The 57,671-nt window shown below is 37.2% G+C and carries 45 protein-coding genes and 1 riboswitch (1 of these 46 only partly in view); of the genes, 20 read left to right on the top strand and 25 right to left on the bottom strand.

The features are described from left to right. Positions 1-1,606 carry the 5' portion of a bifunctional aspartate kinase/homoserine dehydrogenase I gene (gene thrA, locus ACB104_RS10920; RefSeq protein ID WP_370478668.1) on the bottom strand. The gene continues 1,793 nt to the left of window position 1, outside the view, so 1,606 of the gene's 3,399 nt are visible here — the first part of the coding sequence; its start codon is at positions 1,604-1,606; the stop codon falls past the left edge of the window. A gap of 126 nt (positions 1,607-1,732) precedes the next feature. Continuing rightward, positions 1,733-1,856, bottom strand: a riboswitch (SAM riboswitch). Between the two features lie 99 nt (positions 1,857-1,955). Next, positions 1,956-3,506, bottom strand: a complete 1,551-nt coding sequence (locus ACB104_RS10925) for a hypothetical protein (protein ID WP_370478670.1) — start codon at positions 3,504-3,506, stop codon at positions 1,956-1,958. 148 nt (positions 3,507-3,654) lie between these two features. On the opposite strand from ACB104_RS10925, the gene ACB104_RS10930 reads away from it, so the two are divergent. The 3 genes from ACB104_RS10930 to ppgK all read left to right on the top strand — a co-directional run bounded on the left by ACB104_RS10930 (position 3,655) and on the right by ppgK (position 6,888). Continuing rightward, positions 3,655-4,830 (top strand): 2-isopropylmalate synthase, encoded by a 1,176-nt coding sequence (locus tag ACB104_RS10930; protein WP_370478671.1) that lies wholly within the window; start codon positions 3,655-3,657, stop codon positions 4,828-4,830. A 6-nt stretch (positions 4,831-4,836) separates the two neighbouring features. Next, on the top strand, positions 4,837-5,955 hold the full coding sequence (gene leuB / locus ACB104_RS10935) for a 3-isopropylmalate dehydrogenase (protein WP_370478673.1): 1,119 nt from the start codon (positions 4,837-4,839) through the stop codon (positions 5,953-5,955). 183 nt (positions 5,956-6,138) lie between these two features. Continuing rightward, positions 6,139-6,888 (top strand): polyphosphate--glucose phosphotransferase, encoded by a 750-nt coding sequence (gene ppgK, locus ACB104_RS10940; protein WP_370478675.1) that lies wholly within the window; start codon positions 6,139-6,141, stop codon positions 6,886-6,888. A 3-nt stretch (positions 6,889-6,891) separates the two neighbouring features. Here ppgK and argH read toward each other — a convergent pair whose 3' ends face one another. From argH to ilvD, 18 genes are all read right to left on the bottom strand, one after another. Beyond that, positions 6,892-8,166: an argininosuccinate lyase gene (gene argH / locus ACB104_RS10945; RefSeq protein ID WP_370478677.1), complete on the bottom strand. Its 1,275-nt coding sequence runs from the start codon at positions 8,164-8,166 to the stop codon at positions 6,892-6,894. 90 nt (positions 8,167-8,256) lie between these two features. Next, positions 8,257-9,324 (bottom strand): M20 family metallo-hydrolase, encoded by a 1,068-nt coding sequence (locus tag ACB104_RS10950; RefSeq protein ID WP_370478678.1) that lies wholly within the window; start codon positions 9,322-9,324, stop codon positions 8,257-8,259. A 1-nt stretch (position 9,325) separates the two neighbouring features. After that, positions 9,326-10,102 carry an acetylglutamate kinase gene (gene argB, locus ACB104_RS10955; RefSeq protein WP_370478680.1) on the bottom strand — a complete coding sequence of 259 codons (777 nt, stop codon included), beginning with the start codon at positions 10,100-10,102 and terminating at the stop codon, positions 9,326-9,328. Between the two features lie 69 nt (positions 10,103-10,171). Continuing rightward, positions 10,172-11,110 (bottom strand): N-acetylornithine carbamoyltransferase, encoded by a 939-nt coding sequence (locus ACB104_RS10960; RefSeq protein WP_370478682.1) that lies wholly within the window; start codon positions 11,108-11,110, stop codon positions 10,172-10,174. Between the two features lie 76 nt (positions 11,111-11,186). Further along, entirely contained in the window at positions 11,187-11,951 is a 765-nt protein-coding gene (gene proB, locus ACB104_RS10965; RefSeq protein WP_370478684.1) for a glutamate 5-kinase, read from the bottom strand. Positions 11,952-11,953: 2 nt separating this feature from the next. Further along, on the bottom strand, positions 11,954-13,150 hold the full coding sequence (locus tag ACB104_RS10970) for a glutamate-5-semialdehyde dehydrogenase (protein WP_370478686.1): 1,197 nt from the start codon (positions 13,148-13,150) through the stop codon (positions 11,954-11,956). A 27-nt stretch (positions 13,151-13,177) separates the two neighbouring features. Beyond that, positions 13,178-14,335, bottom strand: coding sequence for an aspartate aminotransferase family protein (locus ACB104_RS10975; protein WP_370478688.1), 1,158 nt, complete (start codon positions 14,333-14,335; stop codon positions 13,178-13,180). 7 nt (positions 14,336-14,342) lie between these two features. Further along, positions 14,343-15,131, bottom strand: coding sequence for a pyrroline-5-carboxylate reductase (gene proC, locus ACB104_RS10980; protein ID WP_370478690.1), 789 nt, complete (start codon positions 15,129-15,131; stop codon positions 14,343-14,345). Positions 15,132-15,161: 30 nt separating this feature from the next. Continuing rightward, positions 15,162-16,139 (bottom strand): N-acetyl-gamma-glutamyl-phosphate reductase, encoded by a 978-nt coding sequence (gene argC, locus ACB104_RS10985; protein WP_370478692.1) that lies wholly within the window; start codon positions 16,137-16,139, stop codon positions 15,162-15,164. Between the two features lies 1 nt (position 16,140). After that, positions 16,141-17,322 carry an argininosuccinate synthase gene (locus ACB104_RS10990; RefSeq protein ID WP_370478693.1) on the bottom strand — a complete coding sequence of 394 codons (1,182 nt, stop codon included), beginning with the start codon at positions 17,320-17,322 and terminating at the stop codon, positions 16,141-16,143. Positions 17,323-17,360: 38 nt separating this feature from the next. Next, positions 17,361-17,984: a GNAT family N-acetyltransferase gene (locus tag ACB104_RS10995; protein WP_370478694.1), complete on the bottom strand. Its 624-nt coding sequence runs from the start codon at positions 17,982-17,984 to the stop codon at positions 17,361-17,363. A 466-nt stretch (positions 17,985-18,450) separates the two neighbouring features. Next, on the bottom strand, positions 18,451-18,966 hold the full coding sequence (gene azu / locus ACB104_RS11000; protein ID WP_370478695.1) for an azurin: 516 nt from the start codon (positions 18,964-18,966) through the stop codon (positions 18,451-18,453). A gap of 55 nt (positions 18,967-19,021) precedes the next feature. Next, positions 19,022-20,614 (bottom strand): NADP-dependent glyceraldehyde-3-phosphate dehydrogenase, encoded by a 1,593-nt coding sequence (locus tag ACB104_RS11005; RefSeq protein WP_370478696.1) that lies wholly within the window; start codon positions 20,612-20,614, stop codon positions 19,022-19,024. Positions 20,615-20,768: 154 nt separating this feature from the next. After that, a complete protein-coding gene (ilvA, locus tag ACB104_RS11010; RefSeq protein ID WP_370479096.1) occupies positions 20,769-22,028 on the bottom strand; it encodes a threonine ammonia-lyase IlvA in 1,260 nt (419 codons plus the stop codon). A gap of 115 nt (positions 22,029-22,143) precedes the next feature. Further along, complete coding sequence (gene ilvC, locus ACB104_RS11015; RefSeq protein WP_370478698.1) at positions 22,144-23,619, bottom strand: ketol-acid reductoisomerase; 1,476 nt, start codon at positions 23,617-23,619, stop codon at positions 22,144-22,146. Between the two features lie 28 nt (positions 23,620-23,647). Then, positions 23,648-24,181: an acetolactate synthase small subunit gene (ilvN, locus tag ACB104_RS11020; protein ID WP_370478700.1), complete on the bottom strand. Its 534-nt coding sequence runs from the start codon at positions 24,179-24,181 to the stop codon at positions 23,648-23,650. Between the two features lie 10 nt (positions 24,182-24,191). Further along, positions 24,192-25,925: a biosynthetic-type acetolactate synthase large subunit gene (gene ilvB, locus ACB104_RS11025; protein WP_370478701.1), complete on the bottom strand. Its 1,734-nt coding sequence runs from the start codon at positions 25,923-25,925 to the stop codon at positions 24,192-24,194. A gap of 54 nt (positions 25,926-25,979) precedes the next feature. After that, positions 25,980-27,662, bottom strand: a complete 1,683-nt coding sequence (gene ilvD, locus ACB104_RS11030) for a dihydroxy-acid dehydratase (RefSeq protein ID WP_370478702.1) — start codon at positions 27,660-27,662, stop codon at positions 25,980-25,982. A 670-nt stretch (positions 27,663-28,332) separates the two neighbouring features. On the opposite strand from ilvD, the gene metK reads away from it, so the two are divergent. Continuing rightward, a complete protein-coding gene (gene metK / locus ACB104_RS11035) occupies positions 28,333-29,586 on the top strand; it encodes a methionine adenosyltransferase (RefSeq protein WP_370478704.1) in 1,254 nt (417 codons plus the stop codon). Positions 29,587-29,682: 96 nt separating this feature from the next. Here the strand turns inward: metK and ACB104_RS11040 are convergent, their stop codons facing one another. Further along, entirely contained in the window at positions 29,683-32,187 is a 2,505-nt protein-coding gene (locus ACB104_RS11040) for a DUF5686 and carboxypeptidase-like regulatory domain-containing protein (protein WP_370478705.1), read from the bottom strand. Between the two features lie 138 nt (positions 32,188-32,325). Further along, positions 32,326-33,306, bottom strand: coding sequence for a pyruvate dehydrogenase complex E1 component subunit beta (locus ACB104_RS11045; protein ID WP_370478707.1), 981 nt, complete (start codon positions 33,304-33,306; stop codon positions 32,326-32,328). A gap of 157 nt (positions 33,307-33,463) precedes the next feature. On the opposite strand from ACB104_RS11045, the gene ACB104_RS11050 reads away from it, so the two are divergent. The 6 genes from ACB104_RS11050 to ACB104_RS11075 all read left to right on the top strand — a co-directional run bounded on the left by ACB104_RS11050 (position 33,464) and on the right by ACB104_RS11075 (position 42,302). Continuing rightward, entirely contained in the window at positions 33,464-34,210 is a 747-nt protein-coding gene (locus ACB104_RS11050) for an electron transfer flavoprotein subunit beta/FixA family protein (RefSeq protein ID WP_370478709.1), read from the top strand. A gap of 118 nt (positions 34,211-34,328) precedes the next feature. Continuing rightward, on the top strand, positions 34,329-35,288 hold the full coding sequence (locus tag ACB104_RS11055) for an electron transfer flavoprotein subunit alpha/FixB family protein (protein ID WP_370478710.1): 960 nt from the start codon (positions 34,329-34,331) through the stop codon (positions 35,286-35,288). A 172-nt stretch (positions 35,289-35,460) separates the two neighbouring features. Next, positions 35,461-36,084, top strand: a complete 624-nt coding sequence (locus ACB104_RS11060) for a bifunctional nuclease domain-containing protein (RefSeq protein WP_370478712.1) — start codon at positions 35,461-35,463, stop codon at positions 36,082-36,084. 16 nt (positions 36,085-36,100) lie between these two features. Further along, complete coding sequence (locus ACB104_RS11065; RefSeq protein ID WP_370478714.1) at positions 36,101-37,630, top strand: NupC/NupG family nucleoside CNT transporter; 1,530 nt, start codon at positions 36,101-36,103, stop codon at positions 37,628-37,630. 220 nt (positions 37,631-37,850) lie between these two features. Beyond that, the gene (locus tag ACB104_RS11070) at positions 37,851-41,252 is read left to right on the top strand and encodes a LamG-like jellyroll fold domain-containing protein (protein ID WP_370478715.1); all 3,402 of its coding nucleotides are present in this window, start codon (positions 37,851-37,853) and stop codon (positions 41,250-41,252) included. 225 nt (positions 41,253-41,477) lie between these two features. Continuing rightward, positions 41,478-42,302 carry a thymidylate synthase gene (locus ACB104_RS11075; RefSeq protein ID WP_370478716.1) on the top strand — a complete coding sequence of 275 codons (825 nt, stop codon included), beginning with the start codon at positions 41,478-41,480 and terminating at the stop codon, positions 42,300-42,302. Positions 42,303-42,360: 58 nt separating this feature from the next. Here the strand turns inward: ACB104_RS11075 and ACB104_RS11080 are convergent, their stop codons facing one another. Next, on the bottom strand, positions 42,361-42,657 hold the full coding sequence (locus ACB104_RS11080) for an isoamylase early set domain-containing protein (RefSeq protein WP_370478718.1): 297 nt from the start codon (positions 42,655-42,657) through the stop codon (positions 42,361-42,363). A 319-nt stretch (positions 42,658-42,976) separates the two neighbouring features. Between ACB104_RS11080 and ACB104_RS11085 the strand changes: the two genes are divergently transcribed. The 10 genes from ACB104_RS11085 (at position 42,977) to lspA (ending at position 55,244) form a co-directional block, all read left to right on the top strand. Further along, a complete protein-coding gene (locus ACB104_RS11085) occupies positions 42,977-43,909 on the top strand; it encodes a dihydrofolate reductase (protein ID WP_370478719.1) in 933 nt (310 codons plus the stop codon). Positions 43,910-44,135: 226 nt separating this feature from the next. After that, positions 44,136-45,554 carry a leucine-rich repeat domain-containing protein gene (locus tag ACB104_RS11090; protein ID WP_370478721.1) on the top strand — a complete coding sequence of 473 codons (1,419 nt, stop codon included), beginning with the start codon at positions 44,136-44,138 and terminating at the stop codon, positions 45,552-45,554. A gap of 124 nt (positions 45,555-45,678) precedes the next feature. Then, a complete protein-coding gene (locus ACB104_RS11095; protein WP_370478723.1) occupies positions 45,679-47,658 on the top strand; it encodes an alpha/beta hydrolase family protein in 1,980 nt (659 codons plus the stop codon). Positions 47,659-47,747: 89 nt separating this feature from the next. Beyond that, positions 47,748-49,139 (top strand): high affinity choline transporter 1, encoded by a 1,392-nt coding sequence (locus ACB104_RS11100; protein ID WP_370478725.1) that lies wholly within the window; start codon positions 47,748-47,750, stop codon positions 49,137-49,139. A 209-nt stretch (positions 49,140-49,348) separates the two neighbouring features. After that, positions 49,349-50,686 (top strand): alpha/beta hydrolase family protein, encoded by a 1,338-nt coding sequence (locus ACB104_RS11105; RefSeq protein WP_370478727.1) that lies wholly within the window; start codon positions 49,349-49,351, stop codon positions 50,684-50,686. Beyond that, on the top strand, positions 50,683-51,624 hold the full coding sequence (locus ACB104_RS11110) for a DUF6807 family protein (protein WP_370478728.1): 942 nt from the start codon (positions 50,683-50,685) through the stop codon (positions 51,622-51,624). Before ACB104_RS11105 ends, ACB104_RS11110 begins: the two co-directional genes overlap by 4 nt. Before the next feature lie 30 nt (positions 51,625-51,654). Beyond that, positions 51,655-53,211, top strand: coding sequence for an NAD(P)/FAD-dependent oxidoreductase (locus ACB104_RS11115; RefSeq protein ID WP_370478730.1), 1,557 nt, complete (start codon positions 51,655-51,657; stop codon positions 53,209-53,211). 12 nt (positions 53,212-53,223) lie between these two features. Next, positions 53,224-53,784: a sugar O-acetyltransferase gene (locus ACB104_RS11120; RefSeq protein WP_370478732.1), complete on the top strand. Its 561-nt coding sequence runs from the start codon at positions 53,224-53,226 to the stop codon at positions 53,782-53,784. A gap of 50 nt (positions 53,785-53,834) precedes the next feature. Next, positions 53,835-54,728 (top strand): ACP S-malonyltransferase, encoded by an 894-nt coding sequence (fabD, locus tag ACB104_RS11125; protein WP_370478734.1) that lies wholly within the window; start codon positions 53,835-53,837, stop codon positions 54,726-54,728. Continuing rightward, a complete protein-coding gene (lspA, locus tag ACB104_RS11130; RefSeq protein WP_370478736.1) occupies positions 54,729-55,244 on the top strand; it encodes a signal peptidase II in 516 nt (171 codons plus the stop codon). Between the two features lie 49 nt (positions 55,245-55,293). Here lspA and galE read toward each other — a convergent pair whose 3' ends face one another. Together galE and ACB104_RS11140 are read right to left on the bottom strand one after the other, a co-directional pair. Beyond that, a complete protein-coding gene (gene galE / locus ACB104_RS11135) occupies positions 55,294-56,319 on the bottom strand; it encodes a UDP-glucose 4-epimerase GalE (protein ID WP_370478737.1) in 1,026 nt (341 codons plus the stop codon). After that, positions 56,312-57,466, bottom strand: coding sequence for a DegT/DnrJ/EryC1/StrS family aminotransferase (locus tag ACB104_RS11140; protein WP_370478739.1), 1,155 nt, complete (start codon positions 57,464-57,466; stop codon positions 56,312-56,314). Before ACB104_RS11140 ends, galE begins: the two co-directional genes overlap by 8 nt. Positions 57,467-57,671: the final 205 nt, after the last annotated feature.

Genomic DNA, 57,671 nt, shown 5'->3' on the forward strand with positions numbered 1-57,671 from the left:
CATCCAAAAAATTAGCGATTAAAGCTGCCGTATAATTGCTGCCATTTCTACCTAAAGTCGTGGTTTCATTTTTAAGATTGGACGCAATAAAACCAGTTATAATATTTACAAAATCTTTATTGGCCTTAAAATACGCTTGGGTATTTTCTTTTGACAATTTAGATAAAGGTTGGGCATTGCCAAAAGCTTCATCGGTTTTTATCAACTCCCTGGTATCGGTGGCTTTGGCCTTGATACCACGGTCATTCAGCATTTGGGTGATTAGCTTAACGGCCAACAATTCGCCTTGTGCCAAAATGTTATCCTTGGTTTTTTTACTGTAATCGCGTAATAAGCTTACCCCTTCAAAAAGCTTTTCCAAAATTGAAAATTCCTCGGTAAAATCTACAGTTTTTGAAGGCTCATTTTGGTATGCTTTAAACGCTTCAAAATCATCAAAATAAGGCTCCCCTTTAATGGCCTTATTTAAAATAGACTCCAAATCGTCAGTTGCCGAGCCTCTTGCCGAAATAACCACACTAATGCGTTCGCCTGCATTTACTTTATCTTCTATAATTGAAAGCACAGTCTCCAAACCTTTTCCGTTTGCCAAAGACTTGCCTCCAAATTTTAATACTTTCATTCTTTTTCTTTTTGAATCTGGCACAAAAATGCCCTCAATAATTTTTTCCAATTGTTCGTACTCCATTAAAAAAGCGTCGTGCCCGTGTACTGAGTGTATTTCGTTATAGGTAACATTGGGGTTTGTTAGCGCCAACTGCTTGTGGGTTTCCCGGTTTTCTTCAGCGGTGAAAAACAAATCGGAATCAACCCCAATGATGTGAATATTGGCCTTAATGTTATCCAACACATTAAAATCGTTTGTTCTGCCTTTGGTAACATCAATGGTTTTTAACAATTGATTCATTAATTTATACGCTGAAAGCTGAAAACGCTCTTGCAACTTTTTGCCATGGTGAAGCAACCAACTCTCCACATTAAAAATCTCTAAATCATCATTTTTTGAACGCTGAAAACGTTCCTTGAAAGATTCAGGCGTTCTGTAGCACAACATGGCATGCATCCTGGCATCGTGCACCGGATTTTTGGAATTTAACAGAAACTGTTCCTGAATCTGGCAATTGGCAATAAGCCAATCGGTTGATTTCCAATCGGTAGCCACAGTAATTAGATGCTCAGTGAAATCTGGTTTGTTCACTGCCATTTCCCAAGCGATACCACCACCCAAAGACCCACCAATAGTAGCAAAAACTCTTTCAATATTCAATATATGCAGCCCCTGTAAAAACAAATTAGCCACATCCCTTGCAACAAAATCCTTGTAATTTTTAATAACAAAACCATCATAACCATTTCCGGGCACATTAAATGCCAAAATGGTGTACAACTTGGTATCGATCACTTTGCCATCGCCAATTAAATCTTTCCACCAGCCATCTTTTCCCGCCACATTACTATTGCCCGTAAGCGCATGGTTAACCAAAACCACTGGGGCATTCCCTAAAATCTGACCGAAAACTTGATAGCTCAAATTAATTTCAGGTATAGCCGCACCACTTTCTGTAGTGTAATTTTTAATGGTAATATGTTGAAGCTCGTTGTTCAAAATATGTTTATCGTTTTAAAAATGATGCACAAAATTAACCCATATAAGCATAACCTTATAATTATTGAGCAACTTAATAGAAGGATGTTAAAAAGAAATTTAAAAATCACATGGTGTAATTTCAGTTTGTTATCTATCCAAAAATATTCTAAACACATGTTAGAATTGGGTAGAATTTAGCACCTTCTTTACAGATAAAGGGTTGCTAAGGCTTCAAAGGGTCTAATCCCTCCACCTTTCTTGATAACATTTTCAATAAGCTTTTGAACTTTGTGAATGCAAATATTCGTTCAGAAAAATTTAATATCCAAATTTTTTGGTGAAAATTTTGCTACCGAAACAAATAACTTTACTTCTCATGGCGTCTGTCATGAAACTTGTTTCTGATGACCAGACCTATTGGTCTATTTTGAATTTTGGATTCCAGCCATGAAATAATATCTAGATATAAAAAGGCTCGACTTTGGTAAGGGTCGTTTTCAAATTCCTTTAATTTTTTATGGAGTTTTATAAATTCATTTTTTACCTCATGTGGATAAATATCTCCCAAACCACGTAAAAACTTTATGAACTCCTTTTGCACTTCGTACAGATCTTCCATTTTAATTAAAAACTTGTAAGTGCTTCTAATCAAGACATCTAAGTTATAGTCCAACCCAGCTTCGTAATGGGCCACGAGATTTAAAATACGAGAAAAACACAACAAATCTTCGCGCATTTGTAGAGATTTGTTGCTTATTATTTTATCTAAAAATTGAATGCACTTTTTGTTTTCACCAGCACCAAAATACATGCTGGCTATTTTGTAATAAAACACCATGATGTGGTGCTCATCAATCCGGTTTTTGTAGTTCTTCAACCGGTCTAAAACCTCATCAATTAATGGCAACCCTTCTTCAAAACTTCCCTCTATAAAATGCAGGTTGAATTTATTGTTATAAACGAATAGAAAAGCAAGACTTTCGTTATTATCATCCAACGGGAACCATTTTTTCTTTGTTATTTCTTCTAATCGGTTAAGTGAAAACTTAAATTTTTCATGCTGCCTTAAATAAAACAAGGCCTCCAACAGATAATGGTTGCCCCTTAAAAAAAACACAGGATTTAAAACAATCATATCTTTATTTTCATAGAAAAGGTCAACCCATTTTGAAGCATATTTGTAACAGGACAAAAAATCTACGGTTAAAAAACTATACCACAAATATGATTTGTAAAGCCAAAGTTTTTCCCTAAACCCTAGTTTATTAATGTCGTACTTTGGAAGTCGGTCATTAAAATATTTAGTTATTATTTTATGTTCATCGTCATTTTTAACATAACCCGTTTTTAAAAATAACCCGTACAGCTGAAGTGATAAATTTGAAAGTTTACTGGCCAAAACATTTTGCTGGCTCAGCTCTTTAGCCTGAATGGAAAGTTCATCCGCTCGGTTACTTAAACTTCTTGTAATATATTGAGATTCAATAACTTTTTCCAACTCTACAATTTCATAGGCCACGTTTTTCTCTTCATTTGATATAGCTAAGTTTTTTGCTTTATCCAAAATCTTCAAACTTTGTTTATATAACCCTTTATGGTAAAGAATAGTCGCAAAATCTAATTGCTCCCGAATCTGGATTCTCACATTTTGATGTGAAGGGTTTAAGCGCAAACTGATTAAAATCTGTTTGTACAAATGGGCCTTAAGGTTAGAGAGTTGCTGCTTTTTAACAATCCCCTTTTTAAGAATTACGCCCTCGTCATACACTGTAAGTTTATCAAGAATATTAAAAAGTGTCAAGAATTTTGAGTCTTCGTTCACCCCCAATCTTCCGACATAAAGTTTAAATTGTCGTTTTTCAGATTTTGACAACGATTTTACCAAAACAAACAGGTTATCTTTTTGCTCTTTTGTCATAGTTATATAACAGGTTGTAAAATATTTATTTTCAGCAATTTAAGTTAATAATTAACACGTTTAACATCGTAAAAAACAAATATGGAATTCCATTTTTAAAAAACCAAAATATACATTCGTATCACAAAAAGAAAATTTATTTAAATAAATGTCTGATAATAAAGTCCAAATTTTTGACACTACCCTCAGAGATGGTGAGCAAGTGCCTGGCTGTAAGCTAAATACTGCCCAAAAATTAGTCATTGCTGAACAGCTTGACTTATTGGGGGTTGACATCATTGAAGCTGGTTTCCCCGTATCTAGCCCAGGTGATTTCAAATCTGTTGAAGAAATTTCAAAAATAGTAAAAAATGCTACGGTTTGTGGTTTAACACGATCTGTAGAAAACGATATAAAAGTTGCTGCTGAAGCTTTAAAATATGCCAAAACTCCTAGGATTCATACAGGTATTGGTACTTCAGATTCGCACATACAGCACAAATTCAAATCCAATAGAGAAGCTATTATTGAACGCGCTGTTAACGCCGTTACTTACGCAAAATCGTTTGTGGAAGATGTCGAGTTTTATGCGGAAGACGCTGGTAGAACCGACAATGAATATTTAGCGCGTGTTTGTGAAGCTGTAATTAAGGCTGGGGCAACGGTTTTAAATATCCCTGACACTACGGGTTATTGCTTGCCAAGTGAATATGGAGCCAAAATAAAATACCTAAAGGAAAATGTAAAGGGTATCGAAAAAGCTATTCTATCCTGCCATTGCCACAACGATTTAGGTTTGGCAACGGCAAACTCCATTGAAGGTGTTATAAACGGAGCACGCCAAATTGAGTGTACCATTAATGGAATTGGCGAACGTGCCGGTAACACTGCTTTGGAAGAAGTGGTAATGATTTTAAGACAGCATCCTTACTTGAATTTAGATACCAACATCAAATCTGAAATGCTTTATGGCATTAGTCATTTGGTATCGGACAGCATGGGCATTTACACCCAACCTAACAAAGCCATTGTTGGAGCCAATGCGTTTGCCCACAGTTCAGGAATACACCAAGACGGTGTGATAAAGAATCGTGAAACTTATGAAATTATTGACCCAAAGGACGTTGGCGTTACAGAATCAGCGATTGTTTTAACGGCAAGAAGTGGTAGAGCAGCTTTAGCCTATAGAGCAAAAAATATTGGTTATGAGTTAACAAAACTTCAGTTGGACGAAATCTATGCTAACTTTTTAGATTTTGCCGACAATAAAAAGGAAGTTGATGATAACGATATCCATTACATCATAGAAAACAGTAAAGTTTATAAAGAGATTACCTCTGCTTAAGTAAATATGAAATTAAATATTGCCGTTTTACCAGGTGATGGCATTGGTCCAGAAGTCATAGCACAAGCCGTAAAGGTCTTGAAAGCTATTGCTATGGAATTCAATCATGTATTTACATTTCAAAATGCTTTGGTTGGCGCTAGTGCCATTGATAAAATGGGTACGGCATTACCAAAAGAAAGTATTGATATCTGCAAAAAAGCAGACGCAGTTTTATTCGGCGCCATTGGAAAAACATCTTTTGATCTTGACCCAAATGCCAAAATACGTCCAGAACAGGGCCTTTTGGGCATTCGAAAAGAATTGGGTCTGTACACAAACATAAGACCTATAATAGCCTACGATGATTTGTTGGGTAAATCTTCATTAAAAGTAAAGCAGATTAAAGACACCAATATCCTCATTTACCGCGAACTTACAGGTGGTATCTATTTTGGTGAAAGAAGCATAAGTGAAGACGGCAATACAGCGTCAGATGTTTGCACCTATCATCGTTTTGAAATAGAACGCATTGCCCACCAAGCTTTTAAAGCGGCTCAATCAAGAAGAAAAAAACTAACTCTTGTGGATAAGGCCAACGTATTGGAAAGCTCTAGGCTTTGGAGGCGCATCGTGCAAGAAATTGCTCCGCAATACCCAGATGTAAAGGTAAACTACATTTATATTGACAATGCTGCCATGGAGCTCATCATCAGACCAAGACAGTTTGATGTTATTTTAACCGAAAATATGTTTGGAGACATCCTTTCTGAAGAAGCCAGTGTTATTGTTGGTTCCATTGGTTTATTGGCATCGGCATCCATCGGAGATAATCATGCTATGTTTGAGCCTATTCATGGTGCCTATACCAAAGCAGCCAATAAGGGCATTGCAAACCCCATTGCCTCTATTTTATCGGCCGCCATGCTATTGGATCATTTTGGTTTGGACGAAGAAGCTTCACTAGTTAGGGAAGGTGTGGATAAATCATTGAAACTTCACATTACTACTCCAGATTTAAACAATAAATACGACAACATAAGCACCACAAAAGTGGGCGATTTTATTGAAGATTTTATCAATAATCCAGATGAGACCAATCTAAACTTTACTAACATACATTTAGGGCAATCCACAATTATTTAATTATTTGAGTTAGTCGCCAACAAATTAAACTTAACATTTTGGAGTCCTTAAAAGCGCATTTAACCATTGCGCTTTTTTAATGGAAAAAATTTAGTTGACTATTAAAAAACCTAAATTTAGCTTTCATCTTTTATTTTAATCAAACTTTGTATCTTTCATCTTCCAAAACTAAAAACGCACATTATGGAAATTCTTGGGATAGACATTGGTGGTTCAGGAATGAAAGGGGCCATTATAAACTCTGAAACCGGAGAGCTGATAACCGAACGTTTTCGGATTCCAACACCTTCTTCCCGAAAGCCAAAGGCCATGTCCAAAACGTTTAAAGAAATTGTGGAGCATTTTAACTACGATGGGCCTGTTGGATGCGGATTTCCATCCATCATCAAAAAAGGTGTTTGTAAAGCTCCAGGAAACCTACACGAAAGTTGGGTAGGTGTAAATGCCGAAACCTTGTTTTCTGAAGCTTGTGGTTTACCTGTTACTGTTATCAATGACGCCGATGCCGCTGGTTATGCCGTAATGAATTATGGCATTGGAAAAGATAAAGTTGGATTGGTTATTATGGTAACTATAGGTACGGGATTGGGCAGTGGCGTATTCTTCAATGGCGAATTAATTCCGAATTTCGAATTGGGACAAATTCCTTACCGGAAGTATGAAAAAATAGAGCACTATGCCGCTGCATCCATTAAGGAACGAAAAGATTTAAGCTTTAAAAAATGGGGCAAACGGTTTAATATTTTTTTAGAGTTGATTGAAACTATTTTTTGCCCAGACCATATTATTTTAGGTGGTGGCACATCAAAAGATTTTGATGAATTTAAAAAATGGATAAAAATTGACACACCCGTTATTCCAGCTGAACTAGGCAACCATGCCGGTTTAATTGGCGCAGCGGTCGCCACTATGCATCCTCATGTAAAAAATTAAGTTTCAATTGGGAAACTTAGCTCGAATTTTGTCCAAACACAAATTATGGATACTACCCACATGTGTATGCTTTTTTGAAGTATCAGGTACATAGGTGCCATCTTGCACTTGTCCACCAATTTTCTGGTACGCTTCCCTAAAAGTTTGACCTTCTTCAACTAAAGTATTGATGTTATCAACTGTAAAAAGATACTTGTATTTATCGTCGTTGATATCTACATCCTTTACAATTATTTGCTGAATGGAATAATTGAAAATATCTAAAATATCCTTTATTTCCTCAAAAGCGGCAATCATGTTTTCTTTTAAAAGTTGAAAATCGCGATGGTAGCCACTTGGTAAATTATTGGTAATTAGAACCATTTCTGTTTGCAAAGCTTGAATTTTATTACATTTACCACGAATCAACTCAAATACGTCTGGATTCTTTTTATGAGGCATAATGCTACTGCCTGTAGTCAATTCATCCGGAAATGAAATAAAACCGAAATTTTGGCTCATATACAAACAAACATCCATGGCAAAACGGGCCATGGTATTGGCTAAACTACCTAATGCCGCCGAAATGGTTCGCTCGTTTTTACCACGCCCCATTTGAGCTGCCACTACATTATATTTTAGGGTTTCAAAGCCCATTTCTTTGGTGGTTAATTCTCTATCTATTGGGAAAGAGCTACCGTAACCCGCTGCCGAACCCAAGGGGTTTTGGTTGACCGTTTTTATGGCTGCATTCAATAAAAACACATCATCAATCATAAGTTCTGCATAAGCTGAAAACCATAAACCGAATGACGATGTCATAGCCACCTGTAAGTGTGTGTAACCAGGCAATACCTTGGCCTTATAGGTTTCAGCTTGACTTAAAAGGGTGTCAAAAAGTTTTCTAACTTTTTCTTTCACCAATGCCAAATTGTCTTTGTAATATAATTGACACGCAACTAAAACTTGATCGTTTCTGGAACGCGCCGTGTGTATTTTTTTTCCGACGTCACCTAAAGTTTTGGTGAGTTCAAATTCTATTTTGGAATGCACATCTTCAAACTGGGAATCGATTATAAAAGTACCTTCTTCAATTTGTTTTTCTAAGTTTTTTAATCCACGTAACAACTCAACCAACTCTTGCGCTGTTAAAATACCAACTTTTTGAAGCATTTTGGCATGTGCTCTCGAAGCGATAACATCGTATTTTGCAATATGAATGTCTATTTCCCTATCGTTGCCAACTGTAAATTGTTCTATTTTTTTATCAATTGATATGCCTTTATCCCAGAGTTTCATTTATTATATTTTTGTCATTCCCGCGAAGGCGGGAATCTTTTAATTATTACTTCTTTGCTGATTCCTGACTTCGCAGGAATGACCAAATCGTTAAACGATTACCCGATTTAACAATTCCACATAAATTTGTATACCTTCTTCTATTTCGCTTATAAAAATGTATTCATCTGCCGAGTGTGACCGTGTGCTGTCGCCCGGACCGAGCTTTAATGACGGACAACTCAAAACCGCTTGGTCTGACAATGTTGGCGACCCATAAGTTGTTCTGCCCATAGCAATACCTGCTTTAACCAAATCGTGATCCATTGGTATAGAGGACGAATTTAATCGCAAACTACGTGGTGTGATTTTTGTGCAGGGTGATTTTTTCTGTAAAATTTCGGCGATTTCAGCATTGGTATAGGCATCATTTACACGCACATCAATCACTAAATCTACATCTGCAGGTACCACATTATGTTGCGAGCCTGCTTTAATTTGGGTAACAGTCATTTTTACATCACCCAAAGCTTCAGAGGTTTTTTCAAACTTAAAATCTTTAAACCATTGCAACACTTCAATGGTGTTGTAAATGGAGTTATTGTCGTTTGGATGGGCTGCATGACTTGGCGTTCCTTCAACTTTGGCATCAAAAACCACAAGGCCTTTTTCAGCCACAGCTAGATTCATCAAAGTTGGCTCACCAACAATGGCAACATCAACCTTTGGAATTACGGAAAGCATACTGTTCAATCCATTCGGGCCACTGCTTTCTTCTTCCGCTGAAGCCACCAAAACCAAGTTATATTTTAAATCCTTTTTATTATAAAAATAGGTGAATGTCGCGATTAAAGACACTAAACACCCCCCTGCGTCGTTGCTGCCCAAACCATACAATTTACCGTTGGCAACGATGGCTTTAAATGGATCTTTTGTATAAGCACTATTGGGTTTTACGGTATCGTGGTGTGAATTTAAAAGCAACGTAGGTTTCCTTTCATCAAAATACTTGTTGACTGCCCAAACGTTGTTCTTGGTTCGTTTATAATCAATATTATAACGTTTCATCCAACCTTCAATATGTGATGCCGTTTTATCCTCTTCCGAAGAAAAAGACTGCGTTTCTATTAACTGTTTTAACAGAAAAATTGCATTGTTGGTTAATTCAGTTAACACCATCTTATAATGTTATTCTTGTAAAATTATCATTCTCTTGGGTCATCATATTGGTGCTGCCCATGTTGATGGTTTTTACGCCATTTTTTAATGCATCAAAACAGTTTTCCAATTTTGGAAGCATGCCATCTGCAACAATCCCTTCATTCAATAATTGTTGATACGTTTTTGAATCAATGTGTTTTACCACTGAACTTTTATCATTGATGTCTTTTAAAACACCATTTAATTCGAAACAATAATAAATAGATGTGTCGTACAAATGGCTCATACCAATCGCAACCTGCGACGTTATAGTGTCTGCATTAGTATTTAACAACTGACCATTGCCATCATGGGTTATGGCGCAAAATACAGGTGTAAAATTGGCTCGAATTAATTTATCTATAGAATTATATGCTACTTCCTTTACATCGCCAACAAAGCCAAAATCAACCTCCTTAATCGGGCGCTTCTCGGATTTAATACTGTTGATATCCGCTCCCGTTAAACCAATGGCATTGGTGTTTAAGGCTTGTAGTTTTGCTACCATATTTTTGTTTACCAAACCGCCATAAACCATGGTGATTACCTCTAAAGTTTCATCATCGGTAACACGTCTTCCATTTATCATTTTAGACTCAATGCCCAATTTTGAAGCGATGGCTGTGGCTCGTTTTCCGCCACCATGCACCAAAATTTTCTTGCCTTCCAATTTTGAAAACAATTCTAAGAAGTCATTTAAAGCATTTTCGTCTTCAATGATGTTTCCTCCTATTTTTACTATGGATAGTTTTTCCATTTTTATACTGTTAGACTTTAGCTTTTAGCTTTAGCATCAAAATGCCATTTGCTAAAGGCCAATAGCCAATTATAAATCTTCCAATATTTTTTTAAGCACTAATTGTGCTGCGTAGGTTCTATTATTAGCCTGTTGAATGACCAAAGAGCTATTACTATCCAACACCGCATCTTCAACAATTACATTTCGTCTCACGGGAAGGCAATGCAAAAATTTTGCATTACCCAATTTTTCTTTGGTAATCATCCAATTGGGGTCGGTATTCAATACTTTTCCGTAGTCTTCATAACTGCTCCAGTTTTTTACATACACAAAATCAGCATCTCTAAAGGCCTCATATTGATTGTGCAAAACAGGCGTACTACCTGTAATTTCAGGATTCAAATTGTAACCTTTGGGGTTGGCAATTACAAATTCTACATCCATTTTTTGCATGGCCTGTGTAAAGCTATTGGCAACCGCATGAGGCAATGCCTTAATATGCGGTGCCCAACTTAATACCACTTTTGGCTTTTTAGTTTTGGCATGCTCTGAAATGGTAATGGCGTCGGTTAAACCCTGTAATGGATGGCCCGTAGCACTTTCCATATTTACAATCGGTACTGAGGAGAATTTTTTAAAGGAGGTTAACACCTGTTCGCTTTCATCCTTTTCCTTATCAATCAACGTTGGAAAAGCGCGAACAGCAATAACATCACAATATTGCGAAACAACGGCAGCAGCTTCTTTTATATGTTCTGCCGTATTACCATTCATAACGGTTCCGTCACCAAATTCTATTCCCCAAGCATCGCCCGAAACATTCATCACAATAGGATTCATCCCTAAGTTTAAAGCTGCCTTTTGGGTGCTCAAACGCGTACGCAAACTGGAGTTGAAAAACAACAAACCTAGTGTTTTGTTCTTTCCCAATTCAATATGTTTTAACGGATTTTCCTTTAATTGTTTAGCTTCCTCAATCCATGAATTGATATTATCTATATCGTTTATGGAGGTGTAATGTTTCATTTTATTTAATATTTTTTAAATGCCGAAGTAAAGCTTAGAATATGCTTAGCCTTATAATACAGCATGACCTCTTATGTCATTTTATTTTGGTAAACGGCACTTTATTTTCTAAAGCGTTAAGTATGAAATTATCTTTCAACCCGTTTACAATCCATGTTTCAATGTTGGCATCTTTAGCTACTGCAGCTGCCTCAATTTTTGACTGCATGCCTCCGCTGCCGTGCGATGATTTAGAATCGACTACTTGCCTCATCAATTCATCAAAATCATCAACCAATTCTATAGTTTTAGACTCACCGTTTTCCATAGATTCCTTAGTGTAAATACCGTTGGTATTTGTGGCGATTATGAACAAATCTGCTTTTAGCAACGATGCTGTTAAAGCTCCCAATTTATCATTGTCACCAAACTTAATCTCGTCGGTAGCCACGGTATCATTTTCATTGATAATAGGAATATAATTATTGTTGACCAACACATTTATGGTATTAACAATATTTTTTCGGCTTTCCTTCTTTTCAAAATCGGAATACGACAACAAACATTGTGAGGTCAACAAACCATATTCCCTGAAAATTTCTTGATAAATTCTGATTAAATGTGGTTGGCCAATTGAAGCCAGTGCCTGTTTTACAAAAACTTCTTTTTGCTTACTTTCCAATTTCACAAATTGTTTAGCCACCGCAATAGCCCCAGAACTTACAATAACAAACTCACAGGTGTCTTGAAGTTGCGCTATTTGATTAGCAATATCTTCAATCTTCCCTCTGGAAATGTTATTGGTTTCTTTTGTAAGCGTATTGGAGCCAACTTTTATTAATATGCGTTTCTTTTTCTGCATGTCTACCTTGTTTGTCCACTACCGTAAACGTACCACTTATTTGTTACCAAATGCTGCAAACCTATTGGCCCACGTTGGTGCAATTTATCTGTACTGATTGCCAATTCCCCTCCCAAACCTAGTTGACCACCATCCGTAAAACGAGTAGATGCATTGTGGTAAACCGCAGCGGTATCTACGTTTTCCATAAAGGTTTTAGCCTCAGCTTCATTGGTTGTAATGATTGATGAAGAATGCCCACCAGAATATTTATTTATCATGGCAATGGCTTCTTCTGTTGAAGCAATTTCACCAATGACAATTTTATAATCCAAAAACTCTTCAGACCAAATAGATTCTGAAGGAATTAAAGAAACCCCATCATATTTTGAAACTTCCTCATCTCCTAAAATTTCAACATTGTGTTCTTTCAATTTTGAAATAAGTGTTTTGATGAAGCTTTCTTTATTGGGAAGGTTTTTATCAACCAAAACTTTATCCAAAGCATTACATGCTGAAATTTTTGCCGTTTTAGCATTGATAATAACTTGCATTGCAATATCCAAATCGGCTTCTTTTTCAACAAAAATAAAGTTGTTTCCGCGACCGCTAATAATGACAGGACAAGTAGCATGTTCTTTTACAAAAGCAATTAATCGCTCGCCTCCACGCGGCACAATCAAATCTACTTGTTGTGTTGGTTTCTCTAGAAAAGCTTGGGTTTCTGTTCGGTTAAACTGTAAATATTCCACCCATTCTGTTGATGCTCCAACATCTTGAAGCGCTTCATGCCACAAGTCGACAATTTTTAAATTTGAATTTGTGGATTCCTTTCCGCCTTTCAACAAAATTTTATTTCCTGATTTAAAGGCAATTCCAGCAGCTTCAACCGTTACATCTGGTCGCGATTCGTAAATAATTAAAACTGTACCAAACGATGCTGTCTTGTTGTAAACCTGCATACCGTTTTCGTGTTTAAAACTGAAACGCTCCACGCCCACTGGGTCGTCTTGTGAAGCAAGATGTGTTACAGCTTTAATCATTTCGTCAACTTTTGCATCATCAACCTTCAAACGGTCGTACATAGAAATGTCTTCGCCTTTGTAGGCTTCTAAATCACTTTTATTAATTTCAATAATAGCTTGTCTTTCACGTTCTAAAAGCTCTGCCATTTTAAGCAATACGGCATTTCTGGATTCTATTTTTAGTAAGGTATTCATTCTTTAATTTTCTGTTTACTGTGGCTGCTAACTAGCAACTTCAGCAGTCTTTTCCATTTCCTCCAGCACATCAATTAACGCCTCAAAAAAATGATTGATATGGTCTTTTTTAATGGTTAAAGGAGGTAATATTCTAAGCAATTTTTTGTTTGATGCACCGCCCGTAAAAATATGCTGTTCGTAAATTAATTTTTTTCTTAACGCACCGACTTCAAAATCAAATTCAAGCCCGAGCATTAATCCCCTACCTTTAATATTTTTTATCTGCGGAATTGTTTTGGCCAACTTTATAAAATATTCGGACATGGCATTTACATTATCCATCAAGTTTTCGTTTTTGATAGCATCCAAAACGGCTATACCTGCGGCACATGCCAAATGGTTTCCTCCAAAGGTAGTTCCGAGCATGCCATATTTGGCTTCAATATTTGGGTGAATTAGAATCCCTCCAATTGGAAATCCGTTACCCATACCTTTTGCAATGGAAATAATATCTGGGGTGACGTTATATTGTTGAAACGCAAAGAATTTTCCTGAACGCCCATAACCCGATTGAACTTCATCAGCTATAAACATCGTATCGTTTGCTTTACATAACGCGTAAACCTGTTCGAAGAAATCTGCCGTACCTTGGTCTAACCCGCCAACACCTTGAATAAATTCCACAATAACCGCGCAAACATCACCTTTTTCAAGTTCGGCCTTAACGCCTAAAATGTCATTCAATTCTAAAATGGTAACTTTTTGCTGAGCGTTTAATGGCGCTATGATATTTGGATTGTCGGTTGCCGCGACAGCCGCCGATGTTCTTCCATGAAAACCGTTCTTAAAGGCTACGACACGTGATTTACCTGTTTTAAACGAAGCTAATTTTAAGGCATTTTCATTGGCTTCTGCTCCAGAATTGCATAAAAAAAGTTCGTAATCTTTACATCCCGAAAGAGCCTCAAGTTTATTAGCCAACTCTACTTGTAACGGATTTTGAATGGCATTGGAATAAAACCCGAGTTGAGCAACCTGATATGAAACTGCCTTAACGTATTTTGGATGTGCATGACCAATAGAAATTACGGCATGTCCACCGTATAAATCTAAATACTCGGTTCCTGCATCATCATAAACATAAATGCCCTTGGCAGAAACAGGGGTTACATCATACAACGGGTAAACATCAAATAATGGCATTTTTGTTTTATTTTAATTGATTAATTTTTTCGTAGGACGCCACAATACCCTGGATTAAAGCAGAGCTTAACCCTTGGTGTTCCATAGCATTTAAACCTTCAATGGTACAACCACTTGGCGTTGTTACTCGGTCGATTTCTTGCTCAGGATGTCTTCCTGATTCTAAGAGTAAGCTTGCTGCACCGTAACATGTTTGTGTGGCCAATTCATGGGCTTCATGGGCTTCAAACCCCAATTGAATAGCGCCTTGTGTTGTTGCCCTTACTAAACGCATCCAAAATGCAATACCACTAGCACAAATTACTGTTGAAGCTTGAATCAATTCTTCTGGAATAACCAATGTTTTTCCCAATTGATTGAAAATATCCTGTGCTAAAGACACTTTATCTTGAGCCACATTATTTGCTGCAATACAGGTCATGGATTTACCAATGGAAATGGCCGTATTTGGCATCACACGAATAATATTTTTATTGCTTCCAATAATTCTTTCAATACGAGGAATTTCCACTCCTGCTGCCACTGAGATAATAATGTGCTTATCGGTTATTTTTGGCAACACACTTTCTAAAACCTTGTCGATATGTTTTGGCTGTAGCGCAAAAATCACCATATCGGAATGTTCTACGGCGAGGTCGTTATCGTTGGTTACGGTAACATTTTCCAAGGTTGCATAGGCATCTACATTGGCCGTGTTCTTGTCGCTCAAATACAACGAGGTGAACGAATTGTTTTTAATAAGCCCTTTTGCTATTGAACTTCCTAAATTACCTGTTCCTATTATGGCTATTTTCATGATTAATTTGTGGTTTTTGGTTTCTGGTTATTAGAAATACGTTGCTTTTAAATGTAAACCTGTTGTTTCTTCCAAACCAAAAATTAAGTTCATATTTTGTATTGCCTGTCCTGAAGCACCTTTCAATAAATTATCAATTATACTGGTTACCAATAATTTACCTTTATGCTTATGTAAATGGATTAAGCATTTATTGGTATTAACTACTTGTTTTAGATGTAAAAAATCATCGGCAACGAATGTGAATTTGGCATCTTTGTAAAATGCATTATATATATCCTTTGCCTCTTCAACAGCCCCTTCAAAATCAGTATAAACTGTTGCAAAAATTCCTCTTGAAAAATTTCCTCTATTCGGCATGAACAAAATATCTGATTTAAAACCATTCTGTAATTGCTTTACCGATTGGTTGATTTCACCTAAATGTTGATGCGTAAAGGGTTTGTAATAAGAGAAATTATTATCCCTCCATGGAAAATGTGATGTTTCAGACAATGATGTGCCTGCACCCGTAGCTCCTGTAACGGCATTAATGTGCACGTCGTTATTTAGCAAACCTTTGTTTGCTAATGGCAATAACGCCAACTGAATTGCCGTTGCAAAACATCCTGGATTGGCAATGTAATTCGCCTTCTTAATGGTTTCACGTTGTAATTCTGGTAAGCCGTAAACAAATGTTTTTCCTTCAAATAATTTATCAGCTTCCAGTCTGAAGTCATTACCTAAATCAATGATTTTGGTGTTTTTTGAAAAGGTATTTGCCGATAAAAACTTAACCGAATTTCCGTGCCCCAAACATAAAAACAACACATCAACCTCCGGATTTACTGAATCGGTAAATTTTAAATCTAAATCCCCTTCTAAATCTTGATGGATTTTGCTTATCTTGTTTCCCGCATTGGACGTGCTGTATACAAAGTTTATTTCGGCCTTTGGATGATTAATTAGCAATCTAATTAACTCGCCTGCCGTGTAACCTGCACCTCCTATAATGCCAACTTGAATCATTTTAATTTGAATTTACCTGTTGATATATTTTATTTTGGTTTCCGAAGATTTTGATAAATCCTTTGGCTTCATCAGCCGTCCAACCTTTATTTTCTTCACCGTAACTTCCGAACTTAGCACTCATTAAATCGTGTTCTGAAGAAATACCATCCAATGAGAAGTGATAAGGCTTCAATGTAACCGTAACATCTCCCGAAACTTTATCTTGGCTACTTTGTAAATAGGCTTCCATATCACGCATCACAGGATCTAAATATTGTCCTTCATGCAAATGCATACCATAAAAACTGGCAATATATTCCTTGTGCTGCAGTTGCCATTTGGTTAGTGTATGTTTTTCCAACAAATGGTGTGCTTTAATGGTAATTAAGGCAGCTGAAGCCTCAAAACCAACACGTCCTTTTATGCCAACAATGGTATCACCAACATGAATATCCCTCCCAATAGCATAAGCCGAAGCTAAATTATTAAGGACTTCAATATTAATTTCTGGAGCATTTTCAACGCCATTTACAGCAACCAATTCTCCTTTTTCAAAAGTCAACTTTACCTTTTCTTCTTGTGCATGCTTCAATTGAGAAGGATATGCTTCTTCTGGTAACGGTTTATTTGAAGTCAATGTTTCCGAACCACCTACACTGGTTCCCCAAAGCCCTTTGTTAATTGAATATTTGGCCTTTTCCCAAGACATGTCAATACCATTCGCTTTTAGATAATCTATCTCTTGTTGTCTGGTTAATTTTTCATCTCGAATTGGCGTAATAATCTTGATATTTGGCGCCAAGGTTTGAAAAATCATATCAAAACGTACTTGGTCATTACCCGCACCGGTACTACCATGGGCTATATATTCGGCATCAATACTTTTGGCATATTCTATAATTTCAATAGCTTGAATAATACGTTCTGCACTTACCGATAATGGATACGTATTATTCTTTAACACATTTCCAAAGATTAAATACTTTACTACCTTTTGATAAAAGGTCGCAACGGCATCAACATTTTTATATGTTGAAACGCCCATTTTGTATGCGTTGCTTTCTATGCGGTCTATCTCAGCTTTTGTAAACCCTCCCGTGTTAACACTTACCGCATGCACATCGTATTCCTTTGATAAACTTACGGCACAGTACGATGTATCCAATCCGCCACTGTAAGCTATGACTAATTTTTTCTTCATTTTTAATTCTTTGTCATTTTCATAAACCAGAAAATGTATTACTCTTTATTTTTTTCTTTATTAAGAAACATGGCTTCCTTAATGTGCTTAAGTCTTTTGAAAACCTTTTCCTTTATGATTTTATGCACTTTACCATCTTTTGCTTTTGGATCATATAACATGCCTGTGCATAAACACATCTTTCGGTTGGTTCGGGTTAAAACATCATAGTTTTTACACGTTTGGCAACCGTCCCAAAACGTTGGGTCATCTGTTAATTCAGAAAATGGCACGGGTTTATAGCCCAAATCGCTGTTCATTTTCATCACCGCCAATCCTGTAGTGATACTGAACACTTTCGAATCTGGAAACTTGTTCCTTGAATGTTCAAAAACTTTGTGCTTTATTTTTTTAGCAAGACCTACACCGCGGTAATCTGGATGCACAATTAAACCTGAATTGGCAACAAATTTACCATGGCCCCATTTTTCTATGTAACAAAATCCAGCAAATTTATCGCCATCTAAAGCGATAACGGCATTGCCGTTTTCCATTTTCGTGGAGATATATTCGGGCGTACGTCTAGCAATACCTGTGCCTCTTACAGCTGCAGACTCTGCAATGGTTTCACAAATTATTTCGGCGTATTTTATATGTGATTTATCGGCTATAACAACCTTCATTTCCTTGTTTCTATTGAGTTTTCAATTTATTTTATTTTCCCTTTGGCTGAACTGGACGCACCTAATTCTATAAAATTAAACATACCCTTACGGGCGACGAGGAAAATCACGGCGTATAGACTTGTGGCTAATTAGCAAATTAACTGTATTTTTAAAAGGTATGAAAATATTTTTGGACACTATGAAAAAAATTAAAATTACGTTTTGGGTTTAGCTGACAACAATTAGATGCGGCGATTGCGCACCGGCAAACCGGGTGTAGAACAACGTATTTTAGTTTTTAATGCTTTCATGATGTAAAATTATAATTTTATTTGTTAAAATAACTATCGCTAAACCACTTTTTCATTAAAATTATTGATAATAAGGCTTTACAACCCTTTGAGTTGCAATATTTCATCCTTTTTTTGTTTTATTTAAACGATTCAATAAGGCCCTTCTAATTTCTTGCTTACTCAACAAGTTTTTAATCTACAATAAACTTACCACGCATCAGCGCATAATGCCCTGGAAAACTACACAAAAACTCATAAGTTCCTGCCTCGGGTGCATCAAATTCAATGGATGTTACCTGTCCGCCTCCAATCAAGTTAGTATGCGCTATGACCTCATCGGAATCCTTCGGTATGTAATTGTTTTCCTTTTGCGTTGCTGCTTTATTTCCAAAGGCCACCAGGTTCGCTCCCTGTTTCAGCAATACAAAATTATGACCCATCACATTAGCATCCAATTTACCTATATGGCGTAGTGTTAATTTTACCCTTTGCCCAACTTTAACCCTAATTTCATTAAGGTTAAATTGCATGGCGTCATTTCCTGTAATGACAATATTGGCAACATTACTATTTTGTTTCACTTCTGCTTCAGAAGAACTTGTTTTTTCATATGAAAAGGTTTCTTTTTCCTTCCCTTCCTTTCCTCCGCAATTAAACAACAGTAAAGCAAAAAAGATTGAGTATAGCTTAAATTTAAAAGTTTTCATTTTTTAATGTTCTTTTTGAATCAGTTTTATAAAATGATTGAGCTATTAATAAAGTCTAGAGTATATAATCCGTACTTATGAAATTTGATGTTTTATGCTCTAAAAGCTCGGTTAAAATGGCATTATTATATGCATTGTCTTTAGATGCCACAAAAGTCCTAATGGAAAATGAGCGCAAAGCATCGTGCACACTAAGCGTACCAAAAGCAGAATCTTTTCTTCCTGTGAACGGATATACATCCGGGCCTCGTTGACAAGAGCTATTCAAATTTACACGACATACTAAGTTTACCAAAGTATCTATTAGAGGCGACAAGGTTTGAATGTTTTTGCCGAACAAACTAACTTGCTGCCCGTAGTTAGATTCCGCCATATCGTTTAAAGGTTCTTCAATATCTGAAAATGAAAGCACCGGAATTACAGGCCCAAATTGTTCTTCCTGAAAAACGCGCATATCTTTGCTTACTGGATACAAAACCGCGGGGAAAATAAAATTCTCTGAAACTTCCCCACCTTTTTCATTTAAAACCTTGGCACCTTTATTAATGGCATCGTCTATTAATTCTTGAATGTAAGCCGGCTTATCCTCTTCAGGGAGCGGGGTTAATTTAACACCTTTTTCCCAAGGGTTCCCAAATTTCATCTGGTCCACTTTGTAAGAAAATCGCCTATTGAATTCTTCTACAACAGATTCATGAACATATAGAACTTTTAATGCTGTACAGCGCTGGCCGTTAAAAGACAGGGTACCCGTTATACATTCTTCAACCGCTAAATCCAAATCTGCATCTGGCAGTACAATGGCTGGGTTTTTTGCCTCTAAACCTAAAACCATGCGTAACCGGTTCCCTTTAGGATGTTGTGCCTGGAGGGCATTAGCCGACTTGCTGTTTCCAATTAAAGCCAGTACATCTATTTTTCCAGATTTCATGATTGGTGTAGCCAAAACGCGGCCGCGACCGTAAATAATGTTTACCACTCCTTTAGGAAAACTATTTTGAAATGCCTCCAATAAAGGTGAAATAAGTAGCACCCCTAATTTTGCTGGTTTAAAAATAACCGTGTTCCCCATAATCAATGCAGGAATAAGCAAGGTAAACGTTTCGTTAAGCGGATAGTTATAAGGGCCTAAACATAGCACTACGCCGAGTGGTCCACGACGAATGTGGGCATAAACTTCAGAGTTCTTTTCAAACTTTGCAGAATCTCTATCTATTTGTTTGTATGCCTCAATTGTATCATAAATATAATCAACTGTTCGGTCAAATTCCTTTTCAGAATCTGGAAGATTCTTTCCAATTTCCCACATTAAAAATTTTACCGTCTCTTCTCTTTTGGTCTTCATTTGCTTGACAAACTTTTCCATGCAAGCAATTCTATCAACCACCTTAATTGTTGGCCACAAGCCTTGTCCATTGTCATAAGCTTTTACAGCTGAATTCAGGGCATCCAAAGCTTCCTCTTCACCTAATTGGGGTACAGTTCCCAATAAGGTTGGCTTATATCTTTCAGTAGAGGAAATTGTAGAATAAACCTCTGCCGTATCACCTTCCCAATGCTTTAACTCGCCATCTGCCAAATACGTGTTTTGGTGGAATAAAGATTCTATTTGAAATGCTTCCGGAATGTCTTGAAATGAATTTTTCATGATTAGAAAGTTAGTTTTTTAGTTTAGCATAAAGCATGCTTATCAAAAGTAAAGAAAAATAACGCATCATTAATGTTGAGAGCACATAGAATTTGAGGAATGACGCGAAAACGATTTCGACAAAACCGCCCAAAAAGCACTAAAAAACTTAGAACTAAACTAAAAACTGAAACAAATCTGGCTTATCATTTAAATAGTCGCCATAAAAATTGTGCTCTTTCATTTTGGCAATAAGCGGCTTTAAATCGTCGGCTGATTTCAATTGAACCCCTACCACGGCTGAACCATTTTCCCTATTGGTTTTTTTGGCGTATTGAAAATAAGTGATATCATCATTTTTTCCCAAAATATCGACTACAAATTCCTTTAACGCTCCTGCTCGTTGCGGAAAATTCACAATAAAATAATGCTTCAAGTTAGCGTACAATAGAGCCCTTTCTTTAATTTCTGGTGTTCTGGTAATATCGTTATTACTTCCGCTAACCACACAAACTACATTTTTCCCTTTTATTTTTTCTGCATAAAAATCCAAAGCTGAAATACTAAGTGCCCCGGCAGGTTCAACCACAATAGCATCTTTGTTATAAAGTTCTAAAATGGTTTCACAAACCTTGCCTTCCGGAACGGTTGTCATGGCATCCAAATTCTTTTTACAAATGGCAAAATTTAAGTCGCCCACGCGTTTCACCGCAGCTCCGTCAACAAACTTGTCGATTTCATCTAGTTCGGTATTTTCATTGTTTTTTATTGACTCGGTCATTGAAGGCGCTCCTTCTGGCTCAACACCAATAATTTTTGTATTTGGTGACAATTTTTTAAAAACAGTAGATAAACCTGAAGCCAATCCACCTCCACCAACGGCAACGAAAACATAATCTATTGGCTCTTTTGCTTGTTCCAAAATTTCCAAGGCAATAGTTGCTTGGCCTTCAATTACTTTTTCGTCATTAAATGGATGAATGAATGTTTTTTCTAACTGCTCACACTCGGTCAAGGCGGCGTGATATGCATCATCAAAAGTATCACCAACCAATTTAATTTCTATAAAATCTTCACCAAACATCTCAACCTGTTCTAACTTCTGGCTTGGGGTCGGGGCTGGCATATAAATAGTTCCTTTAATTTTTAGAAGCTTGCACGATAAAGCAACACCTTGTGCATGATTGCCAGCACTTGCACAAACTACTCCGATTTTGGCCTCTTCTTTTGTTAATGAACTTATCTTATTATAAGCACCTCGAATTTTATAAGAGCGCACTTGCTGGAGGTCTTCGCGCTTAAAAAGGATATTGGCACCAAATTTCTTGGAATACCTTAAACTTGGACTTAGATGTGTGACCGCCGATACCTTCTTAATGTTTTCGGCTGCACGTTTTATATCATCTATTTTAGGAAAATACGTTTTCAATTCCAGCTTCACTTTTCACTTTAAAATTAAACATTTTAACAATAAAAAAGCCTGCTGAATTTAAAAATCCAACAGGCTTTCACCATCAAATTTAGTTTAGTTTAGTTATTTGTTTAATGGTTTATACTATTGGTTTCATAGCCGTCATAGATGCTCTTAAGAATCTACCAACTTTTTCAACGGGATGCTCTCTTAAAGCCTTATTAACAGCAATCAATTTTGCATTATCTACAGCTTTACCGTTATCTTTTGAATAAGCTTTACCAATTACGTCGGTATCAATTTTCTTCATGAAATCACCCAATAAAGGCTTACAAGCATGATCGAACAAATAGCATCCGTACTCTGCAGTATCAGAAATTACGCGGTTCATTTCGTAAAGTTTCTTTCTGGCAATGGTATTGGCAATTAGCGGCGTTTCATGTAAAGACTCGTAATAAGCTGATGCATCAATAATACCTGAATCTACCATAGCCTCAAAAGCCAACTCAACGCCTGCACGCACAAGGGCTACCATCAATACGCCATTATCGTAATATTCTTGCTCGGTAATTTCCATGTTTCCAGCTGGAGTTTTTTCAAAAGCAGTTTCGGATGTTGCAGCTCTCCATCCCAATAAATCTTTGTCATCATTGGACCAATCTGCCATCATACCTGAAGAAAAACGACCTTCAATAATGTCGTCCATGTGTTTTTGGAACAACGGACGCATAATATCTTTTAATTCTTCTGACAATTCAAATGCCTTAATTTTTGCAGGATTAGACAAACGATCCATCATATTGGTAACACCGCCGTATTTTAGTCCTTCGGTTACGGTTTCCCATCCAAATTGGATTAGTTTTGAAGCATAACCTGGATCGATTCCTTTTTCAACCATTTTATCAAAACATAGAATAGAACCAGTTTGCAACAGGCCACAAAGAATGGTTTGCTCACCCATTAAATCTGATTTTACTTCAGCAATAAAAGACGATGCCAACACACCTGCTCTGTCACCACCTGTAGCCACAGCATAAGCTTTTGCTTGCGCCCAACCTTTTCCTTCAGGATCGTTTTCTTCGTGTACCGCAATTAATGTTGGCACACCAAAACCTCTTTTGTATTCCTCACGAACCTCAGAACCTGGAGACTTAGGTGCTACCATAATTACAGTAAGGTCTTTACGGATTTGCATACCTTCCTCAACAATATTGAATCCATGGGAATACGCTAAAGTAGCTCCTTTTTTCATCAAAGGCATTACCGCATTAACTACGCTAGTGTGTTGTTTATCTGGTGTTAAGTTTAAAACTAAATCTGCAATTGGAATTAACTCTTGGTAAGTGCCTACGGTAAATCCGTTTTCAGTTGCATTTACAAAAGATGCTCGTTTTTCAGCAATGGCGGCATCACGTAAAGCATAAGAAATATCCAATCCAGAATCTCTCATGTTAAGCCCTTGGTTTAAACCTTGAGCCCCACAGCCTACAATGACTACTTTTTTACCTTTTAATGCATTTACTCCATCAGCAAATTCTGAAGTGTCCATAAATCTACACTTGGATAATTGATTTAATTTATCTCTTAACGATAGCGTGTTAAAATAATTTCCCATCTTAATTTTATTGTTATTATTGGTTTGTTTATTGGTTATTAAATGCCGTAAGCATTTCTGTTATTTTCATTTCGTCTTTGGTTACCGCAATTCTACCAGAACGTACAAATTGCATGATACCGAATACATTTAAATCTCTTCGCAAAGATTCTATTTCGTTTCTTCTACCTGATTTTTCAAGCACAAAAAACTCTTTGTTTACGGTAACAATTCTGGTATCGCTTTCTTTGATGATATTTTGAATTTGAGGTTCGTCAAATAGTAAATCCGACTTAATTTTAAACATACAAGATTCAGTAAAAATGGTTTGGTCGTCTGTATGATAATAGGCTTTAATGGTTTCTACCTGCTTTTCAATTTGCCTTACAATCTTCATTGCTTGGGTTTCCGTCGTGTTGACCACAATTACAAAACGGTTAACACCATCAATCTCTGACTGTGAAGTTGTTAAACTTTCAATATTGATATGTCGCCTTTGAAATATCGCTGAAATACGGTTAAGTAAACCGATATTGTTTTCGGTGTAAACCGATATGGTGAATGTTTTTATGTCTTCGTTCATCTTTGTAATCTTAGCTTAATCTGATATCTGAAACTGATGCCCCTGATGGTATCATTGGGAACACATTGTCTTCTTTCTCAACACAAACTTCAAGGAAATATGCACCTTCTGAAGCCATCATTTCTTTAATGGCGTCTGCCAATTCCTCACGCTTGGTTACGCGCTGGGCACTGATGTGATACCCTTTTGCGATGGTAACAAAATCTGGATTGGTCATTTCAGTTGATGCGTAGCGTCTATCAAAAAACAACTGTTGCCATTGGCGAACCATACCCAAAAATTCATTATTTAAAACAACTATTTTAACGGGAACTTTGGTTTGAAAAATGGTTCCCAATTCCTGAATATTCATTTGGTAACCACCATCACCGATAATAGCCACAACATCACGCTCTGGCGCTGCCATTTTAGCACCGATAGCCGCGGGAAGTGCAAACCCCATGGTACCTAAACCTCCTGAAGTAATGTTACTTTTTGTAACGTTAAACTCTGAATACCTACAGGCTATCATTTGGTGCTGACCAACATCTGAAACAATGGCGGCATTGCCTTTGCTCTCAACATTTATTTGCTTTAACACCTCACCCATGGTTAACCCTTCTTTGGTGGGGTGAAGGTCATTTTTAATCACTTTTTCAAACTCAATGGCGTACAAATCCTTAAACTCTTGCAACCATGCTTCATGAGAGTTTTTATTTAAAGCATCCAAAAGCATAGCCAGACTTTCCTTAGCATTACCGAGAACAGCTACATCTGTTTTTACGTTTTTATCAATCTCAGCAGGGTCAATATCAAAATGAATGATTTTGGCTTGTTTTGCATAAGTCTTTAAATCCCCCGTTACACGGTCGTCAAATCGCATACCAATGGCGATAAGTACGTCACATTCATTTGTTAATTTATTTGGTGCATAATTTCCGTGCATACCTACCATTCCAACATTTAATTGATGGGAAGTTGGTAATGCTGAAGCACCTAAAATAGTCCATGACGCCGGAATTCCTGCTTTTTCAACAACCGCCTTCAATTCTTCTTCAGCTTGACCCAAGATTACCCCTTGCCCCCAAACAATCAAGGGTTTTTTGGCATTGTTAATCAACTCTGCAGCGGCATTTATGGCTTCTGGTTTTGTTTTTGGCACAGGCGTATAGCTTCTTATACCATTACACTTTTCATATTTAAAATCAAGTTGGCTTACTTGAGCATCTTTCGTAATATCAACCAATACAGGACCCGGCCTTCCGCTTTTCGCAATGTAAAAAGCTTTTGCCAAAGCTTCTGGTATATCGGCCGCTTTTGTAACTTGGCAGTTCCATTTGGTTACTGGTGTAGAAATACCAACAATATCAGTTTCTTGGAAGGCATCACTACCCAATAAATGTGAAAACACTTGCCCCGTAATGCACACCAAAGGTGTTGAATCTATCTGTGCATCTGCAATGCCCGTAATTAAATTAGTAGCTCCAGGACCTGAAGTAGCCATCGCCACACCTACTTTACCCGAAATTCTTGCATAACCTTGGGCAGCATGTGCCGCTCCTTGTTCATGGCGTGTCAAAACATGGTGAATTCGGTCTTGATACTTGAACAATTCGTCATAAACAGGCATTATGGCCCCTCCTGGGTAGCCATAAAGCGTTTCAACCCCTTCAGCAAGCAAACATCTAATTATAGCCTCGCTACCTGTAATTCTTTCAACTTTATCTGCCACTTTTTTTGTTTTGTTTACGGTTTGTGTTTTCATAATCCACAATTTAAGTATATAAGGTTTCCGTTTCTACGGAAATGAAAAATCATTTTAAAATGCGTCCGTCACACAGCCTTTTGAAGCTGATGCCACTGATTTTGCATATTTATATAAAATCCCTTTTTTATGTTTTAATTCAGGAGCAACCCATTCTGCTTTTCTTTCTGATAATTCTTCATCTGAAAGCAATACATTGATGGAATTATCTTCTGCACTTATTTTTATTCTATCACCGGTTTTTACCAATCCAATGGTTCCTCCAGTTTGCGCTTCTGGAGTAATGTGTCCAACTACGAAGCCATGCGTTCCACCTGAAAAACGTCCATCAGTAATCAATGCCACCGATTTCCCTAAACCAGCACCCATAATAAGCGAAGTAGGTTTAAGCATTTCGGGCATACCCGGACCTCCTTTTGGACCTACATATCGAATAACAACTACATCGCCTTTTTCAACTTCTCCTTTTGAAATTCCTGTATTGGCGGCTTGCTCTCCATCATACACCACGGCTTTACCTTCAAACACCAAGCCTTCTTTGCCCGATATTTTAGCCACAGCACCTTCAGTTGCCAAATTTCCATAAAGAATCTGAAGATTTCCTGAGGATTTAAGCGCCTTATCTATAGGATAGATAACATCTTCTTCTTCAAACTTAAGTGGCTCAACATCCTTTAAATTTTCAGCTAAAGTTTTTCCTGTAACGGTCATACAATCACCGTGCAAGTAACCATTATCCAATAAATATTTCATTACAGCAGGCGTACCACCTATACCGTGAACATCTTCCATTAAGTATTTTCCACTTGGTTTCAAATCGGCAATTAACGGTGTTCTATCACTTACCCGTTGAAAGTCTTCCAGTGTAAAATCGATATCCGCTGCATGTGCTATAGCCAAGAAATGTAGTACTGCGTTAGTAGAACCGCCCAATGCGTTTACCAAAGCAATGGCATTTTCTATGGACTTTTTAGAAATGATATCCAAAGGTTTCAAATCCAGTTCCAAAAGATTTTTTATGGCAATTGCCGTTCTTTCGCTTTCAGATAATTTATTTGGGTTTTCAGCAGGAATGGAAGAGTTGTAAGGCAGTGCAAACCCCATACACTCAATGGCCGAAGCCATAGTGTTTGCGGTATACATACCACCACATGCTCCAGCACCCGGAATGGCTCTTTTTATAATTTCCCTGTATTCTTCTTCATCAATCTCACCAGCCACTTTTTGTCCCAAAGCTTCAAAAGCCGAAACAATATTTAGTTTTTGTCCTTTATAATTTCCTGAGGCTATGGTTCCACCATACATCATGATTGACGGGCGGTTTAAACGCAGCATTGCAATAACAGCACCCGGCATGTTCTTATCGCAACCAACCACAGAGATTAACGCATCATAGCTTTGTGCGTTCATTACAGTTTCAATAGAATCTGCAATAATATCCCGAGACGCCAAAGAATAATTCATCCCTGAAGTCCCCATAGAAATACCATCACTCACCCCAATGGTATTGAAGCCTAAACCAACTAATCCAGCTATTTTACACTCAATTTTTACCTCAGCGGCCAAATTATTTAAATGCATGTTACATGGGTTGCCATCGTATCCTGTACTGGCTATACCAACTTGGGCTTTGTTCATGTCTTCATCCGTTAAACCTACGGCGTATAACATGGCCTGCGAAGCTGGCTGCGATTCATCCTGTGTTAATCTTTTACTGTGTTTATTAAGTTCCTTCATTTTGTTTAAGAATAATTCAGTACTCTATTTAGTATTTTGTTCAGTATTCTAAAATTTTAAGATTTTTAACAAGAATTCCCCAAAATAAGCCCAAATAATTTTCGAAATTAATTGATTGATTACTTATTAGGTTCTACCATTACTAGGTTGGGTTAAACTCACGACTTCAAAAATCCACATAACAAATTGAAAAACAAGTAATTAATCTATTATTTTTATGATGTTCAAAATGAAAAAAAATAGCATTAAAAAGCCCTCCATTAAGTAGGAAGGCCAAAAATATATTTTCATTCTTTTATACCACCCTACTAGCCCAGTGAAATAATGACACAGACGACAGTAAAAACGATATTTGAAACTTGCTTTTTCATTGGGTGCCGCAAATATTTGCAAATAATTTTTAACAACCAATTATTTTGGAAAAAAAGAGGGACAAGACGGAGCCAATTGAAAAAATATATTGAATTAGCACTCCACCTTTTTTAGCTAAATATTAACGCCGATTTTCCATTATTTTTTTACATTTGCCCAATCAAAAAACAATAAGAGGAAAGATTTGACTGATTGCAACCTCTTTGTGGCGTAACAGATACGGCACAAGCAAAAATGCTAAAGGCAGTGCATACTTCCTTAGACGTTATCCGTCAAATCTTGCAATAAAATAAAAAATATGGCTTATTTATTCACTTCAGAAAGTGTTTCTGAAGGTCACCCAGACAAAGTTGCAGACCAAATTAGCGATGCTTTAATCGACAACTTTTTAGCTTTTGACAAAGAATCTAAAGTAGCATGTGAGACTTTGGTTACCACAGGACAAGTTATTCTTGCCGGCGAGGTTAAATCCCACACCTATTTAGATGTTCAAAAAATTGCGCGCGATACCATAAACAAAATTGGTTACACCAAAGGCGAATACATGTTTGATGGTAATTCGTGTGGTGTGCTCTCGGCCATTCATGAGCAATCTGAGGATATTAATCAAGGTGTTGACCGCGGAAGGAAGGAAGAACAAGGTGCTGGCGACCAAGGTATGATGTTTGGCTATGCCACCAACGAAACCGAAAATTTTATGCCTTTGGCCTTAGATTTATCTCATAGAATTTTAAAGGAACTTGCCGCTTTACGCAGAGAGAACAAAGAGATTACTTACTTGCGCCCAGACAGCAAAAGCCAAGTTACCATTGAATATAGCGATGACAATATTCCGCAACGTATTGATGCCATTGTAGTATCTACACAGCATAACGATTTTGCCGATGACGAAACCATGTTGGCAAAAATCAGAAAAGACGTTGTTGACATTTTAATACCACGAGTCGTGGCCAAACTTCCTGAATCCATTCAAAAATTATTCAACAGCAATATAAAATACCACATCAACCCAACAGGAAAATTTGTTATTGGTGGCCCACACGGCGACACTGGATTAACCGGCCGTAAAATTATTGTGGACACCTACGGCGGAAAAGGCGCCCATGGTGGAGGTGCATTTTCCGGAAAAGACCCAAGTAAAGTAGACCGCAGTGCCGCTTATGCTACGCGCCATATCGCCAAAAATCTAGTGGCTGCTGGCGTTGCCGACGAAGTTTTGGTACAGGTTAGCTATGCCATTGGTGTGGTAGAACCTATGGGTATTTTTATTGACACCTATGGTACTTGTCCGTTTAATATGACCGATGGTGAAATTGCTGAAAAAGTTTCTGAGATTTTTGATATGCGCCCATTTGCTATAGAAGATCGCTTAAAATTACGCTCGCCCATGTATAGCGAAACTGCCGCTTACGGGCACATGGGAAGACAAAACGAAACCGTTACCAAAACATTTTCGCAACCTAATGGTGAAACCATAACGCTGGATGTAGAATTGTTTACTTGGGAAAAACTGGATTATGTTGATAAAGTAAAAGCAGCTTTTGGGTTGTAAAAAATTCCCCCAATAAGAAATAATTTAAAAGCCTTATGATTTTTCATAGGGCTTTTTTGTTGGCACTTGTTGACTTCGTCAGCAAAAACGAACATCCTAAAAATAAAATCCAAAACTTCCGGTAACCCCAAATTTTCGGGCATCGGGGTAAGTCACATCATCTTTATAATTGCCCCTAAAATTAAAATCTATTCTAAACACCTTAAAAATATTACCCACACCCAAACTGTATTCGTAATATGGTTTGTTTGATGGTGCTACCAAATCAATGTTATTAGGGTTATTAGTGGTGTTAAGGGCAATATTTTCATCTGAAATCTCGCCCCATGCGCCACGCAAGCTTACAATTTCACGCAGGTTTAGTTTTCGTAGAAATGGAATTCTTGAAAACAGGCGGCCGTTAAAATTATGCTCAAAATGAAATGAGGCATAAGTATCGGTTACGAACTCATAAAAATCGAGTTGTGAAAAAGTATTGTAAATGGAGAAATAGGACTGGTTACCAGGAATAACGCTTAACAAACCAAGTGGCACTTCGCCAAAGGTTTTACCAGCTTCAAATGTTGTAGTGAGTCTACCAAAACCGCCCAATTGCCATGGCTGTATATACGAAAATTGCAATTTGGTATAATCAAAATCACTATTCAAAACAGATTTATCGCCCAGACTTATTTGTGCAAACAAACGGGCAAAATCGTCGTTGGCAATTCGTCGTTCCACACCAAAACCGGTCATTTTTCTTTTTGGAAAATATGAAAGCGACAAAGTAGACTCAAACTGCTTAATCTCAGAAGCCACTCCAGTAGCGGTATTATAGTCTAAACTAAAGGTTGGTGAAGCCGACTCAAGTGTACGGTAATTGCCCCCCAATCTAAAAACGAGGTTGCGCCAAGGCTCGGCTTCTACAGCTAAACTGGTTAAATTTATGGTGGTTAGTTTATCATTGGAACTTGTTCCCACCACTGCCGATGACGCCAAACTTCTACCCAAAACATCAGTACTTGTGGTTAAACTAGCCCCTATTTGCTCTACGTCGCGCCTGTTTCCTCCAGAAATTATGAGTCTGCTTTTTCTATCAATCAGCCATTTGCCCGAAATACCATATTTAAACTTGTCGTCATCAAAACCATAAGCCAAAAAGCCTTCCAATCGCCAAGGATCATTCGGCCCAAAATAAGTTCGCCCACCTGTTCTTAACCGTAAACCTTCCACCTCATTGAACCCAAAGGTTGAAAAAATAGGCCCATAATCCAACGGTAAGGTATTGAACTCAATATAACCCGATGCCAAAATGCTGCCTAAATTATAAAGACGTTTAAATTTTTTAACTGTTTTTAGGGTGTCCAACATTTTGTAAACGCCCTTTTCGTCTTTGTTCAGTTCTTCCAAACGGTTTTCTGACCAAAAGCTGTCATCCCTATTGTAAACATCTTCGTTATAATTGGCAACTTCCTTTTCGTAGAATTTTTTATCCAACTCAATATCAAACTTGTAATTGTCGTAAAGCGTGGTTCGTTTTCCATAAATGCCTCGGGATTTTTCCTTTTTATTGAATGCAAAGTCACTCATCATATAATCGCGCTTCACAAGAAAAAGGGAATCGTTCAGCACCTCAAATTCCTGTTCAATATATATTTCTTTCACCCAGTTAATATTGGCACTTTTTGAAGCCTGAAGATTAATTTCTTTAATGGCATAAGTGGTATCGGCCACCCAAAAATCGCCCTTAAACGTCAGTTCGTTTTTACGCCTTGGGTAGTAAATGATGTTATAGCACCACTTATTATCTATAAAAGCGCTATCGGAAAGCACATAGTTGTATGTGCTAACGCCCGTTCTGGATAATGGGCTTACAAAACTTTTATCAAAAAATTTCAAGTAGTTATCATAAACGTTAAAATCGGAATACAGGTCATCAACAAAATCAATAATCACTTGATTATCGCTGAATCCAGAATTTTTGTTCCCTTTTAAAACTTCTTTTGTTTTATTAGTTACGTTATCGCCATAAACCTGCGAAACCGCCTCGTTTATAAACATGGGCAGGTAGGTCTTGCCGGTGACACGAGAGGTGTCCACCTCATTAAAAACAAACTCCATACCTTTAAACAGCTTGCTTTTAATCAGGGCACTGTCAATGGTATTTAAATCGAATTCAACCTTTTCATACTTGTTGTATTGATATTGTTTGAATTGCTTTAGGCCGTTACTGCGTTTATTAGCCCATATTTTTTTTAGCAAATCTATTGCCGGATTATTCTTTTTGGGCTGTTTACCAGAAATAATAACAACCTGATCCAGTTGGGCAGCTTCTTCCTTTAAAATGAATTTTAAATCGTAATTCACCCTTTTTTCCAAAGGAATATTCAACGTTTCATAACCGATAAAAGATACGGTTAAGGCACCCCATGTCTCATCAGATTCTAAATAAAACCGACCGTCTTCATTGGTGATGGTTCCTATAGTTGAACCTTTAAAAATAATCGTTGCAAAAGCAACAGGAGCGTCAAATTCATCAAACACATAACCACTAACCTTTGTTTGCGAGGAGGCAGAAAAAATTCCGAAAAAGAAAATAAAAATTAGCAGTTTTAGGTTCATTCAGGGTAATGTATTAAGAAAATGGGGTAATGGGGTTTAAGCGCAAATATACAAATAGACTTTTTAAGTTTTATAAAACAAAAAACTTCATTAACAATTACGCCAATGAAGTTTTTATATGCTGTAAAGAATAGTTTCCTATAATTTATACATTACTTTTTTAACGGCCTTGATAACATCTTCATGATTTGGCAACCATTCTGCCAACAATACTGGCGAGTAAGGTGCAGGTGTATCGGCTGTATTTATTTTTACAACTGGAGCATCTAAATAATCAAATGCTTCAGATTGCACTAAATAGGTAATTTCAGTAGCTACGTTGCCAAATGGCCAAGCTTCTTCAAGAACAACCAATCGGTTTGTTTTTTTAACAGAATCCACAATGGCTTTTCTGTCCATTGGGCGAACAGTACGCAAATCTATAATTTCACAAGAAATACCTTCCTTTTCAAGTTCATCGGCTGCTTTAAAAGCTTCTTTTATTATTTTCCCAAAAGAAACAATGGTCACATCAGTTCCTTCACGTTTAACATCCGCAACACCTAGTGGCACAATGTACTCGCCTTCCGGCACCTCGCCTTTATCGCCGTACATTTGCTCACTTTCCATGAAAATTACTGGGTCATCATCACGAATGGATGCTTTTAACAAGCCTTTGGCGTCATAAGGGTTTGAAGGCACAACTACCTTTAAACCTGGTGTGTTGGCAAACCAGTTTTCAAATGCTTGCGAGTGTGTTGCCCCCAATTGTCCCGCCGACGCTGTTGGTCCACGAAAAACAATAGGACATTTAAACTGGCCACCAGACATTTGTCTGATTTTTGCAGCGTTGTTTATAATTTGGTCAATTCCAACTAAAGAGAAGTTGAAGGTCATGTACTCTACAATAGGGCGGTTTCCTGTCATGGTCGAACCGATGGCTATCCCGGCAAAACCAAGCTCAGCGATTGGTGTATCGATTACACGTTTAGGGCCAAATTCATCCAACATACCTTTTGAGGCTTTGTAAGCACCGTTATATTCGGCTACCTCTTCACCCATTAAGTAAATGCTCTCATCTCGGCGCATTTCTTCGCTCATAGCTTCACAAATGGCTTCTCTAAATTGAATTGTTTTCATTAAAAAAATTTTAAATGGAGTAGCAAAAATAACAATAAAAGGCGGATGTTCTAGTAACATTTTTTTAAAATTTACTATGCACGCATAGTAAATATTCAGAATAAAATAATTACCTTCGTATCCTGAAAAAAATAAGACCTTTTAACTTCAAAATATTATGAAAATATTAGTGTGTATTAGTCACGTACCAGACACTACATCAAAGATTAATTTTATGGATGGCGACACCAAATTCGACACAAATGGTGTACAGTTTGTTATCAACCCGAATGATGAATTTGGTTTAACCCGTGCTATGTGGTTTAAAGAAAAACAAGGTGCAACTGTTACCGTTGTAAATGTTGGCGGTGCCCAAACTGAACCAACATTGCGCAAAGCGTTAGCCATTGGTGCCGATGCGGCAATCCGTGTAAACACATTAGCTACTGATGGGTTTTCGGTTGCAAAACAATTAGCCAATGTGGTTAAAGATGGAGGTTACGATTTGGTAATTGCTGGTCGTGAATCTATAGATTATAATGGCTGCATGGTTCCAGGCATGTTAGCTGGTTTAACGGGAGCCAACTTTATAAATAATTGTATAGCTTTAGAAGTTGACGGAACTGCTGCAAAAGCCACCAGAGAAATTGATGGCGGTAAAGAAACGGTTTCAACTTCGTTGCCTTTGGTTATTGGTGGACAAAAAGGTTTAGTAAATGAAAGTGATTTGCGCATACCAAATATGCGAGGCATCATGATGGCAAGAAAGAAACCACTAACTGTGGTTGAAGCAGTTGATGCCAACGCTGAAACCACATCCGTTTCATTTGAAAAACCTGCTCCAAAAGGTGCGGTTACATTGGTGTCTCCAGACAATTTAGACGAATTGGTAAACCTACTTCATAATGAAGCCAAGGTGATTTAAAGCCCCTCCCAACCTCCCCGAAAGGGAGGAAAGATTGAAAAAGTATTAAACAAAAAACCTATTGACCCCTCATAGGATAAGTCCTTCCCCCTCGGGGAAGCTAGATGGGGCTAATTATATGTCAATTTTAGTATATACAGAATCAGAACAAGGTAAATTTAAAAAAACAGCTTTTGAAGTTGCTTCCTACGCCAAAGCAGTTGCCTCCCAACTCGGAACTACGGTAACAGCTATAGCCATAAATGTGAATGACACTTCAGCACTAGGCAACTACGGTGTGGACAAAGTTTTAAATGTAAAAAACATTGAGTTAGAAAAATTTAATGCCAATGCATTTGCTTCGGTCATCAAACAGGCCGCAGAAAAAGAAGGCACTAAAGTCGTTATTATAAGCTCAAGTGCAGACAGCAAATATTTAGCGCCCCTATTGGCGGTGGGCCTAAATGCAGGTTATGCATCTAATGTGGTTGAAGTACCTTCAAGCTCCAGTCCTTTTACAGTAAAACGTACGGCATTTACCAATAAAGCATTCGAAAACACCCAAATAAATACCGATGTGAAAATTGTTGGGGTTTCAAATAATTCACATGGTTTGGTTGAAAATAGTGGTAGCGCTTCTGCAGAGGACTTCTCTCCTTCCATCCCAGAATTAAAGGTTAAAGTAGAATCTGTTGATAAGGCAACCGACAAAGTTACCATTGCCGATGCTGAAATTGTTGTTTCTGGTGGAAGAGGTTTAAAAGGTCCTGAAAACTGGGGCATGATTGAAGAACTGGCTGATGTTTTAGGCGCAGCTACCGCATGCTCAAAACCAGTTTCAGACTTAGGCTGGAGACCACATAGTGAACACGTTGGACAAACAGGGAAACCCGTAGCTTCAAATTTATACATCGCTATAGGTATATCTGGAGCCATTCAACATTTGGCTGGAATTAATGCATCGAAAGTAAAAGTGGTCATCAATACAGACCCCGAAGCGCCATTCTTTAAAGCCGCAGATTACGGTGTGGTAGGTGATGCTTTTCAGGTAGTTCCAGAACTCATCGAAAAATTAAAAGCTTTTAAAGCGGAGCAGTAAATTGGCTCGATATAAGTAAGCTGTGCTTATTAATCTCTTTTATCGAGTAATTTATTATTTTTATAAATTGTATAGTCCTTTTTAACTGCTTAAATTAGCATTTTATATATAATTGTGTCTTGGCACTTGGTAAAGTTCTAATTTAAACAGTTCTTTGCGTTTTTATTAAATTATGAGTTTAGTACGATTAAACATAAAAGGTATTTCCTATAGCCAAACCCAAAATGGCGCTTATGCGCTGATTTTAAATGAAGTAGACGGCGAACGAAAACTCCCTATCGTCATTGGTGCTTTTGAGGCACAATCTATAGCCATAGCTTTAGAAAAAGAAATTAGCCCACCACGCCCCTTAACTCACGATTTATTTAAAAATTTTGCCGATCGATTCGACATCGTTGTAAAACAAGTCATTATCCACAAATTGGTCGACGGCGTTTTCTATTCCAGTTTAATTTGTGAACGCGATAAAATTGAGGAAATCATTGATGCTAGAACCAGTGACGCCATTGCTTTGGCACTCCGTTTTCAGGCACCTATTTTCACTTATAAAAACATACTTGACAAAGCTGGAATTTATTTAAAAGTGAACCCTAAAAAGGACGAAGAAAAAGAGAGTGCTGAAGATAGTATTTTAATGGATGAACTAGTTGCTAATGAGCTTGAACCCAAAGCACCGCGCGAAAACCTAAAGGGAAAAACCCTTGAAGAACTTCAAAAATTGCTTGATGAGGCTGTTGCCAAAGAAGACTACGAAAAGGCAGCGCACATTAGAGACGAAATCTCCAAAAGAGAATAATATCACTTTATAATATATGGGAAAATTGCTTTTGTTTTTTGTTGCTCTATTTTTACTTTTCACTTCACCAACTGTAGCTCAAGACATTCAACAAAGCAAAATAACGGAAGAAACAATATCTAAGACTGCTTTAATTTTGGTGGATTCCAGTCAATCGGTCACCAATCAATTAAAAGCTGTTGATATACTCGAACCGGAAGCCAAAAAGCCTTCCGATACCTCATCGGAAATAATACCCAGTCAAGGTTTCTCAATGGGCAGTATGTGGCGCGGAGTTATCGGTATGATTTCATTGGTATTTATTGCCTTTTTATTTAGTAGCAATAAACGGGCTATAAACTGGAAAGTTGTTGGTATCGGCCTAACATTTCAACTTTTAATTGCCATTGGTGTTTTAAAGATTCCTTTTATTAAGAACATTTTTGAATTTATTGGAAGCCTGTTTGTTCAGGTGCTTGAATTCACTAGAGCAGGCAGTAAATTCCTTTTTGAAGGCCTTGTTGTAGATATGGATACCTTTGGATTTATATTTGCTTTTCAAGTGCTTCCAACCATCATATTCTTCTCAGCTTTAACCTCAGTTTTATTCTACTTGGGCATTATTCAAAAAGTTGTAAAAGCCATGGCTTGGTTACTTTCAAAAACCTTGAAAATTTCAGGAGCAGAAAGTTTAAGTGTTGCCGGAAATATCTTTTTAGGGCAAACCGAAGCGCCGCTTTTAATCAAAGCCTACTTGGAAAAAATGAACAAATCTGAAATGCTGTTGGTTATGATTGGTGGCATGGCAACGGTTGCAGGAGCTGTTTTAGCAGCTTATATTGGTTTTCTTGGTGGCGATGACCCAGCTTTAAGATTATTTTATGCAAAACATTTATTGGCAGCATCTGTAATGGCAGCCCCTGGAGCCATCGTTATTTCTAAAATATTGTATCCGCAAACTGAAGATGTTAACACCGATGTTTCGGTTTCACAAGAAAAAATCGGTTCAAATTTTTTAGATGCCATTGCCAATGGTACAACTGAGGGGTTAAAATTAGCTGTAAATGTTGGCGCTATGTTATTAGTTTTTGTCGCCTTTATTGCCATGTTCAATGGTATTTTGGGATGGGTTGGCGATATAACCTATTTAAACGGCTGGATAGCCAATAACACGTCCTATGAAAGTTTGTCTTTAGAGTTAATTTTAGGTTATGTGTTTGCGCCTTTAATGTGGCTTATTGGTGTTGCACAGGAAGATATGGCACTGATGGGACAACTTTTGGGCATAAAAATCGCTGCAAGTGAATTTATCGGGTATATTCAATTGGCTGATTTGAAAAATGTAGGCAGTAGTATTCATCTAACTTATGAAAAATCCATAATCATGGCCACTTATATGCTTTGCGGATTTGCAAATTTTGCCTCTATAGGCATCCAAATTGGAGGTATAGGTTCTTTGGCGCCCGGGCAACGTAAAACACTTTCCAGATTTGGCATGAAGGCACTTATAGGTGGCACAATTGCTTCGTTAATTTCTGCTACTATTGCGGGAATGATTATTGGTTAAATAAATATTTGACATAGAAGCAATTAGAAGCAAGTATTTTCACTATTACATCATCAAAAGACAAAATTTTCAATAAAATGGACATTTTACACACTACTTTTTGCTGATTTACACCTCATATTTGTTGATAATGATCATTTATTTTACAATCTTGTAGACATGAACTAAACTCTATTAACAACTATTATTACCATAAATTAATAGTATTGATTAAAAGCTAATGAAGACGAAAACATTTCCATTCAAAAAATTTCACCTTATACTAATAAGTTTGTTTCTCACAAACTGCTTATTCTCTCAAGATATTACCACTGGCTTAGTCCTGCAATACACATTTGGTAATGCTACCAACAATGTTATTGCTGATGAATCTGCAAATAATTATAGTGCGATTCTTAGAGGAACTGCTTCAATCACTTCTAAAGATTATAAAAACACTTTAAGTTTAGATGGTGGTGACAGTAATTACCTTGAAATACAAAACACAAATAACCCCGGTAATCTATTTGGAAGTTTATCGGAGTTTACTATTTCGGCATGGGTATTTATAAATGAAAATTCAACATGGGCACGTATATTCGATTTTGGTTCTAGCACAGATAATTATTTATTTCTTGCACCCCAAGGAGGTGCTGGAAACGTGCGTTGTGCCATAAAATATAATGGAAATGAACTATCTATAGATGGCAGTAGTGCCTTGGCTGTTGGTGAATGGGTTCATGTAGCAGTTAGCTATTCTGGGAGTACAGCAAGAATTTATGTAAATTCTGTTTTAGCTAGCCAGGGAACCATACCCTATTCTCCGGCAACACTTGGCACAAATAATTATACGCAAAATTATTTAGGGAAGTCACAATGGCCAGATCCATACTTTAATGGATATATTGCTGATTTTAGAATCTATAATCGTGCACTTTCGCCAGCTGACATTAATGAACTTATATTAAATCAGTTAAGGACAAATTTACAATCTGTTATTGATGTTGCTGAAGCATATCAAAATCCGTCAAGCGAATTAACGGACGGGATAGCAAATGCTCAAACGATACTTGCCAACTCAACATCTGCATCAGAACTTGAGCTTGCTATTGAAAATTTAGACTCTATAATTTTACAATTTGAATATGATTCTGCATCACCAAGTAACCCTTATGACATAGCATATAAAATTGTAAACCCAAGTTTTGAATCATATTTTGAAGGCTGGACCAATAATGGCATGGCCTCTCAAACTAATACTGCCTTTCCGATTAAAGATGGCAATATTTACCTTGAAAAATGGGTAAATTCAGGAAGTCAAATTCCAGATGTAAGCGTACAACAGACCATAACCGGATTGCCTAATGGATTTTATAGCCTTACAGTTGCTACTGGACTTATTCAACAGTCAGGTGCTGGAGGCACTCCAACAGGTGCATATATTTTTGCTGACGATAATGCTACAGCAGTTGATACTTTTGGAGACCGTAAGGTTGACTTTTTTTTGACAAACGGAACTACTACTATTGGTTTAAAAGCAGAAAATGCCACTGGAAATTGGCTAAGCTGTGATAACTACAGATTACAGTATAAAGGTTTTGATATTGCAGACGCAAAAACTTATCTCCAAGATTTAATCGATGCTGCAAACCCTCTATTACTAGAAAAAATGAATGATACAAGTCGTTCAGAACTTGAGAATGCCATAAATTCTGGGGAGCAAACCATAGCAAATTCATCAGCCACCCAAGAGGAAATTGCCAGTGTCATTCAACTATTAATAGATAAGACAAAGACAGCTCAAGCCTCTATTGATGCTTATATCAGTTTACAAAATACCATTGACACAGCAGTGTCCATTTATGGAGATGGTAGTGGAAATGAAGCTGCAGCATTACAAGATGCAATCGATACAGCCACAAATGTAAATAACAATTTATCAGTGAGCACTCAAGTTGTGAATGATGCAATAGATGGTTTAAAATCAGCTATTTTCAGTTATCAGGTAGCAAATCCAACAGATACGGCTCCAACAGTTATTACTAACCCTAACTATGCCAGAGGTTCTACTATGGCCTTTGGTCGAAGTACAATTACTGGAATCGCTCTTTCATCATTAAAAGAATATGGATTTTGTTGGAGTACAAATGAAAACCCACAAATAACTACCGACGAAAGAACTACAAAATATTTTGTTAATAATGGTAATATCTACCATATTGAGAACCTAGAACCATCTACTGTTTATTATATGAGAGCTTATGCCTTAACAAACGGTAATGCCGTAGGTTATGGAGAAGTAATTAAGTTTTATACAATTCCAAAAGGGACAGTAACTTATTCACTAAGGACTGGTGGCATGCCGAGTGATGTGCTAACGAGACTCAATGAGGCCATGTCATCGGCCGTTGGATATTTCAACAACCTAACTAGTATTAAAGGCCATCATTTGAACGTAGGCTATTCATCGGGCGTTCGAACCGCAGAAGCTTCATACGGCGGTTACATGACCTTTGGACCAGACGCATCTTATCAAAGAGCTGGAACTGCTCTTCACGAAATGGGGCATACCATAGGTGTAGGCACCCATAGTATATGGTATGGACCTTCTTCCCCATTGAGAGAAACAGGCTCTAGTGGACTTTGGTTAGGTGATAGAACAGACGCACTTATTCAGTTTATTGAAAACAACAACAATAGTCATTTAACTGGTGACTCAGTCCATATGTGGCCTTATGGTATTAATGGAGCGCATGAAGATAACGGAAGTGAGTTTTTATATATAGCGAATGCCCTAGTTCATCAAGCTCTTGGAGAAGACGGTTTGCCTCCAACCTATACCTATGCTACACCTGCATTTACTTTTAAGTTGAAAAATGATACTACTAAATACTACATAAAAAGTGAAGGAATATCAACTGGTCGAAATACGGCTTTTATAGCTGTTAATGATTTAGGTAATCTTGTAAATCAGGTTATGAGTCCAGATGAGGCTTTAAATGATGACAAAGCCGCGTGGTATATTAATTTTAACCCAATCAATTCCTATTATACTATAAAAAATGTGGCATCAGGCAATTATTTCACCTACAAAAGTACTGGCACCAATGGATTTGGGACAGTCACAAGAACAAATCCAGCTTCAAATGATTATTTTCAACTGATGCAGGCGCGTGTGGAAACTACAGTTACAGTTGATAGCAAAACTTACACAGGTAAAGGTTATTGGATAATACATCCTGAGAACAAAGAATTCCCTACTACCTTCACAGCAACAACGAATACATCAACTACAACAAGTTCTTTCAATATTGCAAATTCTGCAGCTATTCAACGTTGGTTATTAATGGATTCTGAAGCAGTACAAACATTAAGCTCCTCATTAAGTGTTGAAGATGAATCATTATCAACATTAAAAGTTTACCCAAACCCAACCACAAGTCATGTTACCATAGAAAGTAATGATGATTTTTTAGTGGGTGCTAAATTATATATTTATGATATTACCGGTAGAATAATAACAAGCAAAAAACTTATCAGCAATACTGCCAAAGTAGATATTAACGCTTTCCCTTCCGCGATTTATGTCATGAAAGTGACTAATAATAGGCAAACTTTAGTAAAGCGCATTTCTAAAAAATAATAAGTTATAAAGTCATAAAATTTTTAACAAAGCCTCATCTCTTAGATGGGGCTTTGTTTTAAAATCTAAAATCACATCTCAAATCTTAAGCGTTAATAACTTTTTAATATTTCAAGTTTAAATTCTATTAAAAATACTTGTCATTTTATTTAAATTGCATGACGGATTCTTAAAATTTAATCCACATATAACCTTAAAAAAATTCCCGCCCTCGCGGGAAATATTATGAAGCAATATCACGACTTAGTAAAACACGTTTTAGAAAACGGCAACGAAAAAGGAGATCGTACAGGAACTGGTACAAAAAGTGTTTTTGGCTACCAAATGCGATTTGATTTAAGCGAAGGGTTCCCTATGGTAACTACAAAAAAATTACACCTTAAATCTATTATTCATGAGTTACTTTGGTTTTTAAAAGGCGATACCAATATTAAGTACCTTACCGAAAATGGCGTTAGAATTTGGAACGAGTGGGCAGATGAAAACGGCGATTTAGGCCCTGTCTATGGCCACCAATGGCGCAACTGGAACAGCGATGAAATAGACCAAATTAAAGAGGTTGTTGACACTTTAAAAAACAACCCAAATAGCCGTAGATTGTTGGTTTCTGCATGGAACCCTTCCGTGCTTCCAGACACCTCAAAATCCTTTAGTGAAAATGTTGCCAATGGCAAGGCTGCTTTGCCTCCGTGCCATGCATTTTTTCAGTTTTATGTAGCTAACGGAAAATTGTCTTGCCAACTATATCAGCGTAGCGCCGATATCTTTTTGGGCGTTCCGTTTAATATTGCATCGTATGCATTATTTACGCTGATGATGGCTCAAGTTTGTGGTTATGAGGCTGGAGAGTTCATTCATACTTTTGGTGATGCCCATATTTACAGCAACCACCACGATCAACTGGAACTACAACTATCTAGAGAACCAAGACCATTGCCAAAAATGGTTTTAAACCCTGAGGTAAAAGATATTTTCAGCTTTACCTTTGACGATTTTACATTGGTTGACTACAACCCATACCCACATATAAAAGGTGTTGTGGCTGTTTAAAAGTAATAAAAAAAGGCCTTCCAAATGGAAAGCCTTTTTTTATTTTTATCAGTTCTGCTTATAAGTTTATAACGCTGTTTTCAGCTCCGGCGAAATCGTTCCAAGCATAAGCATCTGCCTCTGCATCGTTAACGTAAACACCGTCAACAATATATTTAAACTCGTAAGAGCTTCCGGTTTCTAAATCAACAGTTCCTTTAAAAGTACCATTTTTTAGTTTTTTAAGTGCTGCTTTTTTAGCATTCCAGTCGTTAAAAGAACCAACAACCGAAACTTTTTTTGCATCTTCTGCCTCTATAGAAAAAGTAACTTTACAAACCGGTTTGCTTTTTAAATATTGTTTTTTAATAGCCATAATTTTTAATTTTTAATTGTGTTGTTTAAGTGTTGTTTTGCGCCACAAATTTATGAAACAAATCTCTAGAGACCACGATTTATATGCCTTTACATTTAAGAATTATCAATTTGTTAAAATGTAATCGATTAAAATTAAAGTCCATAAAAAAATAAGTGAAATATTTATTATTTCAACAATATAAAATGAAACGTTTCGCTCTGATTTTCAAGGGTTTTTGAAAAGAAAAATTTTTATTGTCACTTTCCCGTCCTGTTATCGGTCAATCGCTATGATGTCAGCAAAAAAACTTTAACTTTACAGTCATTATTTTTAACATATGTTTGGAAAGAGAAAAGCCAATCCACAAATAGATAAAGAGCAGTTAGAACTCATTGAAAATGCACAAAAGCGCATCAAGCAAAAAAAGCGTTTGTACGTTCATTTTGTTGTGTTCTTAATAGGTGGCCTGTTTTTAATTCTGGCCAATACGGTATTGGGCATTGGCAAGGATTTTACCATATTTGAAACCAATTGGTTTGTATATGCTATCTTAATTTGGCTGTTTTTCTTCTTATACCATGTATTCAATGTTTTTGTAACCCATAAATTTATGGGAAAAGACTGGGAAAAGGCGCAATTGGAAAAATTGGTGGCCAAACAACAAAACCGAATTGAAAAACTAAAAGAAAGCTTTTTAAAAGAAGAAACTTTAATAGCCCAAAGCGAAGTTTATAATGAACAAAGCAAAAAAAGTGGAAAAGAAAATTCCAAAAAAACAAAATCAACACTGACCATTATTGCCGCTGCAGCCGAAAATGACGCCATTGGTAAAGCAAACCAACTTATTTGGCATTTAAGCGATGATTTAAAGCGCTTTAAATCTTTAACCAACGGGCACCATATCATTATGGGGCGAAAAACTTTTGAAAGTTTCCCAAAGCCATTGCCAAACAGAACCCATGTGGTGATTACCAGACAACCCAACTACAAAGTTCCGGCTGGTGTTATTGTTGTGAATAATTTGAAGGACGCTATTGACGCTTCAAAAAATGATTCGCAGCCATTTATTATCGGTGGTGGAGAGATTTATGAGCAAGCTATGGGCATAGCCGATAAAATTGAATTGACACGTGTACATTCAACTTTTGAGGCCGATACCTTCTTTCCAGAAATTGATGAAACTATCTGGAATGAAACCGCCAACATTTTTCATGAAAAAGACGAAAACGACGACCACGAATTTTCGTTTATCACTTACGAAAGAAGATAAGCTTTTATAAACACTTGTTATCCTTCCATATTAATTATGGAAATCATTGAAAAAAGTAGTCATCAAGCTGCTTTTTTTATTGTATAAGTAATTGAAATTTATTAATTTAGAAGTCTCTCGAATTGATTTTAGCACTTCCCACATCGTAAATTGTTTTTTAGAAAACTAACCATCTAACGTGTAAACCTGGTCATGTTATGTTATTAACCAACCAAAATAATATAATATGAAAGCAAAATTATTCACACTCATTTTAGGCCTTTTTTGTTTTATTGTCTATTCCCAGACATCTGTGCCAGACCTTAATTTTGAAAATTATTTAGAAACCCACGATGCAAGTGGTAACGTGGTTGATGTTGGAGATTCCTCCAGTATGGGGGATGGCACAAATGGTAATGGCTTTGTTACAACCGCATCAATCGAAAATGTGACAATACTTAATGTTGCAAGCCAGGGAATTTCCTCATTAGAAGGTATTCAAGATTTTACGGCTTTAGAAAGATTAACTTGTAATCAAAACAGTTTAACGTCATTGAATCTTTCAAGCAACATGTTTCTTGAAAGATTATTTTGCTTTTTTAACCCAGGACTTACTGACTTAATGTTACCGAACACGCCCACATTGACGAATCTTGAATTTTATAATTGTAATGTAAGTGGATTGGATTTAACACCTTATATTAATTTGAATTTCTTGAGGTCTTATAATAACCCTTCGCTTGGCAGCATAGATGTTACCAAAGCGTCTAATCTGGAATACTTATATTGTTATAACAATGGTTTAAATGCATTGGATGTTACACAAAATCCAAATCTGCGTATTTTGGATTGCTATGACAATAATTTGACGGAGCTTAACGTAACTCAAAATCCTTCTTTGACTCGACTTTGGTGTCATCAGAATAACCTAACTGGTATAGATGTAACGCAAAATACACAATTAACTTCCTTTTATTGCCATTTAAATGATATCGAAAATTTAGATGTTAGTCAAAATAATCAACTGGATCGATTGTGGTGTTATTCCAATCAACTTAATTCCTTAACATTACCTACGACAAATACATTAAGAAATTTTAGGTGCTATACAAATAATTTATCAACTTTAGATGTCAGTGGATTAACTGGATTAGAATATTTTGATTGCGGTATAAATGCAATCACCAGTCTTGATGTAAGCATGATTCCAACACTAACTGACTTATATTGCAACAGCAATCAATTGACCTATCTTAATTTAAATAATTTTGCCAATGGCATACTAAATTATATGTGGGCAAATGACAACACTAGTTTAACATGTATACAGGTAGATAATGTTGCATCAGCAGACAGCAAAACAAGTGTTGGTGATTGGAAAAAAGATTCTGAAGCAAGTTACAACACTTCATGTACGTTAGACATCGAAGACTTCAATGAATTTAAAATGGCTTTATTCCCGAATCCATCAAATAATTTATTTAATGTGGTTATTGATTTGGATGCCAAGTTTGAACTATTCAATATAAAAGGTCAGGAAGTAGAAAATGGCGAGCTATTTTCAGGAACAAATCAATTGAATCTTGACGGTTTAAATAATGGTATATATTTCTTAAAAGTGATGACAACTGAAACCGTCCAAACTGAAAAGTTTATAAAAAGATAATTTCAAGCCATATATCTTTCAATTAAAAGCGAATCGATTAGATTCGCTTTTTTTTATAAATTACTTACTCGTTATACTTCCATCATAATTATGTAATTTGTAAACGCTTTTTAAGTATTTACAAATGAAATCTTTACAAATCCTGATATTTGTTGCTCTATTTATTTCCGCAGCAGATGCCCAAGTAAACTCCAACGCGCTGTCTTTTAGAATGAATATGGCCTATAACAACTATTTGCTGCGCGATATCCATCAACAGTACAGCGACCGCCAACAAAACTTCACTGGAGCTCTTAAATCTGAAAAAGACTTCATTGAGTATCGAAACGATTGTATTGACCGCTATAAAAAAATCATTGGCGATTTTCCTGAAAAAGGTGACCTCAACGCCAAAGTTTCAGGCGTAACCCAATTGGATGGGTTTAGGGTTGAAAACATCATTTTCGAAAGTAGTCCTAAACGCTATGTAACGGCCAATTTGTATATACCTGATGGAGAAGGCCCCTTTCCTGCAACCTTAAATTTATGCGGGCACGGATTGGGTGGCAAAGCCCCATTATCACGAGCAGCTACTTTAATGGCGTTATACAAAATTGCTGTTTTAGTCGTTGACCCCTTAGGTCAAGGTGAACGCATCCAATTTGTAGATGAAAACAGCCAATCGCTTACACGTGGTGCGACCACCGAGCATACCTTAGTTAATGCTGGCGCCAACCTTTTCGGTTCCAGTTTGGCCGCATATGAGTATTGGGACAACCACCGTGCCATTGACTATCTGGAAACCCGAAACGATATTGATAAAAACAGAATTGGCATTTACGGAAGCTCGGGTGGCGGCACGCAAGCCTCCTATATGTTAGGCTTGGATGAACGCATAAAAGTAGCCACAGTTTGCAGCTACTTCACTAAACGTGAAAAGGTGTTAGATGTTTACGGCGCTTCAGATGGTTGCCAACATATACCCTATGAAGGCAGAGAACAATTGGAAATTGCTGATTTTGTTTTGATGATGGCGCCAAAACCTGTATTGATTATGTCTGGAAAATATGATTTTGTGGACTTTTGGGGAGCTACGCAAGCATTTCAAGAATTAGAATCGGCTTATAACACTTTGAACAAACCTTCAAATGTAAAATTCTTTTCGGTTGAAGCCGGCCATGGCATGCCAAAACCCAAACGGGAAGCTATGGCTTCTTGGTTCAAAAAATGGTTTTATGGCGATAATACCCCCGTCATTGAAACCGAAAGCCGTTCAACAGATTTCCAGCAATTAAACTGCACAGCAACTGGGCAAGTCATTACATCCATTCCCGATAATATATCTATTCCAGAATACCACAAACAACAATTTCTCGATTTTGAAAAAAGCAGGGAGGCTTTCTTAAAAAATGATGAGACCGCCATAAGAAAAACGGTTTTAGATTTACTAGGGATAGAAATACCCAACGAACCCATTGGAATTGTTCCAACTGGCACTTCTTCAGCACGAAAATATGAGCTTTATAAATACCAAATTAACCGCAATGGGCAAATGCCCATACCTATTTTGGTAATCATGCCAGAAAATGTAAATGAGAAAAGCAATGTTGTTTTGTATTTAAATGAAAGCGGCAAAGGAGATATTCTGGCAAACGAAAGTATTATTGACCATTACATTAACCAAGGAGATATTTTGGTTCTGCCAGATTTAAGGGGTTTTGGCGAAACTGCCGACCCCATAAACCTCAACGATTCCAAATACTGGAATCGGGAATACCGAAACGCCATGGCCAGCATGCACATCGGCAAACCCATCATGGGGCAACGGGTTATTGATGTAATGACCATTCTCGATTTTATCGAACAACAAAGCCAATTAAAAAATCATAATATAACATTTGTCGCCAACGGCCTTTATGGTCCAACGGCCATACATGCTACCTACTTGGATAACCGAATTAACAATACTGAAATTTCAAGGTCGGTAAAGTCTTTTTATAATTTTTTGGAAAACCCCATACAAAAAGATGTTTACACCAATGTATTATATGGTGTTTTAAAATATTACGATTTAAAGGATTTGATGGCCCTTTCTGGAAAAGGAAGAGCTAGGTTTGTGGACTGATTATTTTTTTCAACAAAGTACAATTTGTTGAAAAATTTGGACTACCTTAGATTATCAACATCTGAAGTCCAATGAAATAGAACTTAAATTTGATTAGTTTTTTCATCATCATTTACTTGTTGGCCACGCTCGGCATTGGGTTTTGGGCCTCAAAAAGAATAAAAACATCTGGTGATTTCACTCTTGCTGGAAAAAACCTAACCACATCTTTTGTTGCGGTAACCTTATTTGCTACCTGGTTTGGCAGTAGTCAAATTATGGGCAATCCTGGTTATTTCATCCAAGACGGATTCTCTTCTTATGTAACCTTAATTCTATCTGGAGGAATTTGCCTGTTTATTGTTGGGCAATTCTATGCACGCAAATTGTACAGGATGAATATCGTTACTGTAAACGATTTCTTTAGAATAAAGTACAACAAAAAACTTGAGTTAGCTTCGTCTTTATTGATGACCTTCGCCTATCCACACTGGATTGCTGCTCAATTTGTTGCCTTGGCCTATTTATTTAATGCCGTAATGGGCGTTCCTATTACTTACGGCATTTTTATAGGTGCCGCCATTGTGGTTTTGTACACCTACATTGGTGGCATGTGGGCTGTAGCCTATACGGATATGGTTCAAAGTATCATGATTCTCTTGGGCCTATCCATACTTTTATTTGAAACGTTAAGCCGAACTGGTGGCATTGAACCCATTTTTGCAAGCCAGCCCAGAGAATTTTTCAATATTTTCCCAACTGGAGGGCTTGATGCTTGGTCAGATTACATTGCACTTTTATTGGCTTTTGTAGTTGGGGCCATACCTGTACAGGAAATATACCAACGTGTGTTTTCAGCAAAAAGTGAAAAAGCTGCCCGAAACGGTCTTTTTCTTGGTGCCATACTCTTGGTTCTTATTCCCAGCATCCCTCTGGTAATTGGCTTGGGAGGTGTTCAATTATATCCTGAATTAATGGCGGACAATGATTATCAAAGCGTTATTCCAAACTTGGTAAATGCTATGACCAGCACACCAGTACAAATACTTTTTTACGGAGCTATGATATCTGCCATTTTAAGTACATCAAGCGGCGCCATGCTAGCTCCTGCAACGGTAATTGGGGAGAACCTAATTCGGCCATATGCCAAAAACCTATCGGACAAACGCCTACTACTTTACACACGATTAAGTGTGATTTTAATCGCTATTATTTCCTGTTATTTTGCCTTTGATGATTCAGACATTGTTGGGTTGGTTGAAGCATCTTTAAGCCTCATTTTAGTGTGTCTTTTTGCGCCTTTTACATTTGGCTTATTTTGGAAAAAAGCCTCCGTGGTTGGTGCGTGGTCTGCGATTATAATTGGTGGACTAACTTGGTTGTTTTGCTTTATTTATGATACACGAATTGACGCTACTATTTATGGAACTATTACTAGTTGCTTAAGTATGGTTATTGGAAGCATTTTGTTTCAAGATAAAACCTATAACATTAAGGAATAAATTAAGTAATGTTCCTAGACTAATCCATTTAGTTTAAACTTTATTTTGTAAAAAATTTCAACTAACTTCGTTTAACGACTGATATAAGTCATTAAAACGACGCATATCATCGCATTAAACGAACCTTCCAAAATTCCCGAAATCATAAACCACTATTTCATTAGCTTTGCTAAATGCAAAACGCACTTTTCTTTCGGTTTCAAAAAAGCATGGTTTATTTTTTAATGCTTGTTTTTTTGCTCACCTCTTGTCATTCAACTTTAAAAGGCGAATGGCGCAGTTTGGTTGTTGGGCAAAACATTAATTACACCATAAACAACCCCAAAACTCCAGCACAAGATTTTAAAGGAGGTCATGCTACCGTCATTTATTTAGAACATTTGCCACTCGAAAAAATCGGGCAAAATACCAACAAACAGGATATTGATTGGCTATTAAACCAAGGTTATCGGGTAATTGAACTCGATTATAAAAATCACCCTAATGCAACAGCCACCAAAATAAACGAAGATATCATTGCCATAAACAATGCTATTGCTGACGGTTCATTTTGTGGGTTGACCGACTGTTCTGTGTACCAAACCTATGTGTTGTTTGAAGGTTACCGCATTGCCAGAAACGTCCCCTATTTTAAGGATAATCCCACGGTTTACAACACACCCAAAGAATACACCAATGGCGATATGCTGAATATGGATATTGTTTATCCCGCTAATCCCTCAAAAAAAGTGCCCGTAATTCTATCGTTTTCTTACAGCAACAGCTATGCGACGTTTAACCCCGAAACAGGCAAGCTAACCGATACAAACAAAAACAAGCGCACCTATTTAAAGTATACCTTTTCTGGGTTTAACGATTCGTTTTTGGAGGGACTACCGGCGCACGGCATGGCTTGGGCCATTGCAGACCACCCAAAATATTGCCCTTGGGGTGAAGGCAACCCAAAAGGTGGCGAGCCAGAAACTTACAAATCGTACCAAATCAACCCAGATGCTGCCCAAAAAGTAAAATCGGCCATCCGAACGTTACGGATTGAAGGTGAAAAATTAGGACTTTCAAACACTATTGGCGTTTACGGGTTCTCACGCGGTTCAACGGCAGGGGCTATGGCTATTGGAAACAAATCCGTTCCAGAATTTGAAAATACGGGGTTTCATTTAGTAGTTCCTGACAATGTGCAAGCCGCTGCCCTCGGGCCAGGTGTTTTTGATTACACCCAAATTTATAATGTTTTAAACGATGGCGACCAAAATTTGGAAACCCGTTGCCCATGGGCTTGGGGCGATTTGGAAAACAACCGGTCTTTATGGGAAACCATGGGCGCCAGTTATTTGGTGGAATCTTCTAAAACGGCCCCTGTTCTGTTTTTTTATAACCAAGATGACGAACCGTATTACCAAGACCAAATAAAACATTTTAAGTCGAAATTGGATTCATTAAACGTACCCAATTCTAGCTTAATTAATTACGGAAAAGGGCATTCCGTTCCTCAAAAAAATCAAGATTTAAACGTACTTTACAACTTTTTTAAAACCCATTTAAAATGAAATGGACATTCATTTTATTGATTTCAATTGGACTTTTAAGTTGTTCAGATTCAAAACAAGTCAATGTTTCCATAAACGCTGATGCAGCCCATTTTTCCGAGGGAAATGACAGCATCCTCAAATATCAAATCGCTGAAAAATCCTTGAATGGCAAATACAAAAGAGCCAATTACATTCATCCGCTTTATGCATTGAATGGAACCGTTTTAACCGAAGATTTCCCTGAAGACCATCCGCATCATCGTGGCATATTCTGGGCATGGCATCAATTATATATTGGCGACAAACGTATAGGTGACGGTTGGGAAATTGACCATTTTAGTTGGGATGTGGTTTCTGTTGAAGAACTCCCTCAAAAGTCTTCCGCGAAAGGGATAAAAGCTGAAGTCCTCTGGAAATCGGATTTATGGTTGGATGCCGAAGGAAACGAAAAACCTTTTGTAAAAGAGATAACAACCTTTAAAGTTTATCCCAGAACTGAAAATTATAGACTGATAGATATTGAAATAAATTCATTGGCTTTAGAACCCAATATGCGCATAGGCGGTTCGGAAGACGTCAAAGGTTATGGCGGATTTTCACCAAGAATTAAATTGCCAAATGATGTGGCATTTACCAGTTCTACAGGTGAGATTATCCCAGAAAATTTACCTGTAAAAGCAGGCCCTTGGATGGATATTTCCGGTTTATTTAGTGAAACAGAAGAGCCATCAGGAATTACGATACTCTGCCATCCAATGAATCCCAAACCTATTGACCAATGGATTTTACGCAAACAGCGCAGCATGCAAAATGCTGTATATCCTTTTCCCGGAGCAGAACCCATGGTCCTTTCACAATCGCATCCTACCGTTTTAAAATACCGTATAATCATCCATAGCGGAGATGCAAAATCTTTGGATATAAATTCCATTTACTCGAATTATGTAATTCAATAAAAACCGAGTCAATTTCGCTAATTTTGTATCATGGTAAAAGAAATTCAACTTCGTATTTCATTAAAAGAGGAAGAAATTAGTGGTATTTTGTTTTTAAAATCGGCCGAAAAACTGGAGATTGACAAGGCTAATATTTCGGGTATTAAAATCCTTAGAAAATCCATTGATGCTCGAAAACCCAATATCATTTTCAATTATAAAGTAGCGGTTTTTATAAACGAAGATGTGCCTAAAACTTCCGAATACCATTTCGATTACCAAGACGTTTCAAAAGCCAAACCCATTCACATAATTGGTTTTGGCCCTGCAGGCATGTACGCCGCACTGCGTTGTATTGAGTTGGGTTTTAAACCAATTGTTTTAGAACGTGGTAAAAATGTAAAAGCCCGTCGCCGAGATTTACGCGCCATAAACCAAGAGCATTTTGTAAACGAAGACTCCAATTACTGTTTTGGAGAAGGCGGCGCTGGCACCTATAGTGACGGCAAACTCTACACCAGAAGTTTAAAACGTGGTGACGTAAGACGCATTTTTGAAAACTTGGTATATCACGGTGCTACCGAGCAAATTTTAGTAGACGCGCATCCACATATCGGTACGAATAAGTTACCAAAAGTGGTTCAAAATATAAGGGAAACAGTTTTAAAACATGGCGGTGAAATTCATTTTGAAACCCGTGTCTCCGATTTCAAAATTAAAAACAATAAAATATATGCTTTAGAACTTCAAAATGGTGAAGACATGGCCGTTGATAAAGTGATTTTGGCAACTGGGCATTCGGCTAGGGATATTTTTTATTTGCTTCATAAAAAACACATTGCCATTGAGGCAAAATCGTTTGCTATGGGCGTTCGGGCAGAACATCCGCAGCATATCATCGATTCCATTCAATATCACTGCTCCGGTGAGCGACCAGAGTTATTGCCTGCCGCATCCTATAGCTTGGTAGAACAGGTCAACGACCGAGGTGTTTATTCGTTTTGCATGTGTCCTGGCGGATTTATAGTTCCTGCTGCAACGGCCAATGGCGAAGTGGTGGTTAATGGCATGTCACCATCAAAACGGAATAATTTATATGCCAATTCTGGAATTGTAGTTGAAATAAATGTGGATACAGATTTGCCCAAATACGAACAATTTGGCCCACTTAAAGGATTGGAATACCAAAAGAACTTGGAGAAATTGGCCTTCACTGCTGGCGGAAGAAATCAGACTGCGCCAGCACAAAGATTAACAGATTTCGTTGAAGGTAAGTTTTCAAATACATTAAACCCTTCTTCATACCAGCCGGGTTTAAATTCAGCGCCGCTTCACTCACTTTTGCCTAAACTCATAGGAAGCAGATTGCGAAAAGGCTTTGATGCCTTCGGAAGAAAAATGAAAGGCTATTACACCGAGGAAGCCAATATTGTGGGCGTGGAATCGAGAACTTCATCGCCAGTTTCGATACCAAGAACAGAACAATTGGCACATCCACAAATAACTAATCTTTATCCTTGCGGAGAAGGCGCAGGTTATGCAGGTGGCATTGTTTCAGCTGCTATGGATGGTGAACGATGCGCAGAAGCAGCTTGTGAAACGCTTTAAATTTTTATTCTTATGACTGAAAAGCAAAAAATGCTTGCCGGGGAAATGTACAATCCATCAGACCCCGAATTAATGAAAGAAAGACATGCTGTTAGATTATTATTTCAAGAATTTAACCGTTTAGATGAAAACCATTTTGAAGAACGAAAAGCTGTTCTTTATAAAATATTTAAAAACGGTGGAGAAAATTTATACGTAGAGCCACCCTTTTATTGTGATTACGGCAGTAACATTATTATTGGTAAAAATCTTTTTATAAATTTCAACTGCTGCATTTTGGATGTGGCCAAAGTAACCATCGGTAACAACTGCATGATTGGGCCTTATGTACAAATTTATACGGCAACACACCCTTTAGAGTTTAAAGCACGAAATGGTGGTAAAGAATATGCCAAACCCATCATTATTGGTGACAATGTATGGATTGGCGGTAACGCTACCATTTGTCCTGGTATTACCTTGGGCAATAATGTGATTGTTGGTTCTGGTGCCGTGATAACAAAAAGCTTCCCAAATGATGTAGTTATTGCGGGAAATCCTGCCAAAATAATTAAAACCATAAATAACAACTAATTACATTCTTAATATTATTCCTATTTTAGCAGCATTAAAAACTAACTAAAATGAACGCATATATTTTTCCAGGTCAAGGCGCTCAATTCTCTGGAATGGGTTTAAACCTCTACGAAAATTCCCCATTAGCACAAGAACTGTTTGAACAAGCCAATGGCATTCTTGGTTTTAATATCACTGATATTATGTTTGAAGGGTCTGCCGAAGACCTAAAGGAAACCAAAGTGACCCAACCCGCTATATTTTTACACTCGGTGATTTTAGCCAAAACATTGGGCGACAGTTTTAAGCCCAATATGGTTGCTGGCCATTCGTTAGGTGAATTTTCAGCATTGGTGGCTAATGGCGCTTTAAATTTTGAGGACGGTTTAAAATTAGTTTCACAGCGTGCTATGGCCATGCAAAAAGCTTGTGAGCTACAACCCAGCACTATGGCGGCTGTTTTAGGATTGGACGATGACATTGTTGAAAAAATATGTGCTACAACCGAAGGTATTGTTGTGGCTGCAAACTATAACTGCCCTGGCCAACTGGTGATTTCCGGAGAAGTTGAAGCCATCAACATGGCTTGTGAAGCTTTAAAAGCGGAAGGTGCTCGTCGTGCTTTGGTATTGCCTGTTGGCGGAGCATTCCACTCACCTTTAATGGAGCCTGCCCGTGAAGAACTGGCCGCTGCCATCGAAAACACAACCTTTAGCAAACCTAATTGCCCAATTTACCAAAACGTTACGGCCAACGCAGTAATTGATGAAAATGCTATAAAAACAAACTTAATTTCTCAATTGACTGCTCCTGTAAAATGGACGCAGTCTGTTCAACAAATGATTGCCGATGGCGCTACTTTATTTACAGAAGTTGGCCCTGGAAATGTGTTACAAGGCTTGGTTAAAAAGATAAACAGGGACGCCGAAACAGCTTCTGCAACTTTTACAACCAATAGTTAAATGAAGTTAACGAAACGCTCCATCTACATTATTGCCGTTATTGTTTTAACCATAGCCGCAGACCAAATATCAAAAGTTATTGTTAGAGAAACCATAATCGGCAGGACAGAATTTAATCCTGGTGAACGCATTCATTTAATTGGCGATGCCTTTATATTGATGAATGTTGAAAACACTGGGGCTTTTCTAGGTATGGGAAGCGATTTGAATCCTACATTAAGAATTATATTATTGCTTATTTTGCCCATTCTTGTCCTCGGATTTGTTTTACGCTACATCATAAAAGATAAATCTTTAGGCAACTGGTCTCTTTTTGCATTCGCCAGTATTATTGGTGGAGGAATCGCTAATGTTTTTGACCGCATTGTTTATGGTTCAGTTACCGATTTCTTGTTTATAGATTTGGGAAGTGTTTTTAAAACCGGTATTTTCAACCTCGCCGATTTATCGGTCACTACTGGAATGATTATTTTGGTTGTTATAAGCTTAAAGAAGAAAAAGAAAACCGCTGAATAAAAAAAAACCGCGATGTTCATCTCGGCTTTTGTATATCATGATTTGCAAATTAGTCTTTACTTCTAACCACCTGCTCCCACTTCCAAGCGGAACGCATGGCATCATCAAGGGTTAATTTTGTTTTCCAACCCAATTCTTCATTTGCTTTAGTAGTATCGGCATAAGCCGAAATAATATCTCCTTCTCTTCTACCAACAATTTTATAGTTCAATTTTTCACCAGAAACCTTTTCAAAAGCTTGAACAACTTCTAAAACAGAACTTCCTTTTCCTGTCCCTAAATTAAAGGTTTCATAGTTTGCTTTGTTCTTATTTTGCAACAAACGCTCAAGTGCAACAACGTGGGCCTTTGCCAAATCTACCACATGAATATAGTCGCGAATGCAGGTGCCATCTGGCGTTGGATAATCATCTCCGAAAACCGATAGTTGTTCACGCAAACCAATAGCCGTTTGCGTAATGAATGGCACTAGATTTTGTGGTACACCAATGGGCAATTCTCCAATTTTAGCTGATTCGTGCGCTCCAACAGGATTGAAATATCGTAAGGCTATAGCCTTTAAAATAGGTGTTACCTTGCACGTATCCTTAATAATTTCCTCGCCAATTTGTTTGGTGTTACCGTAAGGCGACTCCGCTTGTTTTACAGGAGCATTCTCCGTGATTGGCAATTCATCGGCCTGACCGTAAACCGTACATGAAGAACTAAAAATAAAACTTGCTTCTGGTAATTTCTTCAATTCCTTGAGGATGTAAACCAAAGTACCAATATTGTTTTCATAATACAATAAAGGTTCTTTTACACTCTCTCCAACCGCTTTACTAGCCGCAAAATGTATAACCCCTTTTATATCGTTATGCTTTGCAAAAAAAGCTTCAACACCAGCTTTATCTTTTAAATCCAGTTTTTCAAAGATTGGCTTTTTTCCTGTAATCGCCGTAATGCCATCAAGCACATCAATTGAGGAATTTGACAAGTCATCTATAATTACTACTTCGTAGCCTTCATTCTGTAATTCAACAACGGTGTGTGATCCAATAAATCCTAATCCACCAGTTACTAATATTTTATCCATTGATAAAGTTTATGATTGTTGATGTTATATATTCTATTTGTTCGTCGTCCAATTCAGTGTGCATAGGCAACGAAATAACCTCTTTCACCAATTGGTTGGTTACCGTAAAATCTTCTTCCTTATAGCGCTCATCTAAATACGCTTTTTGCTTATGTAAAGGAATGGGGTAATAAACACCACAAGGAATACCTTTTTCGTTTAAATGCTTCACCAAAGCATCTCTATCTATGCCTTTTAATTTTAAAGTATATTGATGAAACACATGACAATCGCAAGTATCACAAATACCCTCACACCCATTTACCGTTTTTGGCGTTATGATATTTTCAAAAGATTTAAAAGATTCGTTATACTTTTTCGCTGCTTTTTGTCTCGATTTGGTGTATCTATCCAAATGGGGCAATTTTGCATCTAACACCGCTGCCTGTATACTATCCAATCTGGAATTCACGCCCACTACGTCATGATGATAGCGTTCATACATGCCGTGGTTTACAATGCCTCTTATGGTATGGGCCAAATCATCATCATTTGTAAAAATGGCACCTCCATCACCATAACAACCTAAATTTTTTGATGGAAAAAATGAGGTTGCCGCAACATTGCCAATCGTTCCGGCTTTTACCTTTCTGTTATCTTTATAAGTATAATTTGCACCAATGGCCTGGGCGTTATCTTCAATAACAAATAAATTATGTTCTTTGGCAATTTCCATAATGGCCTCCATATCAGCGCATTGACCAAACAAATGAACAGGAACAATGGCTTTCGTTTTTGGCGTAATGGCCTTTTTTATGGCCTCAATGTTAATATTAAAATCATCCTCATTAACATCAACTAAAACAGGTGTAAGTTGCAACAAGGCAATCACCTCAACCGTGGCAGCAAAGGTGAAATCGGCAGTAATAACTTCATCCCCAGGTTTCAACCCCAAACCCATCATGGCAATTTGCAATGCATCCGTACCATTGGCACATGGTATAACGTGCTTAACTCCCAAATAGGTTTCTAAGTTTTTCTGAAACTCATGAACCTTAGGCCCATTTATAAATGCCGTGTTTTCAATAACTTCTTGGATAGAAGGGTTAACAACATCTTTTATGTCGTTATATTGACCTTTGAGGTCAACCATTTGAATTTTTTTCATCTGTTTTAATTATGCTGTTTTTATCGGTCAGATGTAATTCGCCAATAATAATTTCATTTAGTATCAAATTCTTGTTATGGCTCATTTCATAGAAGAAAAATTATAGTCAACATTATAAAAGTGACTAATTTTATCGATGTTCCTTATGGATTATCGAAATGCAAAATTACAAAAATGATTGTGGCTGACCAATGAATTTATTTTA

Origin of the sequence: Tamlana flava (genome assembly GCF_041287255.1) — a bacterium.
In the GTDB taxonomy this organism is placed as follows: domain Bacteria; phylum Bacteroidota; class Bacteroidia; order Flavobacteriales; family Flavobacteriaceae; genus Tamlana; species Tamlana flava.

Bases quoted from the DNA above. Each gene is read 5' to 3' on its own strand.
- ACB104_RS10925 (WP_370478670.1), bottom strand. From the start codon at position 3,506: ATGACAAAAGAGCAAAAAGATAACCTGTTTGTTTTGGTAAAATCGTTG.
- ACB104_RS10930 (WP_370478671.1), top strand. From the start codon at position 3,655: ATGTCTGATAATAAAGTCCAAATTTTTGACACTACCCTCAGAGATGGT.
- leuB (WP_370478673.1), top strand. From the start codon at position 4,837: ATGAAATTAAATATTGCCGTTTTACCAGGTGATGGCATTGGTCCAGAA.
- ppgK (WP_370478675.1), top strand. From the start codon at position 6,139: ATGGAAATTCTTGGGATAGACATTGGTGGTTCAGGAATGAAAGGGGCC.
- argH (WP_370478677.1), bottom strand. From the start codon at position 8,166: ATGAAACTCTGGGATAAAGGCATATCAATTGATAAAAAAATAGAACAA.
- ACB104_RS10950 (WP_370478678.1), bottom strand. From the start codon at position 9,324: ATGGTGTTAACTGAATTAACCAACAATGCAATTTTTCTGTTAAAACAG.
- argB (WP_370478680.1), bottom strand. From the start codon at position 10,102: ATGGAAAAACTATCCATAGTAAAAATAGGAGGAAACATCATTGAAGAC.
- ACB104_RS10960 (WP_370478682.1), bottom strand. From the start codon at position 11,110: ATGAAACATTACACCTCCATAAACGATATAGATAATATCAATTCATGG.
- proB (WP_370478684.1), bottom strand. From the start codon at position 11,951: ATGCAGAAAAAGAAACGCATATTAATAAAAGTTGGCTCCAATACGCTT.
- ACB104_RS10970 (WP_370478686.1), bottom strand. From the start codon at position 13,150: ATGAATACCTTACTAAAAATAGAATCCAGAAATGCCGTATTGCTTAAA.
- ACB104_RS10975 (WP_370478688.1), bottom strand. From the start codon at position 14,335: ATGCCATTATTTGATGTTTACCCGTTGTATGATGTAACCCCTGTTTCT.
- proC (WP_370478690.1), bottom strand. From the start codon at position 15,131: ATGAAAATAGCCATAATAGGAACAGGTAATTTAGGAAGTTCAATAGCA.
- argC (WP_370478692.1), bottom strand. From the start codon at position 16,139: ATGATTCAAGTTGGCATTATAGGAGGTGCAGGTTACACGGCAGGCGAG.
- ACB104_RS10990 (WP_370478693.1), bottom strand. From the start codon at position 17,322: ATGAAGAAAAAATTAGTCATAGCTTACAGTGGCGGATTGGATACATCG.
- ACB104_RS10995 (WP_370478694.1), bottom strand. From the start codon at position 17,984: ATGAAGGTTGTTATAGCCGATAAATCACATATAAAATACGCCGAAATA.
- azu (WP_370478695.1), bottom strand. From the start codon at position 18,966: ATGAAAACTTTTAAATTTAAGCTATACTCAATCTTTTTTGCTTTACTG.
- ACB104_RS11005 (WP_370478696.1), bottom strand. From the start codon at position 20,614: ATGAAAAATTCATTTCAAGACATTCCGGAAGCATTTCAAATAGAATCT.
- ilvC (WP_370478698.1), bottom strand. From the start codon at position 23,619: ATGGGAAATTATTTTAACACGCTATCGTTAAGAGATAAATTAAATCAA.
- ilvN (WP_370478700.1), bottom strand. From the start codon at position 24,181: ATGAACGAAGACATAAAAACATTCACCATATCGGTTTACACCGAAAAC.
- ilvB (WP_370478701.1), bottom strand. From the start codon at position 25,925: ATGAAAACACAAACCGTAAACAAAACAAAAAAAGTGGCAGATAAAGTT.
- ilvD (WP_370478702.1), bottom strand. From the start codon at position 27,662: ATGAAGGAACTTAATAAACACAGTAAAAGATTAACACAGGATGAATCG.
- metK (WP_370478704.1), top strand. From the start codon at position 28,333: ATGGCTTATTTATTCACTTCAGAAAGTGTTTCTGAAGGTCACCCAGAC.
- ACB104_RS11040 (WP_370478705.1), bottom strand. From the start codon at position 32,187: ATGAACCTAAAACTGCTAATTTTTATTTTCTTTTTCGGAATTTTTTCT.
- ACB104_RS11045 (WP_370478707.1), bottom strand. From the start codon at position 33,306: ATGAAAACAATTCAATTTAGAGAAGCCATTTGTGAAGCTATGAGCGAA.
- ACB104_RS11050 (WP_370478709.1), top strand. From the start codon at position 33,464: ATGAAAATATTAGTGTGTATTAGTCACGTACCAGACACTACATCAAAG.
- ACB104_RS11055 (WP_370478710.1), top strand. From the start codon at position 34,329: ATGTCAATTTTAGTATATACAGAATCAGAACAAGGTAAATTTAAAAAA.
- ACB104_RS11060 (WP_370478712.1), top strand. From the start codon at position 35,461: ATGAGTTTAGTACGATTAAACATAAAAGGTATTTCCTATAGCCAAACC.
- ACB104_RS11065 (WP_370478714.1), top strand. From the start codon at position 36,101: ATGGGAAAATTGCTTTTGTTTTTTGTTGCTCTATTTTTACTTTTCACT.
- ACB104_RS11070 (WP_370478715.1), top strand. From the start codon at position 37,851: ATGAAGACGAAAACATTTCCATTCAAAAAATTTCACCTTATACTAATA.
- ACB104_RS11075 (WP_370478716.1), top strand. From the start codon at position 41,478: ATGAAGCAATATCACGACTTAGTAAAACACGTTTTAGAAAACGGCAAC.
- ACB104_RS11080 (WP_370478718.1), bottom strand. From the start codon at position 42,657: ATGGCTATTAAAAAACAATATTTAAAAAGCAAACCGGTTTGTAAAGTT.
- ACB104_RS11085 (WP_370478719.1), top strand. From the start codon at position 42,977: ATGTTTGGAAAGAGAAAAGCCAATCCACAAATAGATAAAGAGCAGTTA.
- ACB104_RS11090 (WP_370478721.1), top strand. From the start codon at position 44,136: ATGAAAGCAAAATTATTCACACTCATTTTAGGCCTTTTTTGTTTTATT.
- ACB104_RS11095 (WP_370478723.1), top strand. From the start codon at position 45,679: ATGAAATCTTTACAAATCCTGATATTTGTTGCTCTATTTATTTCCGCA.
- ACB104_RS11105 (WP_370478727.1), top strand. From the start codon at position 49,349: ATGGTTTATTTTTTAATGCTTGTTTTTTTGCTCACCTCTTGTCATTCA.
- ACB104_RS11110 (WP_370478728.1), top strand. From the start codon at position 50,683: ATGAAATGGACATTCATTTTATTGATTTCAATTGGACTTTTAAGTTGT.
- ACB104_RS11115 (WP_370478730.1), top strand. From the start codon at position 51,655: ATGGTAAAAGAAATTCAACTTCGTATTTCATTAAAAGAGGAAGAAATT.
- ACB104_RS11120 (WP_370478732.1), top strand. From the start codon at position 53,224: ATGACTGAAAAGCAAAAAATGCTTGCCGGGGAAATGTACAATCCATCA.
- fabD (WP_370478734.1), top strand. From the start codon at position 53,835: ATGAACGCATATATTTTTCCAGGTCAAGGCGCTCAATTCTCTGGAATG.
- lspA (WP_370478736.1), top strand. From the start codon at position 54,729: ATGAAGTTAACGAAACGCTCCATCTACATTATTGCCGTTATTGTTTTA.
- galE (WP_370478737.1), bottom strand. From the start codon at position 56,319: ATGGATAAAATATTAGTAACTGGTGGATTAGGATTTATTGGATCACAC.
- ACB104_RS11140 (WP_370478739.1), bottom strand. From the start codon at position 57,466: ATGAAAAAAATTCAAATGGTTGACCTCAAAGGTCAATATAACGACATA.